We start from the raw sequence: 57,671 nt of genomic DNA, 5'->3' as shown, positions 1-57,671 counted from the left end.
CTACCCATACCGCAATACAGGTAACTTATGTGCTTCCATACGAGATCCAACTTTTAATAATTATGCTCTAATTATCCAACTTAATTATCTAGATTAGCAAGTAAAATGGTAGGCTAGGGAAGATTTGAACTTCCGACCCCACGCTTATCAAGCGTGTGCTCTAACCAACTGAGCTACTAGCCCAGATAAAGTAATAAAAACTTAATGCTGCTACGCACTAAGTTGCAATGGGTGGAGGCGGACGGAATTGAACCGACGACCTACGGCCTGCAAAGCCGCCGCTCTCCCAACTGAGCTACGCCCCCCCTTTTTTTTAATTTATTGGGTGCGTCAAAACATTTATAGGACAACGCTCAAAAATACGTGCAACAAAGTTTTTTTAGTTTAAGTCGACCCCAATGAAAGAGATGCGCTGGCGGCGGCTATTAAATTTAGCCAGTTTTTTTTAGAAAGGAGGTGATCCAGCCGCAGGTTCCCCTACGGCTACCTTGTTACGACTTCACCCCAGTCGCTGACCTTACCGTGATCGGCTGCCTCCTTACGGTTAGCTCACCGTTTTCGGGTAAAACCAACTCCCATGGTGTGACGGGCGGTGTGTACAAGGCCCGGGAACGTATTCACCGTGGCATTCTGATCCACGATTACTAGCGATTCCACCTTCATGCACTCGAGTTGCAGAGTGCAATCCGAACTGAGACGGCTTTTGGGGATTAGCTCTAGGTCACCCTTTTGCTGCCCATTGTCACCGCCATTGTAGGACGTGTGTAGCCCAGCTCATAAGGGCCATGAGGACTTGACGTCATCCCCACCTTCCTCCTGCTTTTCACAGGCAGTTCCGCCAGAGTGCCCGGCCTAACCGCTGGCAACTGGCAGTAAGGGTTGCGCTCGTTGCGGGACTTAACCCAACATCTCACGACACGAGCTGACGACAGCCATGCAGCACCTGTGTGAAGGCCAGCCGAACTGAAGGTTACTGTCTCCAATAACCACACCCTCCATGTCAAGAGCTGGTAAGGTTCTGCGCGTTGCTTCGAATTAAACCACATGCTCCACCGCTTGTGCGGGCCCCCGTCAATTCCTTTGAGTTTTAACCTTGCGGCCGTACTCCCCAGGCGGAGTGCTTAATGCGTTAGCGACGACACTGAAGGACGAAGCCTCCAACGTCTAGCACTCATCGTTTACAGCGTGGACTACCAGGGTATCTAATCCTGTTTGCTCCCCACGCTTTCGCGCCTTAGCGTCAGATATACGGGCCAGGTAGCCGCCTTCGCCACTGGCGTTCTTTCCAATATCTACGAATTTCACCTCTACACTGGAAATTCCACTACCCTCTCCCGCTCTCGAGCTATGCAGTATCGAAAGCAGTTCCTAGGTTGAGCCCAGGGATTTCACTTCCAACTTACATAACCGCCTACGCGCCCTTTACGCCCAGTAATTCCGAACAACGCTTGCCCCCTCCGTATTACCGCGACTGCTGGCACGGAGTTAGCCGGGACTTCTTATCCGACTACCGTCATCATCGTCATCGGCGAAAGTGCTTTACAACCCTAAGGCCTTCATCACACACGCGGCATTGCTGGATCAGGCTTTCGCCCATTGTCCAATATTCCTCACTGCTGCTTCCCGTAGGAATCTGGGCCGTGTCTCAGTCCCAGTGTGGCTGATCATCCTCTCAGACCAGCTACCGATCAAAGCCTTGGTGAGCCATTACCTCACCAACAAGCTAATCAGACGCGGGCCCCTCTTAAGGCGATAAATCTTTCCCCCTTAGGGATTATATGGTATTAGCGGCCGTTTCCAGCCGTTATTCCATACCTTAAGGCAGGTTCCCACGCGTTACTCACCCGTGCGCCACTACTCTATAAAGAGCCGTTCGACTTGCATGTGTTAGGCATGCCGCCAGCGTTCGTTCTGAGCCAGGATCAAACTCTCAGGTTGATTGCTTACTTTATTAGGTATCAAACTAATAAAGATAAACTTCAACAAGAGCCATCCATAACATTCAAAAATTAACATACCAATACTGTCTATAAATTTAAAACGAGCATAGGAAGGATGCTATGGAAGGCATAAATTTTTTGGCGATTTTTACAACTAAACAAAAGCCAAAAGGAAAACAATCAAGCTAGCAATTCGTCGCTTAATTTGATTGTAATCTGGTAAAACCAAACAAACCGCCGCCCACGCATCCCTTTCATCTTCACAAACAATGTCAAAAAGCAATTTAAAAATCATTAACTCACAAGTAACAATAAAGCTATATAAGCGATACTGCAGAATATTCAAACTATCTGTTGCTCATTCACTAAAAATGCTGCGTTAGCAGAAGAAGGATCGATATAGCTATACCATCTTCAGAAAACAAGTATTTTACGTAAAAAAAAGCTAGGTGATGCAATTATTTTAACTCACCAACAATTTATTGTACATTTCTCGTAAGGATCTTTGTTCAAGGTATTAACGTTACTTTGGGATATATGCAGAGCCATTTTGGAAAGTATAAAATATTGAAGAACTTATTGTGGAAGGGAAGTTTAAACAAACTTTTGCACAAAAAAAAAATTAATTCATTCTGTCATTTAACAATATATAACAAAATTACAAAAAAAATTTAAAACTATTTACAGTTTGCTACTGTTGCCGAATTAAGATTTAAATATCTCCAAAGACTAGATTATAGATATAACATTGAGAATAATTTTTATTACTTAATCAACCAATTTTAAATTAATTTTATAAGCTTAATATTAATGAATACGATTTTTGACCGTATTCATTAATAGATATATCTATATCTATATTAATAGATTAAATTTGATTACTACATTAATATTTTTTAATGTTAAAAATTTTAACATTAAAAAAATTATAGATAAATTTACTCAATATAACCAAAAAAAGTACAAGCTGTAACTTAATCAGAACTAAAATACAAAAAACATCTGTCACGCTTTATATTCTCATTCTGCACACATAACTGGCAAATAATCACATATTGTAAACTTGCCTTACTTAAAAGTAATCCTCTAAGAAATAAGTTTAATCAAACCAAATAATTCCTCTTCAGTTAATACTGTGATACCCATTCCCCTGGCCTGCATTGCCTTATAGCCTGGATCTACTCCAACTACAATATAATCTATTTTTTTTGACACAGATGTAACAACCTTAGCACCAAGCGATTCTACTAATGATTTAGCTTCATCGCGCCGAAAACTCTGCAGGGTACCTGTAAAAACCATGGTTTTGCCAGCAATGTAATTATCAGATACTTGAGGTGCCTTAAGTTCTTTAATTGTAATTTCTTTGATTAATTCATCAATCAATTTTCTGTTGTAAAAATTAGCGAAAAAATCAATTAATTCATTGACTAATGCATCTCCAACATGATTGATATTGATCAACTCAAGATAAGCATTACTTGTCATTTTAACTGCTTGCATTAGTGCACAGCGCATGGTATCTATAGCACCGTAATGATTAGCTAGTACCCCAGCCATACTTTTTCCTACTTGGCGAATTCCCAGGGAATAAATAAAACGCTCTAAGCTTATCACTCGTCTTCTCTCAATGGCTGTTAACAATTTATCAGTAGATAGTATCTTACTTTCTTTATCACCAATAAGCTTATTACGATGTTCCCTAAGTCGGAAAATGCTAGCTGGAGTATCAATTATTCCCCAATCATAATATTGTGATATCTGTTTTGCACCAAAGCCGTTAATGTCGAAAGCCTCACGACTAACAAAATGTTTTAATCGCGCAATCGCCTGAGCAGAGCAGTTTATGCTGTTGCTGCAGCGGCGCGTCGATTGATCATCTAGCCGGACTGTTTTAGAGCCGCAGCTTGGGCAATAATTGGGGAATATGTATTGCTGTGAATTATTTGGTCGTTTATCATTAATCACTCCAATCACTTGAGGAATTACATCACCTGCGCGATGAATCATTACAGTATCACCCACCCGGATGTCATTGCGGTAGATTTCATCCTCGTTATGCAAACTTGCGTTAGTAACAGTCACACCACCAACTTTTATCGGTTTCAATCGAGCGACTGGAGTTAAGCTACCAGTACGGCCGACCTGAATAACAATTTCGCGCAAAACAGTGCTGGCTTGCTCAGTTTTAAACTTGTGAGCAATAGCCCAACGCGGTGAGCGACTAATCACGCCAAGCCGATTTTGCCAATCAATTCTGTTAATCTTGTAAACCACTCCGTCAATTTCATAAGGTAAGTTGCAACGCTTTGCAGCAATCTTTGAGTAAACTTTAAGCACATCCTCCACATTGTCATGCAGTTCAGATAGTGGATTAATAGTAAAATTCCATTGTCGTAAATCCTTAAGACATTCTTCTTGGGTATCAGCGTAAAAATTACTAACCCCCCCCCAAGAATATGCAAAAAATCGCAAAGGTCTGGTTCGAGTAATTTGAGGATCTAGCTGCCGGAGAGAGCCAGCAGCAGCATTACGTGGGTTAGCGAAAAGCTTAGCACCAGCATTCGCTTGGCGTTTGTTTAAAGCAAGAAAATCATCCTTGTTAATATAAATTTCGCCGCGCACCTCGAGAACTTTTGGTACATTTTTTGGCAAAATTTTAGGAATTTCTTTAATACTTTCAAGATTACGCGTAACATTTTCACCTTCCATGCCATCGCCACGAGTTGCTCCTTGAACTAGTTTGCTATTTTCATAGCGCAAAGAAATTGATAAACCGTCAATTTTGGGCTCAACCATCATAGCAATAGGGGTGTCATTGGGAACCTTAAGGAGACGACGTACACGACATGTAAACTCTTTAACATCTTCATCGTCGAAAGCATTAGTTAACGACAACATTGGATGAGCGTGGCGAACTTTGGTAAAGCCTTTCGCTGGTCCAGGTGCTACGATCTCGCTTGGGCTATCATATCTTTTCGACTCTGGAAATCGTTGCTCAATTGCCTTGTTACGCAAGCGTAATTGATCATATTCCCAGTCATTCATACTAGGCGTATTTTTCTGATAATAAAGTACATCTGCTTTAGCGATGAGTTTAGCTAGGCGAGCTAGCTCTTCTTTCGCTTCCGATTCACTCAATTCTTCAATTGCTTTATATTTAATATAATCCATGAGAATGATTTACTTTAATAGTAGATATCTTACGTTTTAGCAAAGTCGCAAATTGTTTTGCCTCCCTTTATTATCTTCTAGAAATTCTCTTAATGTAGAGATAAAAATTATCAGCAAATTTAATATCTTTAAAAGATTTTAAAGCACAAAACTTTTTTGATTAGCTGAACGTTAAGCTCCTATTTATTCATTGAAATATTTAATAAGCATAATAACTGGCAATATATAGTTATTCATTTGAAGCTGCAGGTTGCTATGATAACCTTGAGAGGCTTTATTTAACACAACAATAAAATTTTAATTAAAATCACTTTGTTAAAAAAATAAAAAAATTAGAGCTTAAAATTCATTTATAACTTTATATTATCCTTTAAGGAAGGAGTATATTAGTTAATATTATTCAACTTCCTTTCCGGTAATCAATTAATCAAACTGTTAAATGCAATAATTAGCTTTTGTATAGATTAAGTTAGGCAACTTACATAAAGCACTACCAGTGTAAATCGTTAATTTTGCTTGTCCACTGAAAATTTTGATTTAAAATATCAATTTACTAAATTGAGCTGCTATGTTATCAAGTTTGATGCTAGCTGAAGCAACTAAGAAATCTTTATTGTAATCTATTAACGTGCAATCCTGCACTTAGTTTTACAGGACTTATCGTCTAGGTCTGCCGAAAGATAGAAATCCTTTTTTTAAGTTTAGTCCTGACAGAACTCATATTTCATTTATCAAGTAAAATAAAAAATACGCAAGTTATTTGTTAAAGGTTATTTAACTGTTAAGCAAATCTACTTAAGTTATTAGATTAGAAGCGAGCTATGATTGCAACAGAATTGCTATCACCGTCTAAAATTAGACCGTCTAGTCTAATGTAAAAAACATTATAAACATTTAATTTACTTCATCAATCAAAGGATTGCATGGCAAATAACTAAATCTAATTTAAACAAACAAAGCATAAATGCCTTGATACACTGTTTGAATTAGATTTACCCAAAACTCGACAAAAGTGTCATAGATTAATCAGTGATGTCATTATCAAAAAGTTTCTTTCTCTTTAGTTAAATCATTGCCTGTTGAACAACAGCGTACAATAAATAGTTAATTTACAATGCATTAAACGAATCGCGACATTGACTAGTATTTTACAATGGTCATTTTTGCTAATTGAAATATGCTGTATCGATTCTATCGATACTTTGATCGTGCTTAATCATTATTCAGCAATGAATAAGCATGTTCGTACCATTTCGATCCAAGATCATTATACCCAAGCACTGAAATAGTACGCTTAGCTTCCTCAACCAAACCTAGAGTCATGTAGCACTCTGCCATGCGCATCAACGCTTCAGGCAACTGTTCAGTGGTATCAAATTCTGTAATAACATGCTGAAAGCGATTAATAGCAGAAAGATATTGTCCTTGACGCATATACCAACGTCCAATATTCATTTCTTGACCAGCTAAATGATTAAGAGCTAAGTCAATCTTGAAATTAGCATCACGAGCATATTTTGAATTGGGAAAGCGTTTAACCAACTCTTCAAAGGAAGAAAGGGCCTCGCTAGTTAATTTCTGATCGCGTTCCACATCAACAATTTGTTCATAGTAACATAAACCTTTGAGATAAAGTGCGTAATCAACATTGTGATTACCTGGATTAAGCTGAATAAAACGATCCAGTGCTGCCAGCGCGTCATCATATTTGTTTGACTGATAAAGCGCATATGCAGACATTATCTGCGCCTGATTTGCCCAAACAGAATACGGATGCTGTCGTTCAACCTCATCGAATAAAGAAGCTGCTTTTTTAAAATTGCCCAAAAGTGCTGCATTATAAGCATTATTATACAATTCATCGACAGTTTGTTCAACATACTTTGGAGTATGTTTTGTGCTGCACGCCGACAAAATACTACCTAAAACAACAAAAAAAAATCTTAATGTAATAGCTGTTAATGATGCAATATTCGCTATACGTTCGACTAATAGCATTGTTGCGTACACATTCTTATTAACCCAGAAGCCAAGTAAATTAATAATTCAATCAAAGCAATTAAAAAACTCGCATATTCAAGTACAAAGATCAATTAATTATGTCTATTCAAACTACAAAATAGCAGTGCTTGCCATATGGCAAGCACTGCCAATGCGGAAGTATCAGCGCACAGTAAACGCTTTCCTAAACTAACATGTTTGGCAAAGGGTAGTTTGCTTAATAGTTCAAGTTCTAATTTAGCAAATCCACCTTCTGGCCCAATCAAAAATCCTACTTTTTTCATAGAAAAATCTACGTCCATAGATATCATTTCAGCAATTGGTGTGCCACCAGTTTCGTTAGCTACAATCATAGCACGATCAATTGGCCAAGAATCAATCAAGTTATTAAAATTATCTAATTCACAAACTTTTGGGATAGTAAGTCGATTACTCTGCTCTGATGCTTCAATAACGTTAGAACGCATGCGCTTAATATTAATTCGGTTAACTATGGTACGATGCGTTATCACCGGCCAGAGTAGCATAACGCCAAGCTCCGTTGCTTTTTGAACTGTAAAATTAATACGATTACGCTTGATTGGAGCGAAAGCGAGCCAAACATCTGGCTCATCGCTCTGCTCACGTGTTTGTTCTACGATACAAAGATCAGCTGACTGCCTAGCAACTTTGATAATCTTTGCTCTCCATTCACCATCATAACCGTTAAACAGTGCTACTTCATCGCCAAGGCCAAGTCTTAAAACGTTTTTTAAATAATGAACTTGCTTCTGTTTAAGAGAGAATATCTCAACTCCATTTAGTGAGGAGTTAACATACAAGCGTGTTTCAATTCCATTTTTCATTAAGCGCTATATAGCCAACCTTTATTGTAGTATTAGGTAAATATACTAGCTGTAAACCAGCTCTATTAAACGAAAGATGTAATTATATTTAAGTCATAAATTTTATTATTTGTAATTAATTTTTTTTCAAAAAAAAGAATTTTCATTCTTTATGCGACTACTGGAAATTTAGCTACAAAAAATTATTGATTAGAATTAATTTTCTATATTGCTATCATTTTAGATACTAAAATTAAAATTTAATCTAAACGATTGGTTTGTTTTTCCAAAAACTAACAATATTGCCAATAATTCTTTCAATTCATATTTACAACAAATGCATAAAGCTACAGCTTTTTATTAAAATTATTTATAGCATAATTTTTTACAATTTAAACATTAAGAAAAAAATAATTTACTTGTTGAATAATTACATCTTATTTTATAAGATCTATAATTTAAATCATTCTTTAGATAATATACTATTTTAGTGGTTTGGATTTAAAAAATCTTCTTTAAGAAAAACAAATAAGATTAGATAAAATGTTTTATAATTGATAAAACTACAATAGTACTTATAGTAAATGTAAAATTTATAATAATCCAAACATAGTAAAATATTTAATACATTAACTATTTTACTATGTTTGTCTAGTGGGCCGTGGAATAGCTACAGAATGAAAACCACCATCTACATGAACTACCTCACCAGTCACACCCGAAGACAAGTGTGATAATAAATACAATCCAGTCCGACCAACTTCTTCTAAAGCTGCATTACGCCCCAGCGGTGCTACGTTTTTAGAAAAACGGAAAGTATAACGCGCATCAGCGATAGCAGAACCTGCTAGAGTACGCATTGGACCAGCCGACAATGCATTCACGCGGATACCATTTGGGCCTAGATCAACGGCAAGATATCTCACACTCGCTTCAAGCGCTGCCTTAGCTACACCCATAACGTTATAGTTTGGTGTGCTACGCTCAGCTCCAAGGTATGATAATGTTAACAAACTGCCTCCATCTGTCATCAAAGGTGATAAACGTTGTGCTAAAGCTGTAAACGAAAAACACGATACATCCATAGTATTAATAAAATTTGATCGAGATGTTTCGTAATACTTTCCCTTAAGTTCTGCCTTGTCTGAATAAGCTACAGCGTGCAAAGAAAAGTCAATTTTACCCCACCTATCCTTAATCTGACTAACTACAGAATCAAGCGAATTATAATCAGTGACGTCGCATTGCAATACAATATCAGCGTGCACAGAATCAGCTAACGGTTTTACTCTCCGCTCAATGCTCTCGTTCTGATAGGTAAATGCAAGCTCCGCACCTTGCTCTGCTAGTACAGCAGCAATCCCCCAAGCGATCGATCTGTCATTAGCAACTCCGACAATAAGCCCGCGCTTACCGGCCATAATCGGCTGGGGAGAGGGCGAATTCGACATAGATCTCCTGTTTTTTCAATGTCTCGACAGTGCGACAGGTTCATTGAAATTTCTTGGTCTATTAAGCAAAAAACGTGCAAACCAGCTTCTCAGACGTCTCCTCGTCGAAAGGCAAGAACTGCATTTGTGCCACCAAACCCAAAACTATTTGATAACGCTATATTAACGTGTTGACCTAATATAGGCTCACGTACAATTGGCATAGCCTCCGCTTCTGGTTCGATTGCTTCAATATTAATCGAAGGAGCGATAAAATTACCGTTCATCATCAGTAATGTGTAAATCGCTTCATGCACTCCGGCTGCACCTTGACTATGCCCAGTCATTGATTTAGTAGAGCTAATTAATGGAATTTTATTTTGATTACGAAATGCCTCGGAGATTGAAATCAGCTCAACCATATCACCTACTGGTGTGGAAGTTCCATGAGTATTGATGTAGTCTACTGGATCGTGGACATTAGCCAGTGCTAATTGCATTGCACGTAACCCACCCTCGCCAGAAGGAGCTACCATATCAGATCCGTCTGAGGTAGCACCATAACCAATAACTTCACCGTAAATATTTGCTCCTCTGGCTTTAGCATGTGTAAATTCCTCAAGCACCACTACGCCACCCCCACCCGCAATCACAAATCCATCACGATTTGTATCATACGGTCGTGAAGCCTTCTCTGGTGAATGATTATATTTAGAAGACAACGCACCCATAGCATCAAACAAAACTGACAAGGTCCAATGTAACTCTTCGCCACCACCAGCTAAAATTATATCTTGTTTGCCATATTGGATTAGCTCTACACCATTACCAATACAATGAGAGCTTGTCGAACAAGCTGAGCTTATCGAATAACTTAGGCCATTTATTTTATAAATTGTTGATAAATTAGCAGAATTAGTCGAAGACATCACCCTTGGTACCATGTATGGCCCGATTCGTTTTGGAGTTTTTTCTCGCGCAGTGTCAAAAGCTTTCATCATATTACGAGTTGATGGACCTCCAGAGCCCATTACCAATCCCGTGCGTGGATTAGATATGTCGGCATTTTCTAATCCACTATCCGCGATAGCTTCTTCCATAGCAAGATAATTGTAACCAACGCCGTCTCCCATAAATCTTAAAAGTTTTCGATCAATTCGTTCATCAAGATTAAGTTTTAACGAACCATGTACATGGCTACGAAAACCTATCTCTTTATACTCGGGAGCAAAAGTGATTCCTGATCGACCTGTTTTTAGAGATTTAGTCACTTCTAACTTATCATTGCCAATAGGGGAAATGACACCGATACCGGTAACGACGACGCGTCGCATTTTGTTCTCCGTCAAGCTACGGCGGCCGCTATGTTAGCAAATAGACCAACGCGAATATCTTTAGCCTCAAAAACCCTAACATCATCACAGTTAACCCATCCATCGGCTATACCAAGAAATAGTTTACGGCTAATAATTCGTTTTAAGTCAAGATGATATCGCACTTTTTTTGCTGTAGGCACAATCTGACCACTAAATTTAACGTCACATGCTGAAATCGCTCGGCCAGCACCATGCCCACCAAGCCAACCAAGCATAAAGCCAAGCAATTGCCATAGAGCATCCATGCCTAGGCATCCTGGCATTACCGGATCATTCTCGAAATGGCATGGAAAAAACCAAAGGTCAGGCTTTATATCGAGCTCAGCCTCAACTTCACCCTTGTCGTTAGCACCGCCAACTTCAGCGATATGAGTAATGCGATCAAACATAAGCATAGGCGGTAGTGGAAGTCGAGCGTTACCAGGGCCAAATAAGCGTCCATGGGCGCATTCGAGAAGATCATTGTAGGAAAAGCTACTCCGCTTCTTTAGTTCCAAAGCCTGCCTCGCCGTTCGTGGGTCCGTCACTCTTATCGTAAACAAGGCATACATACTTGCAGTGCAATCAAAATGAGTCTCACTCTATATTCAATTAATCCCGAACAAACTACATTGAAACTTAATATCTATGAAGAATAAGCATTAGTAATTTGCAAAATTTCATAATAATGCTTTTATTTCAAAGAAAACTCTTTATAGATTGGGTTTTAAAAGTAAAATTACACAGCACAACAAAATACAATTTTTTAATTGTATTCATTAGAAACAAACAAAATATTGCAAACTGCATTAGCGCGAATAACTTTTTACCTTTATTTTATTACCTCAATTCTGCTTAACAGCATTATGTTAAATATGATGCTGATTAGCACAATCATCGCAGATTATAACAATAAAGATAGTCTCAGCGAGAGACCAGATACTTTTGCATAATTTGCAAACATTATAATATTTTACACAATCATGTGATAAAGTAATTTTTTTAACTTATTTTTAACACAATATCGATAACTGACTAGCATAAATTAGTTAAGCCTTGTCAATCTTAAAAGACTCTTTTGTATAAAGATAACGCAAAAACATTATAATATTTATAATCCATTAATTGATCAAAATATTGTTATTATTTTAGGTGATATCTTCCCAAGCTTTACGTTATACATTGCTTACCTAAAGCACAAAGCCAGAATGCATTACTTCTTCTCAATAATTGTTATTATCAATTATGACCCATAGTAAGATACCTTAAAAAGATTTTTCATAATCTTGCGAAATTTGCGCCTTACTTTTTTTGTTTTCATTTAATAATAGCCAATATTCAGATGCTATTCTAGAGTATGTTAATATATAATAAAGCAGTTATTTTTAATCTAAAATTACTAACAACTGTTAAATAAATTATACTAATTGGCAAACTAGTTAGAACAATCTTTGGCTGTTGTTATTCAATATCAATCTATAATAAAACAGTTTTTTGTATCATTTTAAATCCTACAAAATAACAAACACTGTCTTTTGTTTAAAGTCAATAAAAAATTATTTTGCATATTTTATTAGTGATAACACAAGCAAATATTTCTCCTGAGTTATTTTTAAATCAAGAGTAACATTTTAATTTTTATTAAAAAATAAAATCATGGATTTAAAGCAAATGTAGTATAAATAGCTGAAATACTGCTAAGTCTAAATTATTAAACTCTTGTTAGAAGAGAGACGCGTTAGTTCATTGGAGACTGATAAAACAACCTTTTCTAGTTAAACTATACCAAATTAATACAGAAAACATTAAGTAACTTAACGCCTAATTTTAAACAATAACAATACGGAATGTTCTAAAGATTATCAAGAGCAACATCAACGTAAATGTAGATTCATCTAACGATAAACTGTTACATAATATAAAAAATTAATCAATTGTCAATACAAAATATAAAAAAATTAGTTAAAATATAAACCACCTATATTTAGCATAGTTAATAAAAAAAATTAAATTTTAATCTAGTTGAAATAATGGCAGTAAAATTAATAATAACACATTTATTTAAAAAAAAGTATGTGAATTTTATGCATATCTGATATTATTTTAATATTAATTAAAAAATAATGAGAATATTTTCATTAATTAATATTAAAATTTTTTGCTATAAAAAATTTTTTCTACAGAATTCTTCTAGCCCATCCTAGTAGGGACAAATAATAGTCGGTTTTTTAGATAAATTTCACTTTTTTTTAAAGAGGAAATTCATTAACTTAATTTTTAAGTATTCATTGTTCGAATTTAATAAGCATTGCTTTATCTTAAATAAGATTAGCATAGCAACATAAATACTAATCTTCTGTGTAGTTTACAAATGATTTTAATAAAACATCGTTTACAGATTTAAACAAATTAAATTCATAGTAGCAAATTTAATAACTATGTAATTGCTCTTAAATTACAGAAGATACAAAAATTTTGTATGCTTTCTTGAAAAGAATTTTTCATTTTAGCGCACAAATTAACTAAGCTAACACAAGGAAACATGACTGAAAATATCTTCATAAATACTAATCAGTAAAAATCTACTTAAAGATAGACAGCTTATCTTTTGATTTGAATAATATTTTTTTTAAGCTTAATTATACATCGTTCATAAATTTAATATTTATTACTTAATAACAACAAAAATAGTAAGTTTAATCTTTATTAGCTGCAATCGGTATATTGCCCAGATCGCAATTTACTCAATGGTAAATTAATTAATCTTTATTTTACATAAAAGGAGCTTGTTAACAAATAAAACGTTGATTGAATTACTAGGACAAAATAAAAAAAACTACCGCCATAATTTAAAGGTCTTTATTCATTATAAAATATGCATTCATAATAATAAGGGATAAGTTAATCTAAACAATACTTAAGTAGTTTTGTTGTATAATCTTTTTTGTACAAAAAAGATTATATTTAAAATGTAATAGATATACCTAGTATCCTTAACTTACTATCTTGACGCAAATAGCCTCTTGATATCGTTAGAATTAAACACCATAAGCGTATTGATATATCTGCAAGAATGATGAATATATCAATACGACAAAGATCAGCGTTGATCTCCTTAAATATTCAATCTCTGAAGAGAACAAAGCGAGCTATAGATGTTATTTTATTACAAATATCAGCTAAGATGATCGTGCAAGGATAGTGGATAATGAGTATCCATAATGTCTTACACTAGGTTATGCAACAAACCAAAGATTATCTTGGAATTCAAAAAAAATAAGATTTACCTCACTTAATAATCACAGTTCCATTTACTGTTTTAGAAACAATACACTTACTGTATACATAGACCTGTAGCTATCTTCAGGTAAAGAATCATATCTTGCTCGATTGGTTTCATTTTTACTTTCCGATTTTTCTCAAAATCCAATTTTTCTAATTAACTGAAGCAAAGTATGCCTTTTCCATTTAGATTTTTCCAACAAGCTAAACTTGAGCTAACTCGCAAAAGATATACCGTGAGTTATTAATTGATTATGTAAAAATTCGATCTGAAATTTTTAAGATAGCAATTAAATGATCAACACCCACTTTTGTTTTATGATCGTTTTTTGAGGCGGAAAGCTTTTAAAGTATAATCTCCTAATATCACTAATCAAAATACAATTAGTCTGTTTTTAGGTTGCTTTAAAACATCAGCAAGCAAATTAAGTATCAATCTACCATCGCTAAATCATAATTCATTTTTAACTAGATAAACCTTTACATCCTAATTATCATTGAACTAGTATAAGAAAAATCGTCATTTAGATAAAAAACCTTAAGGTATAAAATCTATATAGCTATTGTATAGCAAAACAGGGACATCATTATCGCGCACAGACAACCACTAGAAATAAAACTATTTTGGCTAGATCTTTTACGTAAAGTAAAACAAGTTCACATTTTCAGTAAGAAGATAATTACATTCTTAGTATCGCATGATTAATTCTTTATCATTAAAAGCATAACTAATAATAGCAACTTAGTAAGGATTTATACAAATAATAATAACTTGATATAGAATTTTAGCCTGCTAATGGAAACAAATGGCCACTAACAATGTGTTGAATAGACGGCCACTAATTGCTGAATAATATCTATATTGATATGCTGATTATTGCGTGACGATTTCAAGACTTTAATCTAACTAGATTAGCAAAAATTAAGTTACTTAGCTATATCTTGTAACTTTTTTCAGTTCCATTAGCTTCAATTGCATAAAAATTGACCGCTATTTACCTCAATTTTTCAAAATCTCATCGTTATTAATTCTGGCTTAAGTAATTGACAATTGACTTACAAATCCGATCTATGAAATTTTTCCCCGCAAAAGTTCAAATTTATAAATATTAGCAATTACGATTTTAAGGAGCCTTAGAGATAAAGAAGCTTTCTAGCGAAATTGACAACAAACCAAACATCAGTGCAACTAGCGATCATCTAATTGTTAAGATTAAGGTAGGCCAGCATCTCGCAACACGAGCTGATTCGAATTGCATCAGAATTAGTCTCGTTATCAACTAATTTATTCAAGGTGGTAGCAATATGATAAAATAATTTTCCAGCAAAAATCTATTAACTATAGTGTCAGGCATACGTTCTTAAAGACAATATTGTATAAGAGATAACATACATCGCCCATTATATCCAAAATTAATTTTCCTCCTGTAAAAACTGACGGATCAATAACTTAGTTTCCTCGACCACAGGTTGATCAAAAGCGTTGATACGCATCATCTGAGCAGCAGCGATAGTCTCCAAAATAAACTGCATAATTAACCCACCCATGACTTCCTCATTTAAATTGCTAAAACGAATAAGACGAGTTGGGCAGCAGTTACTAATTAAACTGTCAATAGTTGCTTGCTGCTCTGCTGCCATTAAATCGCCCATAGTATGGCCGAGCAAATAATTAAGAGATTCAGCAGCACTACCAGCAAGTTCACCACGTATACGTCCACCTAAACCACGTGGATCACTGCATATCACGGTAAAAAATTTATCCCTTGGACCAGCAAGATAAAGCTGCATCTGACTATGTTGGTCAACTACGCCCATTGCATTAATTGGAGTAGTGCCATACCCTTCTTTTCCCAAGCTCTCGGCCCAAAGTTGGCGAAACCAGATAGACAATCGTTCAAGTCTTTCTACATAAGGCAAAAAAACGGTTTGATTAATTCCATGATCCCTGGCTAGTGCCACGTTAATTGCAGCTCCAGCTATAGCAGGATTGTCTAGCGGATTTTTAGCAAAAATAGTTGCATCCAACACAGCAGCCGCTCCGCGACGCACTCCTTCAACATTAATGCCAGCAATGGCAGCAGGAAGTAATCCGGCCGTCGATAAAGCAGAAAATCGGCCTATGACCTTAGGGTCATAGTCTAGACAAAGAAGACCATGTGTGGCAGCAATGCGACGCATTGGGTTATCAGTCGGTTCTGTAAGGCAAATTATTTGAGTGCTAAAATTTTTATTACCCAATCTATCAATTACGATTAAAAGTTTTGTTAAAGTCTCAGTCGTACTACCCGATTTAGATATAGCTAGAAAGCCTGTTTTTTCCTTATCAAAACTAGATAAGCGTGAATCAAAACTAATAGGGTCAATATTATCAAGAAAGTGTATTCGCGGGGCAGTAATAACACAGCCATCTACCAAAGCGCAAATAGTAGCACTGCCCAAAGTAGAACCACCAATGCCAAGAATTACTACATCGTCATAGAGTGACTGATATCGATCGACTATAGGTTTCCAAGAAACAATATCATCACGATGGTAAGGCAAGTTTAATATAGGAAGAGTACCGTCATTACAACGTGCTCGAATAAACTCTAAAGCGATACTCCCTAATTCTGCCATCTCCTTAAATTTTTTCAGCGAAAATCCACCATCAACTTTATGCATAAAACAAGCGTCAATATCGTTGGCGATGGGTAGTTTGTGAAACATTCAACTTATCCCAATATCATCAAAAAAGTACGCTTATCCCTTTAGCAAAGTTAGATCTTATAAAAACTATTTAGTAGATATTAAATTATTAAAAATATTAAAGGATATTAAATCTTCTCAAGAGAAAAAGCAACAGATACTATACAAGGTCTTTAAAGATGACTCAAGCATGACGCAACTCGAGCAAATTCGACACGAATGATATAAATTTTCTTCAACTATTTTGACTGCTTACCGTCATTTTAACTGATAGTACAAAATAAATAATGATAAACTTTATTGATTACAGTATAAAAAAACAATTATAATATATCAATTTGGCTGTTTTTATATATTTGCTATATATTAATAGCAAATATATCGTTTGTATTACCTCGGATAGTACAAATATCGTTTATTTTCTTATTAACTTATCTAGTAATTATTTTATCTATAATCTCGTTAATCATTGGCATCTAAAATCTATTGTAGTAATCATCTATCTTAATATTGCTTAATGATATATAATTTAATCGTTAATAAAAAGTGCTAATACTCATTGAGTAAAATTTTTATCTTAAAAAGAGAATATTTTTATGAAGGTTGAACATTTTATCATATTCTTATTTAGAAGAATTCTGATCATTATTCAATTGGGCTAATCTAATTTTCAACACTAGCGTTTTATCTGATATAAATACTGTTCTACCAAACAAGCTGTATTCTCCATAAGAGAAATACGTAAAAAATATAAAACTAAATATTCTAAATAAAGCACGGGTAAATTAGTATTTTTTCTAATAAGTCATTGCCTATAAATAATTAGCAATATAGTTTGATCATTTTAACTAATTCATCAAGGCTGAAATTGGCAGTATACAGTGAGAAAATCACATAATGAAACAGCTTAAGATTATAGAGTAAGTTAAAATATATTTGCTATTTATTATAATAAACAAAAGCCATATCATAAAACAAACTAAGCAATTTTGCATAATTGCTTTACGCTTTAAAAACGAAAAATTGCTTCTAGCAAGAAGCAAAATCACTGAAAATAAATATCTCTTAGTACATTTTATTGCTTGCACTATAATATCTTATAGTTAGAGTTTCTGACTATAAGATATTATAGTTGTAATAAATTCTTCTTTTTTTTAGAATTTAATTGCTTGATTGTTTATTAAGATTGAATATGAAATGGAAAACCTAATAATAGCGATATTTGACTCTACAATAGCACTAACATAAAAGCCTAAAACAAGATCTCGGAATGCATCTACCGTAGAAGATTAATGTTGCAGAGATAACCATCTGATTGACAACTCCTTTTAAAAAAAAATTAATTTTACTAGCATATAGGTTTAAACTATAAAAGCTAGAAAGCGCAGTACCTATTGTAAAAATAGTAGTACAATAACAATATTTAATTATTTGGAGCTAAATATAACTACAAAAACAAGCTAACCCTAATAGGATAATATTCTATGCTAGAATTTATTCTTATGTAATTAATGCCAAAGAAACCCAAAGATAGTCAATTATCTGCTAATAAGTACCGTTATTGATAGAATTAATAGAGTATCTGAAAAAAATAAATAAATCACAATAAAAGTAAATCGCTCTAAGCAATTTCTCATTAAATGCATGAAGAGTAAATATTTTTATACATTGTTAGCACTACAAAGTAATCTTAATTTAAAAATTAATGATCTTCAAAGAGATCTTACTATTTTAGCAAAGAGCATTAATCTTTATCAAAACGATCTAGTATATAAGTACTTTATTTATGATTATTTTTATAGGTTAATAATAATGGTTATAAAGTAATATACAGCTTAAGTAGATTTTTGCCTGGAAACAAAAGTATCGACGACTTTTTTATTTCCTTCACAGTCAAACAATACCTCAAGCTTACCTCTTTTATAAACTTTGATTACAGTTCCCATACCAAATTTTTTATGAAAAACCCTTTCTTCTACAGAAAATTTATCAGATCTAAAACTGTTATTCGTAGATAAATCACCCTTAATTTTTGGATTTTCTGTATGAATATTATCATACTTTTGGTAAATGTAGTCTGTATTGCGAATTATAGAATTATTTGCAGTCTTGCGACTGTCCAGAGCAGATACTCTGAATTTATTCTTTTGAATATACCTAACGTCATCAAAGTAGCAGTGACTGATATTAGTATTATAAGAGCTAAAATTTCCAATCATTGCTAAATGCTCTACTGGCATTTCAGAAATAAATCGTGAAGGAATTGCATTTTGCCAAAATCCCTGCAGATAGCGATTAGCAGCAAAAACTATTTCTACATGTTTTCGCGCTCTAGTTAAACCGACATAAGCAAGTCTTCGCTCCTCCTCCAAAGCATCAACACCTTTGTTATCAATAGCGTGCTGATTAGGGAAAATTCCCTCCTCCCAGCCAGGAAGAAAGACAACTTCAAACTCTAATCCCTTAGCAGCATGCAATGTCATTAGACTAACTTGCTCAAATTCTATAGCATCAACTCCTTCCATAACTAAGGAGATATGTTCTAAAAAATTATCAAGGCTACTAAACTTTTCTAAAGTAGTTAGTAACTCGCTTATATTATCCAAGCGATTCAGTGCTTCTTGCGAAGAATCCTTCTGCAAAAAAGCAATATAACCGCTTTCGTTTATCACCTTGGTAGTAAGTTTCGATAAGGAATCATTTTCTGATGCCTTGCGCCAGCGTGCAAAATTTTTCATTAGCAAGCTAATTGTTTGTCTTGCAGCAGGTTTTAATACATTATCCTGCACAATATGCTCCGCGGCTATTGTTAGAGGAATGTTGTTTATTCGAGCATAGTGGAATAAAATGCGTTCTGTCGACTTGCCAATACGGCGAGCGGGAACGTTAATTATTCTCTCAAAGGCTAAATCATTTTGTGGCTGGGATATTACTTGTAAATAGGAGATAACATCGCGTATCTCCTTACTGTCATAAAATCGTACAGCCGGAGTAGTCTTATAAGGCACACCAAGAGTAACTAGCTGCTCTTCGAAAGCACGAATCTGAAAACCATTGCGTACAAGCACAGCTATTTCGCGTAAAGGCACATTAGTCTTATGATAATGTTTAATTCGTTCGCAAATAACTCTTGTTTCCTCATAACCATCACGTACACAGCGCACAATGACTTGCTCGCCGTCATCTCCTCTCGTCCACAAAATCTTACCCAAACGACCTTTGTTATACGCAATCAAACTAGAAGCGACAGCTAGGATGCGAGAAGTAGAGCGATAATTTTGTTCTAACCTAACAACTTTAGCTCCAGGAAAGTCATTCTCAAAGTTAATAATATTAGCAATTTCCGCTCCACGCCAAGCGTAAATCGACTGATCATCATCACCTACACAACAAATGTTTTTATAATTTTGAGCCAGCAAACGCAGCCACAAATATTGAACTAAATTAGTGTCTTGATATTCATCCACCATTATATATCGGAATTGATTTTGATACTGCTGTAGTACATACATATTATTTTGGAATAAAGTAAGACAATGTAGAATAAGGTCACCAAAATCAACGGCATTCATGTTTATCAACCTATCTTGATAACGCTGATAGATTTGTTTTGGATTACTTACGAATATATTACCAAATTTAGTAGAATAAAGCTTATCTGGAGTCAAGCCACGATCTTTCCAACGCTGGAAAATACCTACTAATGCTCGAGCGGGACAATGCTTCTCTTCAATATTTTCATCTCGTAAAACTTGCTTTATTAAGCTGATTTGCTGATCAGTATCCAATATAGAAAAATTTGATTTAAGCCCTATAAGATCAGCATGCTGTCGTAAAATCTTAGAGCACAGCGCATGAAAGGTACCTAAACAGATTTGTTTTGTCGCAGAGCCAACAATTTTGCTGACTCGTTCTTTCATTTCATAGGCTGCTTTGTTTGTGAATGTAACAGCTAGAACATTCCTTGGATCAACTTTCTCCACAGTCAAGATGCGAGTAAGACGACTTGCCAACACCCGAGTTTTACCAGTACCAGCACCAGCTAATACCAATACAGGACCATCTAGTGCCTCTACTGCAACCAGTTGATCATCATTTAAACCAGCTAGATAATTATATTGTGGACACATCCCGACACAGAACAGGTACGTTTGCACAAAACTAGATCTAAATAAAGGCTTATACAATCAGTCAAATAAATTTATAATTGCCCCATACCCACACCACTCTTAAAAATTTTAAGATAAATTTATTATACAAAACCCCTCAATATATCTAAAAAATATACTAATTTTTGTATTCAAATATCTTATTTTGTAATGATAATAAAATTATATCGCTTTGATTTATTAGAACAATTTTCGCTAATTTGTTCTAGTCATTTGGATATCATTAATCAAGTAACTAAGCTATTGCACTTTATTATAGATATAGAATTTTAACTAATTCTACTCATTATTAAGACCATTTCTTGACATGTATAATCAGTTTAAGCATTTTTCTAGTTTTCATTATTGAAATAATAAATATGTTCAAGTATATGGGATTAATTTGTTAAATTAACTTCATATAAAAATTATTTTAATAATTTTTGCTCTATACTAAGCAATATTAAGTAAATTTATAAAAAAACTATCGTATTTTAAATCATCTAAAATTGTTAACTAAACAAATAAAATCATTAATTTACTTACAGTATAATTTAATTTATTCAACAATAAAAATTAACACTCGTAATAAAAAATTATCTAAAAAATGAATAAGCATTCGGTATATGAATAACAATTTGATTAAATAAAAACTTATTTGATCAACATTAGTAAACAGGTTTGATTATAAATCATTGTATCAAAAATCTATATAAACTTAAGATAGGTAATTTGACTTGCAAGTAAAATAAATAGACTGCAAAGTAACAAATACTGCAAGATTGATGCTAAAAAACAATAATATACAGTGCGTTATAACAACAACTTTACTAAGTACCTAAATTCTACCTTAGCAAGCTTAATAACAACCTATCTAACGCCCATCTTAACGTAGAGATACATAGGCTTACTTCGATTGCAAGATAATAAAAATATTTTATATCAAAGCAATAATTAATAAATTCAAACAATTATTTTATCAAAAATAAACATATTAATTTTAATAGCAAATTATTTATATTCGATAATTAAGATGAAAAAAAGTGCATATAAATATTGTATTATACAATAATAAAATTAATCTGTAATATTTCAATGCTATAAACACTAACAAATTTGTTATGAAAAAAAAATTTCTAATTACCTTAGCACAACTTAACCCTTGCGTCGGTAATATCGATGCGAATTTAAATAAATTACGCACAGTACGTGCCCAAGTTGCTAACGAAAACGCTGATTTAATCCTAACACCAGAACTTTACGCTTGTGGATATCCACCAGAGGATCTAGTGCTTAATCCGATGTTTATCGGTGAAATTCGTAACGCGGTGGAAAAATTGCTTATTGAAACTGCAGATGGGGGCCCGGCTATACTGCTGGGTGCGCCGTGGATAGAAGAAAACAAGCTGTACAATGCCATGTTGTTACTGGATAAAGGTAAATTACAGGCAGTCCGATATAAAGTAAACCTACCAAATTACGGTGTGTTTGACGAAAAAAGACTATTTAATAGTGGTCCCTTGCCTAAGCCGATAGAAGTACGCGGTTTGCGTCTTGGTGTTCCAATTTGTGAAGATATCTGGACCTCTGACGTAGTAGAAAACATTAAAGCTGGTGGTGGGGAGCTTTTATTAGTCCCTAACGGTTCTCCATTCGATAGTCAAAAAATGGAAAATCGTTTGCAAAATGCCATATCACGTGTAATTGAAAGCAGATTGCCAATGGTCTATTTAAACCAAGTTGGCGGCCAAGACGAAATGGTATTTGACGGTGCATCATTTGTCCTAAATGCTAACCAAACGTTGTCAACTTATCTTCCTGCTTGGGAAGAATCGGTAGTTACTACAACCTGGACGCGTGGATTAGAAGGTTGGTGTTGCGCGCAGACTAATACAATAGAACCAAAATACGGTCTGGTAGCGATATATCGTGCTATGGTAGTAGGATTGCGCGACTACGTAAACAAAAATAGTTTTTCTGGCATCATCTTAGGAATGTCTGGCGGTATTGACAGCGCACTGTCGGCGACATTAGCGGTTGATGCTTTAGGCGCAAAGAAAGTACGTTGTGTGATTATGCCATCTCCGTATACCAGCAATCATAGCGTAGAAGATGCGTTAGAAGTTGCTAAACGACTTGGAGTTAAGCACAGCAATATTAATATTGGCTCAGCTATGCTAACTTTCGAGAACATATTAACCAAGCATGTGGGCGTTATATCGCAGAATCGCATTGAAGAAAATCTCCAAGCACGTTTACGAGGTATCCTCTTAATGGCTCTGTCTAATAAGTTTGGGTACATGGTGCTATCTACCAGTAATAAATCAGAAATCTCTATTGGATACACGACTCTATACGGCGATATGTGCGGTGGTTATTCGGTATTAAAAGATGTATACAAGAGTACAATATTTAAGCTTTGTAGCTGGCGTAATTCTAATAAGCCACCAGATTGTTATGGACCAGATGATGAATGTATACCCCCACGCATTATTAGTAAGCCACCATCTGCTGAATTAAAGCCAGGACAAAAGGATATAGATACATTACCTGTATATTCAGTGCTGGATAAAATATTAATTCATTTAGTCGAAAAAGAAACACCGTTAACTGAGATCATAGCTAACGGGTATGATAAAGACACTGTGCTACAAGTCTGGCACATGTTTAATCGAGCAGAATATAAGCGTCGCCAAGCCCCTCCTGGAATTAAACTAACTTGTCGATCTTTCGGGAAAGAACGGCGATACCCAATCACTAATGCATTTGCTCATACGTATAAGTTGAAAGATATCTGACGAGCAAATACAAAGAAATTTACACTGTGAGACAATTAGGGGTTTTATGGCAGTATTTGTCCGTTTTGCGCCAAGCCCAACTGGGCTTCTACATGTTGGAAATACCCGTCAAGCGTTAATCAATTGGCTATTTGCTCGCGCCCATGGCGGTGATTTTATGCTACGTTCTGATGATACTGATGCTAAACGTAGTACAATTGAATTTGCAGAAAAGATAAAACGCGACCTAAATTGGCTTGGCCTTACTTGGGATGTATTTTCTCGACAATCTGACCGTTTAAACCGCTATGCTGCTGAAGCTGAAAGACTAAAACAAATGGGATGGCTTTACCCTTGCTATGAAAGTGCCGAAGAGCTAATACTAAAACGTAGAAAGCAACTATCTGCAGGCAAACCACCAATATATGATCGATCTGCACTTTCCTTAAGTTATGATGAAAAAGCAGCAAAAAAAGCCAAAGGCATATTACCGTACTGGCGCTTTAAGCTAAATCATGAAACAGTCACTTGGAATGATATAATTCTCGGTAGAAGTGAGCGAGACATGGCTTTGCAATCTGATCCAATCATGATACGTGCCGATGGCAGCCCAGCCTATTTTATGGCCTCAGTAGTCGATGATATTGACTTTTCTATTCTTTACATCATTCGTGGTGAGGACCATGTAACCAATTCCGCTACCCAGATACAAATTTTTCGCGCATTAGGAGCACAACCTCCAATGCTAGGACACACTTCGTTAATTGTAGCCGCTGATGGCTCTAGCTTATCCAAGCGCCTTGGAAGTATTAGCTTAGAGGAATTGAGAGAAACGCATAAGTTAGAAGCAATGGCGATTAATTCTCTTTTGTCTGGACTAGGTACCAACAAAATTGTACCTGCAACAGCAATGCAACAAATTGTCGAAAACTTCGATATAACCCGCTATAGTCGCGCAAATCCACATTTTCTTTTGGATAATCTAATACAAATTAATGCAAAAATCTTGCAAGAAACATCTTACATTGACGTTGCCGATCGTCTTTTAAATCTAGAAGTGAGTGGTGGAGAAAAATTCTGGAAAGCTGTACGTGGTAATATAACTAGACTATACGAAGTCAAAGAGTGGTGGATTGTGCTTAACACTCCAATCACACCTATGATTGCCGAAGAAGATACTGAATTCTGTACTACAGCTGCTGATTTGTTACCATTCGAAGAGCTTAACAAAAACACTTGGGATATGTGGATTACTGCGATAAAATTAAAAACTGCTCGAAATGGTAAATCATTATTTATGACTTTGCGCAAAGCTTTAACAGCAAAAGATTCTGGGCCACAACTTAAGGATATTTTGCCTATGATGAGTCGTCAAAAAATAATTGCTCGATTGCGCGGAGAAATTGCTTAACTAAAAGATTAAATTTTTCTTCTTTGCCCGCTTCTCTATTGTCATTCTATTTTTTTTTGGAATACAAAAATCTATCATTAATGATTGAGGGCGCCAACATATCCACCCGGAATCCAAGACATGAAGCTCAAGATTACCAATACGCTCATGCGCAAAAAGCAAGTATTTCACACAATAGATCCATTGAATGTGCGTGTATATGTCTGCGGACCGACAGTATATGATTATGCTCACGTAGGCAATGCGCGGCCTGCTGTAGTTTTTGACGTTTTAGTCCGTTTGTTGCGACATATTTATGGTGAAGCACATGTTACTTACGTTACTAACATAACCGATGTTGACGATAAAATTATTAATCGCTCTAAGGAGCTAGGAATAACAATGGAGGTACTAACTAGAGAAATAACAAATATATATAAAGCAGATATGGATGCGATTGGCGTTAACAAACCTAACGTACAACCACGTGCTACTGAGCATATAGGAGCGATGATCGCCCTTACACAACGATTAATTAACCTTAGACATGCTTATATTACTAATAATCATGTGTTATTCAATGTTCATTCTGCGGCTAATTACGGTCAACTTTCACGCCGTTACGAACAAGAGTTTATTGCTGAATCGCGAATTGATCTAGTCTCTTTTAAACGCAACCCATCTGATTTCGTCCTGTGGAAACCCACTGCAAATGACCAACAAGGATGGGATAGTCCATGGGGTCATGGGCGGCCAGGTTGGCACATAGAATGCTCAGCTATGGCTGCAAATAATTTAGGTGAAATATTTGATATACACGGTGGTGGAATTGATCTGATATTTCCACATCACGAAAACGAGATCGCCCAGAGTAGCTGTGCTTTTGGCCATGGAACTATGGCAAATTACTGGATGCATAACGGTTTCGTAACGGTAGAAGGTGAAGTAATGTCGAAATCGCTTCGTAACTTTTACACTGTCCACGATTTACTCTCTAGATGGCCTGGTGAAGCAATCCGTTTGTTGCTTCTTTCCGCTCACTATCGCCAACCACTAAATTTTTCTAAGTTTGGTCTGTATAAAGCTAAAATCCAGCTCGACAAGCTGTACGGTGCAATAAATCGAGCACAAGAATCTGGTTACACTCCTCAGTCTAGTCTAGTTCAAGATAATAATCTAGTCTTTTCTGCTTTGTGTGATGACCTAAATACGCCGTTAGCATTAACTGCCCTGCATCAAATCGCTCGAAAATTAAATATCGCGCTTACCAATAAATTTTGTACTTGGGAAATATCTAATCTGATGTATAAGTTGCTAAACTGGGGCAAATTATTAGGTTTGCTTCAAAGCGATGTTAAAGTTTGGTTCAAGGGAGAATATGGCAAAGAAGACACAGAAATCGAAGCATTAATTGCTGCACGCGGTGCTGCTCGCAAAGCGCATAACTTTAAAGAAGCTGATAAAATTAGAGATAAATTTAAAGCCCGAGGAATCAAACTAGAAGACGGAATTGGTAACACTACTTGGAAGAAAATGAAATAGGATAAATCTTCTGCGTTATTTTATCACAGTTTGGAAATTATCCTATCCTAATATTTATATTGTTTGATTATTAAAATACGTTTAACCGACAGTAGAATACAATTACTAAATAATAATCGTTAATTACATTATACATAATTCTATTACTCTACTATAAAAAACAAGTGATAGAAAACAAGTGATAGATATATCATGTTAGCTAGTATTTAATTACTAAACTAGATAATTTATATTGTCTCAATTAAAAAGTACAAATATCCTAATCTAACTTTACAGCAGTCAATTAATTAATTTTATTTAATGAATAACACAAAAAAATAATTGGCCTTTCTCAAAAAACAGCTTAAGTATTCTATTTTTTTCGATTAAATTGCAAGAATGTCATGCCTTTATAATTAGATAAGGTACCAATATAGGCAAATCTTTATATGCTATTCGTGCATAATATTTAACATTTTAATCAATTAAATCAGTTTAGCCGATTTAATTTTAGCTTTGTTATTAATTTACTTGACATAATAAGTAAACTTTTACAGTGTAAAATACAGCTAATAAAGAAAACTAGCGCTTTGGTTAATTTCTCACTATAAACATACAATAATTTCTTTCCCATCACTCTTACCCTAACATACAAACGTTACATACTTTATTAAAAAAACACTAATTAAGATTAGCCATAGCTATAAATCTATTAATTTTATTATAACTCTGTTAGTCTCAAATTCAATTTGAGATTGTATATCCCCATAATTGAACCAAAAAGCATATTACGAGTTAACTCAACCAGTCATTGCTTTATTAATCACAATTTTTTTACAAAAATTCTTACTATAGCAAAATTAGTTACATTATCGAATAAGCTTGCTGCAGTTGACAAATAAAAATATCGAAATGATAATAGACTTTAATACGTCATATTTTTACAAGATAACCAAGCTATTGACTCAGATAAAAAACAATGGTACATTAAAAACTTATGTAATAATTAATTAAATGTTTTGTAAAATTTTATTGAGGATAGATGTTTATAATGCTAAGAATGATTAGCCATGAGTAATTTTTTTAAACATATAATCTTGCTCTCTAGCTAAAATCAATTAAACATTAAAAACTGTTGTATACTGATGCCCATTCAGTTAAAAACTGGTTTAGTAAAATTATCATTCTATTTATTCAATAGTTCAAATAAAGCCAAATTAATTAAAAATAACGATCATATAAAACAAGGCTCAAATTTAACAATACAGCATAATGGTCAAAACTAAACTGATTAGAAAATTTTAATCTATACTAGCAATAAAAAGCAATAAATTTCTTTAATGCGCAATTAATCCCCAACAGAAATGTCTATCTTTATAACAAAAGTTAATTTTATGTAATAATTAAATTAGCTTTATCAGAGCCAAATAACGCCTAAAGATACAAACAAAAAAAATGATTCATTTCCACAAAAACAACAATGTAAAGTTAAATAACCATTGTTATAGAATATTAAAACAATTCTATAATTAATCTTTGGTACAGAAAGGAATCAGCAAATTATAGCCAATTCCTTTCTGCGCACAAAATTACTCACGATTACCAAAGAGTTGTAGTAAAAACAAAAATAGATTGATAAAATCGAGATACAAGGTTAACGCACCAATCATTGTCTTTTTACCAACAACACCAAAGCCATCTATTTCGCTATACATATCCTTTATGCGCTGAGTGTCGTAAGCAGTTAGGATTGAAAATACCAGTACACCAGCAACCGATATTGCAAATTGAAGAGCAGAAGATGTTAAGAATATATTCACAATGCTAGCCAGCATAACTCCAAACAACCCCATTACTGCAAAAGTACCAAGTCCTGAAAGAATTTTCCTTGTTGTGTATCCATATAGATTCAAACCTGCAAAAGCTGCCGAGGTGATAAAAAACACCCGAGCAATGCTTTCACCAGCGTAGACAAGGAATATCGAGGAAATAGACAATCCCATCAAAGAAGCAAAAATATAGAACAAGATCCGTGCAGATGAGAGCGACATGCTTGCAACTCGTGCGGAGATCAGGAGCACCATACCAATCGGTGCCAACATAACTACCCAGCGCAGTTCTGACATATAGACCGCTTCACCAAAAGAGGTCAAAGATCCGTCCTGGACTAACAACATAGCAGTGCTAGATGCAACAACGCCAGTTAAAATCAGGGCCGTAACCATGTGATTATAAACGCCGAGCATGTACTGGCGCAGACCAACATCGTATCGAGCGACATCAGCTTGTGACCGAGACATTGTTTGACGATCGTAATTCATATAATAACCTCATTAAATCTGCCCCGGCTCATGCCGGGTAACTCTAGCTTAAAATAAGATCAGCAAGCACTTGCTTCAACTATTTTTTTTGATCCCAAAGTTTACCAACAAAATTCCGCAAAAATTGATAGTTTTATGTTACTAAATGTTTGTTAATGTTTAATTAGATTGCTTTCTTTGCTTAAACTAAGAAAAACGAAGTATGTTATTTTAATAAAAGAACAATATAAAAAATAATCTATCCTAGCGTGTTTTTTTTTTGATTTCGAACTAATTTTCATCTATCATGCAGGTCATAGATTCGGTTATTAAACTAACAGATCCTACTATTCGTTATGTTTAAGAAAATGATTAATTACGCCAACGCGGCTAGTCTATAAAAATCCTAAAGTAAAACGTGTAATATTAATAAGGTATTTTATTTAGGCGTATTTTTAGATTATTAGAAACGCAAAACTATAAACAGTCTGATTTATTTCACCGCATTACTAGTATTAATAGCAAAGTTATTGTGTAATTATTTTTTTTCAAAATTATTCCTTAGCTTTACTTCATTAATGCATTATGAATTATCTGTCGCAATTACGACAATTTTATTTGGTGTTTACAAGAATAACATACAGAAAAAATAGCGAGTAAGCGAGCAAATGTATTTTAATGAATATCAAGATCAAGATGCTCTTGGACTAGCAAGGCTAATTCGTAAAGGTGAAGTTTCGGCCAGTGAAGTAGTCCTTGCTGCTCTAACACGGGCTGACGCTATCAATCCAAAAATTAACGCTATAGTTTCCCGGCGTGATGATGTCGCTCTTGCTCAAACATACGCTCCATTAATCAAGCAACCGTTTGGTGGTGTGCCTTTTGTGTTTAAGGATCTAGATTGTTGGCAAGAAGGATGGTTAGCAGAATCAGGCTCTAAGCTTTGGGAGGGATTTGTCGCTCCGATTGACTTTACGTACACTAAGCGGGTAAAAAAAGCTGGGTTTATTCCTATCGCTCGTACCGCGACATCAGAATTTGGACTTAGTATTTCTACCGATACTACACTTTGCGGCCTTACTCGCAACCCTTGGGGGCTGGAACACTCAGCAGGAGGGTCATCAGGAGGAACTGCAGCAGCAGTAGCTGCTGGTATTGTACCTATGGGACATGGCAGTGATGCTGGTGGTTCAATTCGTATTCCAGCCGCTACATGCGGACTCTTTGGATTAAAGCCAACGCGAGGACGTAACCCACTAGGACCATTATTAAGCGAGGGCTGGGCTGGACTGGCTACCCAGCACGTAATATCACGCACTGTACGCGATAGCGCTGCCATGTTAGATGCCACTCATGGTTTTGAATTAGGTGACCCATATTGCTGTCCCTCACCCACACGGCCTTTTCTTGCAGAAGTTACAGCTAAGCCAGATAAATTGCGTGTTGCCTATCACATGATAGGTCTTGGCGAACAGCAACTAGATCCAGTAAATAAAGCAGCTATACATGACGCTGTCAGTTTGTTGGAAGATATGGGACACACAGTAGAAGAAGCATTTCCAATGGTAAATACAGAGATATTAAGTAAAGCCATGCTCGCTATAGTCTCGACTAATCAAAAACAAATGCTTGATAATCGATATTTTCAGCTAGGGCGCGAAGCTGAGTATGGAGATGTAGAACCAATGACTATAGCTTTTGCCGAATACGCTGCAAAATTCTCAGCAATTGACTATGCAAACGCTATCTTTGCTTTTCATCAACTTGGTCGTCAATTTGGAGAATTCTTTGAGCGTTACGACATACTGGTATCTACCGTTCTCTCAGACCCTTTAATAGAAATCAAGACTACTCATACAGAATATGCTACAGCAAAAAGCGTTCTTGAAGAAAGCTGGCAAGCTATGCCAGTTACTCAATTTTTTAACATGACAGGTTGTCCTGCCATGTCAGTTCCGCTTTTCTGGCCCGCTCAAAACTTACCTATTGGTATACATATAGGTGCTGGTTTTGGTCGTGAAGATATGTTATTGCGTCTTGCATCTCAGCTTGAAAAGGCACGTCCGTGGTTTTTCAGGCGGCCAAGACTATTATGAAAAAAAACTTTTTTTTTAAATTAATGCCATAAAACTAATATTATTACTCTATGATGTTTATCGACATAATACCAGAAAGACTTTTAATGGTATCAGTGAGTAGGCAATTTTCTAAAGCAGAAATAAAGCTGGAATAAGTAATGCTGCTAGTCTCTGGATATTAGAAACACTAAAATAAATAAATTAGTTATACAATTCTTGGTAAGGTATCAGTAATAATATTATTCGTATATTAACTCTATAATACCCTTTATTTTCCCATTTTACATAACTTAGATTAATTTTTAAATCTTACTGTTGTGTATGACAACAAATGTCCCAATTTGGATTATTTTAGTATTGAATACGCTTAAATTATTAAGTCGATAACTGTTTCCTAAACACTCAAGTAAATGCCATAAATATTAACTTTCACATTAAAATAGGCATATAAAAATATGCTGATTAAAAAATTTTTCAAGAACAAACATGATGCCTTTAACTATTAAGTCTAAGTTAAATTGTATTTTAAAATGAAACTGATTTTTTCTAAATATATATACTAGCATAATAAATATTTTCTTACTGTAACAGTGTACAATATTATAAATCAGATACAAAGAAATAAATCGAATCAACAAGATCGACTAAGTTTTAACAAATGGCGTGCCCAGCAGGACTCGAACCTGCAACCTTTCGCTTAGAAGGCGGATGCTCTATCCAGTTGAGCTATGGGCACCCTTAAGCGTAGCTTAGAGCTATTAATGCTATTGAGCAGATTAATTCAGTGAGTCCATTGGCTACGTCGATTAAAGGCAAAATTATGTGCGTAAGACTTTGGGTTTAATCTGCGCTCACGCGAATCTTGCAAAGTGAAATCTAACCTATTCCTATTTGCAAATGCAATAGCTTCTTCTTTGCTGTCAAAAGTAATACAAATTTGACCGTTAGTATCTTTAGCAGATACCCATCCCATGAGCGGCTCAGGAATGCGACGAGATTCAGAACAGCATTCCAATATCCAAGATTTATTCTTGCTCCAAGAAAAGTTTAGTGTATTTTTATCATGTTTATAAATCCGAAAGATCATCAAAACTACCTCTTAACATCTTATGGATGCTAGACAAAATCAAATCTTCACAGCCATTGCTTTGATCGGGGTGGACGGATTCGAACCGCCGACTTCCTGCTCCCAAAGCAGATGCGCTACCAGACTGCGCTACACCCCGCAAAGAAACCACGCTAGCGCACAAGATTTAGTATCTACAGACTAGCACCGCTACAAGCGTAGACTACACACGATTAAGTATAAAATTTTAGTCTGCTTGTGTTTTTTTTGCCATTAATACAATACCCAGAATTATTACTCTAACGTGCGCAACAGAGCATTTATAATTTGCTGGAAATAAGCAATTTAATACTTAAAGAAAACACGAAGCTGTAATAATCAGCTATATCTACTTCAAAACTCATCTTCAGCGATCAATTCAAGATCATATGTTTGTATATGTCATTACGTAAAACTTTATCAAGCTCGTTGTTGAGTGAAACAGTACTAGTTGAAAATGACCAATTAATCTCTTGACGAAAACTTCGATTAACAACCTATTTATTAGAATACACGCGCATTAACTCCACAACTTTTAAATATTTTAAGTAAATTAATCTTATAACAATGCTACCTAACAAACATATTTTTTTATCTAGAAAAATTTTAGACACATCTAGCAAAACTAATTCATAATAAAATTCGCTGCAAATCAAACTTGATATATCGGAATAAAATATTAGTTTGAGCAATACCAGCTTTAATCAAAGCACTTTAATTTATTTAAACTGTTCGATTTAACAAACTTGCAGCATATTGCTAAACCGTATTCTTTTATTCAGTCATCTTTAACCATTCATCAGCATTAATTCTCAATTAAGAGAATATATTACTTATTATTATGCTATAATAATAAGTAATATAAAATTTATTCTTGGTTACTATAAAACTTCCAATATTTTACTAATTATCATATCTTAAAAAACTAAAAATGCAAATGATAGACTTCCTAATCCTAATGTTATAAAAGGAATATCTTTAGTATATTCGAATATATTTGAAATCATGCTGATTATTAATATTTTAAGTAAATTCAAGGGTATCTAACAGCTAATTCATCATTAGAACGACAGGCGAAAAATAGTTACTTTCTGACTGCTCATAATATAAGCGCTTTATTTGCTGAATTGACTTGTTATCCATCAAGAGCTGGCATGTGTTATCAACAGTACACACTTTATTCGCCTTAGCTATACCTTACGTAAGAAGGCTTATATAGGCGGCTGTAAGGAAAGAAGTATGCATCCACGTTAAAGTCAAAAAAACCATGAATGGCATCTAACATGTCAGCACTATCACGTACGATGCGTGATATTACATGCTGGGTCTGGGAGAGGTAGGCAGTCCAGCTCAGTCCTCGCTTAATAATGTCCTAGTTCATTGCTTTCTTACGTTGCCTGTAATCCGAAATAGTACGCAACTAAAATCATATCTCGATATTAAATTGTACTTATAGTAATATTAAGTTAAATATAATATAAAATCGTGCAAACGGATTAAGTGAACAGTGCTCAATAAGCGTATAAATCAACTTAAATACAAAATAGCTAGCACTTCATTAAATTCTCCGATGACAATAGCTCTTAATCTTGCCCAAATTGCGGCTGAATCCGGTGAAGTGCCAGTTGGTGCAGTAATAATTAACAAATCTGGCCAACTAATTGCTCGAGCACATAATCAGGTAGAAAGCCCTCCTGATCCCGTAGGTCATGCTGAGATTTTGGCATTAAGAGCAGCTGCTAAAATAATTGGCTCGCCTCGATTAATGCAATGCGATCTAATTGTTACATTAGAACCTTGTGCAATGTGCGCACAAGCAATCGCCCATGCGCGCATACGTCGACTAATTTTTGGAGCTTATAATCAAAATAATGGTGGTGTAGAACATGGAGCACGTATCTTTAACCAACTTTCCTGCCATCACCAACCAGAAGTTATTGGTGGCGTTGAAGAAACTGCTGCATCTTGTTTGCTTAAAGCATTTTTTATTACTAGAAGACAAAACAATAATTGATCGATTGTAAATAGCCGCCATGTATAATTAAGCAATAATCAATGAACAAGTTAATTAGTATTTAAGTTGTGGTTAATTAATAAACTAAGTTTAAATCTCTTAACTAAATATACTAAATACTAATAATAATTCATTTGTATTATTATTAAGGATATTTTTTTCTTCGAAATGACTATAAACTATAATAAGTAAAAATTATGATTAATAATTAAATTTTTCGCGCATAACAACAAAAACTAACTAATACGAATGTTTGCAATTTTGCTTTTTCCGATGAACTTTAATTATGTTGCACCAAATCGGACTATTGAAATCCAATCTGGTGATTGGTATGGTGGCTTATATTTTGTTTATATTTGATACGATTACAATGAATCAGAGTCATAGCATAATTATATGCTATGAGTTTTAATTGATTCAGCGGCTTGTTTTTTTGAATTGCTTTACCTATTAAAGCATTGTCTATTCATTAATATAAAGTGTCTTTTTAACTACAGCGGAGTCAACCCTTGGCGAAGCCTGAATGGGGAATCAAGCGAATATGTCAGTCCTGCGGGGTAAGGTATTACGACCTTAATCATTTACCCATTACCTGCCCTACATGCAATACTTCATATGACCCAGAAGCAATTTTGAAAAGTCGTCGCAGCAGAAGAATTATCGCAAGCGAGAAAACACAAAGCTTCTCGCTTCATGAAGCCAGCGATCTTGAAATTGAAAACGACAATGATCTTAATGAAGAGGGCAATGCTGATCTTCTTGATGATAATGTTCTCATACATACAGAAGATAACAATGATAGTAACAATAAGGAAGATCAAATCAATTCGATAACTGAAGACAATGTGTCACCAGATGAAGAAGAAGCAAGATAACTTTTTATATTATTAATTTATTGATTTATCGAAATTCGTAAAATAGATGCAAAATTTCTGCGTTTATTTGGTATCTAGCAGTCGGCAGTAGGGGCCATAGCTCAGATGGGAGAGCGCTACAATGGCATTGTAGAGGTCAGGAGTTCGAGGCTCCTTGGCTCCACCAAGATAATATCTTTTATCTATTAATCATCTTTAATTAAAGAGCTTTACAGTTTTAAAATTTTATTAAGCAATACTTAACTTAAAGTGCTTTTAATGGCGTAATATATTTCATCAATAAAATGGAGTAAAGTTTTAGCTCAATACGACTTAAATATAGGAAAGATCTTAGTCATTTTATAATAAAAATTACAATAGCTACTATTATCGTCTTTTGTATTAAGAATAACTAACCGATTTAAATTCTTAAAGATTATTTCTATTCTGCAAAACTAGATAATATTACTAGATAATATTTATCTAATCCTGGTGCTATCCGATTGAAGCAGAGTGGATTGACTAAGTAAAAATTGAAATTCTATTTTATCAATGTTAAAAGTTACAATAAATTACTATGGATTTAGCCTAATTTATTTTGACTCTCACTTATAAAAGTATGATCGGTCATTCTTGCATTAAAGCTATAGTTGAAGCAAGGAATGATTTTAAAAAAAATATTACCTTACTAGTTCCTAATATACAGGTAGCGAAAATTTTTTTCGTTTATCTAAACAATTTTTATAATCATAAATACCTCTAAGCTTTAATATTATCCAATTAACTTTACGTAATATAAACGTTTAATGTATTGGCGTGTAGCCTAAGCAAACTAATAATTAATTAGTAAATTAATTTCTCTTCATAATAAAAACAGCACTTAATGTGTTTACTATAAGGAAAATTGAAATTCTAATCAGAGAAATTGCTTTTTTGCGGCAAATTAAGAATACCCAGATTTAACTAAATTAATTATCGATATATCCTTCCGCTATTGATTATCTATTACAATAATAAACTACTACGTGATCTTAACTCAAATGTATATTTTAAATCGCAAGTGAAAAAAAATCATCGCAAAGTCGAAATGCTTTTTTTAGAACTACTATGGTCTGGTGGTGTAATGATACCTCCTGATACTACCATCTTTATCCCCTCTTCTACTGTCATGGAAAGTACATAGCAATCCCTGCGCGGCACAAATAGCAGAAAACCTGAAGTTGGATTAGGGGTAGTTGGTAAAAACACATTCACGACATCCGCTGTTGTTATATTCTGTACCTCGCCTACAGTATCACTAGTCAAAAATCCTATTGCCCAAATACCTCGGCGTGGATATTCAATCATTACAACCTGGCGAAAAGCCTTAGACTGTTGCGCAAGAACAGTTTCCAAAATCTGCTTTAAAGCACTATGAATATTGCGAATTAAAGGCATACGAGCCATTAATCGCTCAGAAAGGCTAACCAGCCAACGACCAACTAATCCTGCTGTAAAAGCACCGATAATTGTCAGTACAGCAACAGCAACTATAACTCCAAAACCAGGAATATCAAAAGGTAAATAAGTTTCTGGATTGTAACGAACAGGTATCAAAGGAGTTACCCGATCATCGATAATATTAATGATCAACCAGGCAATGTATAATGTAATGCCAATCGGTGCTGTAACAACCACTCCAGCCAAGAAATAAGTCCGCAGTCGTAAAAACATTACAGCCTTAAAACTAGACTTCATGTGATATTATATCCTTTGAGATAAGGAGGCAAATCAATAACTACTATCTAGACAGCAAGGTAAATTTCAACCTGCTGGGAAAATAAATAATCCGGTCATTGCGTACAATATTATTAATTAGCATTTTCGTAAATGTCAGCATAAAGCAGTGATGCTTTCAATTCATGCACAAAAAATCAATACATAAGCATAAGTCGATTCGTATTGGTTATTTAACAAAGAGTAATATTGCTTATTGTAAAACAATACATTTTAAAAAAAAGATTTAATCTAAACTATTCATCAAGATAGCGATTCTTGATATGTGATAAGAATGGTACAGTACTCAGATTTGCTCCTGTAGCCATATTAATGATTTCTTCTGTACTCTTAAAACTGGCTAAATCATGAATATTTCTGGCTAACCATTCTACTAAAGGTTTAAAATCTCCTCGCCCAATCGCTTCAGGAATACATCGCTCATCCCGAACTGCCGCTTGAAAAATTTGAGCTGCTGTTATCGCGCCCAAAGTATACATTGGAAAATACCCAAAAGCTCCGTCATACCAATGAATATCTTGCAAGCAACCCATAGCATCATTTGGGGGCGTTACACCGATTAACTCATTCATTTCCGCATTCCAAGTTGACGGTAAATAAGCAACTTGCAGATCACCTGATAGCATGGCCCGCTCAAGGCGAGTACGCACAATCACGTGTAACGGATAAGTTATTTCGTCCGCTTCCACGCGAATACAACCGCGTTTTACCTTAGTACATATCCGAAATAAATTTTTTGGCTCTAAACTTATACTAAATGCTGAGCACGCCCAATCTGACAATAAATCAAGAAAAGCTTCTGAGCGACAAGCTTGCATCTCCATAAGCAATGATTGACTTTCATGCATTATCATACCACGAGCAGATCCTACTGGTTGGGTACGCCAAGCAAGAGGTAAACCGCGTTCATATAATGCATGGCCAGTTTCATGGATAATACCCATAATAGCACTAATAAAACTGCTATCTTCGTAGCGAGTAGTAATGCGTACATCGTCTGGTACGCCACCGCAAAACGGGTGCAGAGCTTCGTCTAATCGGCCGTAATTAAAATTAAATCCAATTGCCTGCATTACCATTCGAGACAACGCACGTTGGATAGCGATGGGAAATGGTCCTTGCGGCTGCACTGGATCACTTCGAGTAGCTTGGTACTCTAGTACAGAATTAAGCAACGATGGCAACTGGTCTTCTAATTCGCCAAACAATTTTTCGATACTGTTGATCGAACATGCAGGCTCGTATCTTCTAAGCAAAGCTTCATAAGGACTAATTTTCATTATTTCAGCTTTAGCTGTAGCTTCCTCCTGAATCAAAGCAATTAGCTCAGCTAATGCTTTTAGTACAATAGAAAAATTAGCTTCAGCGCGAGCTTCACGCCACAGAATTTCACAACGCAAACTTGCACGAGACAAAGCATCAACTAGTTTTGAAGACAAAGCAATTTCATGAAAATATAAGCGACGCATTTCTAATAAATTAGCGGCTCGCCAACCTTCTAGCATTTCTTCCTCGGCGGTAGCGAGTTGTTCAGCAACATCTGGTGCAGTCAAAAGTTCGTGCCGCAAAACTGAGAGATTCGCAAGTTGTTCTGCTCTTGCTTCACATCCACCAGACGGCATTAATACAGATTGGTCCCAAATTAGTACGCTAGCAATTCCTGAAAGGGCAGATATACGGCGAAATCGAGCCTCCAAAGCCTCCGTAGCAGGAGTAGCTGTCATTTCTAAGCTCCCTTGATAATCAAATAGAAGGCTAGTTATCCTTTACTTCATTGTATAACTTTGCTATACAAAAACCAAAATTAAGTTATTTTTTCTAAAAAAGCATAGTTTTTGCGCTAGCTCTAGCTATAGAAAATAATGCACAGGACTAATTTTTGAAAAACTACAATAGTTAAATCGACTTTTCATTGTTTGTAAATGCACAAATTTATTATTGAAATTTTACAATTACTAGTCAATAAACATTGCACTTTAAAAGATATTTAAGTTGATTTAACATTTTAAGAATTCTTTTTAGGATTCAATATTTACTTGATGTATAAGATTAATCCTTAAAAATAATGTATAAGATCAATCCTTAAAAATAGTTAAATTGCAAATAATCTTTGATTTTTAACAAATACTGCTAATTATAGCATTTTAATGCTTAACTCACATTAAAAGAAGATATAGTGATACTATGAATGTACTACCTTATGAAAGAAAACAATTGACCGATTGAATAGCATAAAAATTTCAAAATAAAAACTTTTCACCAAAAGCCATACTATGAGGAATTCAAATAATCTAGGGTAAATTTCCCTTGTTGAGCACTAACTGGTGATACTCTTACTACAAAAATACTTGATCATCAAGATCTTTTTAAAAGAGCAATACATTTTAGTAAGCTAAATGCTTTAACAAGCATGTTTGTAATTGCACGAAAAAGTATTTTTTTGTTGATTCTTATCGTAATATTAAGATGGAAAGTTCTCCTGCTAATCATTAAAAGTGCATGAACTAAAAACTGAGTATATTACTCTTAGGGTTTTAAGCTACTTAACAAAGATTACCAAACATACTAACCCGTCTTTAATGTATATCATTTTTACTGAAATGCACTCAAATAACAATCAGCAATGTACTTGACGTTTGATCTAAAGAATTATCAGTATGTCAGTTTGTTCCATTGAATCAGCTACGCTAAATATCTACCTTAAAAATAATAATAAATCCTGTTTATCACGAGCAATAAACAGTAGAGCATTTAATTCTTACAAATACTGCTTATTCTTAATAAGTTAAATGAACAACTAAATACAGTTTAGTATACGTGCTTTCCTTATACTTAATAATCTGTACGCTTAAAATAAGCTATATCGATATAAAACTAACTTGAGATAAATATTTTATTTATTGTTAATAAACAGAGTGAGTACAATATTATTTAAGTTATTGATTTTGAGGATAAGTAAAGTATTAATTTTGAGCATTAGGTTAACCTTTAACTAGTACAGAGTAGTTAGAATTTCAGCGTTTGAAATCGGTAATAAGTTTTTTTGCACGAATACAATGTCTACTATTAAGTGGATATTTTACCTAAGCAGTAGATAAAATATTATGAATAAAAAAAATTATCCTACAAAGGATGACAATTTTACTCGATCAAATATCTATTTGTCAGGAATGAGTTCTAATATTACAGTTCACATATCGATTGCATCTCCAGAATGGAATGTTGCTATCCCTAATGTATCTAAAATTGCAAAACAAGCTGTTTCCATGACTCTTATTGATGCTCAGAATAAAGAAGATTTAGAAATTTCACTATTGCTAACTAGTGATAAAGAACAGCGTATACTTAACCGCAAGTATCGCGGTCACAATAATACAACCAACGTTTTATCCTTTCCAACTACTTTTTTTCCAAGCATAAGACCAAAGCCCATTGGGGATATCTCTTTAGCATTTGAGAGAACAATCCAAGAAGCAAGAGAACAAAATAAGGCATTTATTCACCATACCAGCCATTTACTAGTTCACGGCACTCTCCACTTACTCGGTTATGATCACCAAGACAAGACCGCAGCTAAGCAAATGGAATTTCGAGAAAAAAAGATCTTAAATGAGCTCGGAATAGCCAATCCCTATGTCTGTGATGAACACGATATAGTTCCATGAGTGAAAACACCGTATGCGACAATAACAGCAACTCATATCGCGGCCTACTTGCAGAAGTATGGTTTACTCTTATGCGCTCAATTGGCCTTGGACATAATGAAATCTCGGCCGTTAGCTCCTCGTCGGAGGAGCTAATCTCATTAATTAGCGAAAGCGCATCAGGACTCAACTCGAACGAAGTAAACATTATCCGCAATCTGATCAACATGCGCGACATTACTGCTCAAGATCTTATGATACCGCGTGCTGATATTTTAGCTGTTAGTCAAAACACTAATTTATCAGTTATGCTACAGCAAATGATTGATAGTGATCATAGTAGCATTCCAGTTTATCGAGATTCTCTAGATGATGTCATAGGTATGGCACATATAAAAGACGTACTGGCCAATATAAACAAAGGGTGTGATGTATCTGTAGGAGCATTAGTTCGTGATATTATGATTGTAGCTCCTTCTTCACGTGCACTAGAGTTGTTACAAGAAATGCGCATAACCCAAAGATACATGGCTCTAGTAGTTGACGAGTATGGTGGTATTGATGGACTAATTGCAGTCGAAGATCTGATAAGAAAACTTCTTGACGATAAAAACAGCACAACTCAAAAACAAGGCTCACTAGAACAATCTAAATAACATATATTGCCTAAAGACCTTAGAAGAAATCAACTTTGCTAATTCCAACATAATATCAGCCAAAATCCCTCATTACAGTAAATCGATTCGTTTGATTTTTAGTTATAAATCTAGTAAAGGTAGGAATCGCAGCAATTGAATTGATTTGACAAGTTATCGTGATAGGAAGTAATAACACGTTTTACTAATCTTTTTATAGACCTCCTTTTTAAGATATTTTAAATAGGATTTAAGATGCTTAAAGTTAAAATAGGAAGTTAGACAATTAGTGTGTATGTGGTTTATTTTTAACGGAAAAATAGTTTTGAGTATATCATAGAAAGCAGGCTAAGGCAATAAAATTTTATTGCCGGTGAGCATTTTTTGTAAAATTCTGCTATTACGATTTCTGGACAAAATAAGAATTTTGTCTTGACATGTAGAGAATATAGTTTACTAGAGATTCTGTATTGAAATTACTATCTTTTGGTATAGTGCTACGCTAAGTTATTGTACAACATTATTCGAAAGAATTATAGATTATTAGCTGGAGGGTGTATTGACTAAGGATAGATATCTATTCACAAGCGAGTCTGTCTCAGATGGGCACCCTGATAAGGTATGTGATCGGATATCCGACACAGTGGTTGATCTTTATCTAAAAGCTGACCCATGCAGTCGAGTTGCTTGCGAAACTATGGCGACTACAAACAGGATTGTACTAGCTGGTGAAGTGCGTGGACCAACAAGCGTCACTCATAAAGTGATTGAAGATGCTGTACGCGCTGCGGTAAAAGATATAGGTTATGAGCAGGACGGTTTTCATTGGAAAACCGCTAGATTAGATAATATATTGCACGAGCAATCTATCGACATCGCTTTAGGGGTCGATGGAGACAATAATAAAAATGAAGGTGCTGGCGACCAGGGTATTATGTTTGGTTATGCTTGTACTGAAACCGAAGTATTGATGCCTGCCCCGATCCATTTTAGTCACGAAATATTACACAAAATGGCTATCGCTCGAAAAAACGGCTTCATAAACGGCCTTGGCCCAGATAGTAAAAGCCAAGTCACACTACAATACGAAAATGGTAAACCTGTGCATTGCACCTCAATCGTTGTTTCGACTCAACACGATCCTGACCTTTCCCAAGATGATGTGAGCAATTTGGTTTTACCTTTTGTGAAAGAAGTTATGCCAGATAAATGGATTGATGACAAAACATCATACTATATAAATCCAACTGGACGTTTTGTTATTGGTGGGCCGGATGGCGATTGTGGTATTACTGGGCGGAAGATTATAGTTGACACATACGGCGGTGCGGCACCGCATGGTGGTGGTGCCTTCTCCGGTAAAGATCCCACTAAGGTAGATCGTTCAGCTGCTTATGCAGCGCGTTGGGTAGCGAAAAATGTTGTTGCTGCTGGACTAGCAGAGAGATGCGTCCTACAAGCATCTTATGCAATCGGAGTATCGCATCCGCTATCACTTTTCATCGATACATACGGTACTAATAATGTCGATGAAAATAAGTTAGCTAAAGTTATCAGCGAAATAGTCGATTTATCTCCACGAGGAATCAGAGAACGATTGGCTTTGAATAATCCTATTTACGCACCAAGTGCTGCATATGGACATTTTGGTCGTAATCCTGATGATGATGGTCACTTTACCTGGGAAAGACTTGATTTGGTTGACGAACTCAAAAGAGCTTTCTAAAAAGAAGGAAATTTTTGTACTGTTAGTTAGAGTTAGGCTATTTGTTATACTGCAAGCCTAACAGTATGCGAGTTGAGTTTTGTGTATAAAAGAAGGCATCAGTTATTTGGCAGACGTAAAGGTCGTAGTTTGAGCGCAAATATGAAGCGTTTAATTGATGAAGAATTGCCGTGTCGCTTGATTCCAATTTTTACATCAGCCATTTCCGTGACTGACCCCAGTATATGGTTTCCCAAAAAACCTAACGCGGTCTGGTTAGAGATTGGTTTTGGAGGCGGTGAACACCTGGCTTGGCAAGTACAGAATAATCCTTCTGTAGCTTTGATTGGCTGTGAACCTTTTATGAACGGAGTTGCTTCCTTGCTCCGCTATCTTAGCAAGATGGAAGGTGATAGAGTGCGTATCTATCCTGATGATGCCCGTAATATTCTTGACTTACTACCAAATCAATGCTTGGAGCGTATTTTTATTCTCCACTCAGATCCATGGCCAAAGCGGCGTCATCACTATCGTCGTATCATACAACATAAAACTATTAATCAATTATACGATGTGCTAAAACCTGGTGGTATTTTGCGCATGTCTACCGATGAACCAGAGTATGCTATTTGGATTTTAGCTCGTATAACTGCTCATATAAATTTTCGTTGGACTGGAAATTCTATAGCTGATTTTATTAAAACCAGAAAAGACTGGCCGGAAACTCGCTACGAAGCAAAAGGCCGTAAAGAAGAGCGTGTTCCTACTTATATCGAATTTTGTAAACCAGTTGAAGCAAATTAAATAAATCACTAGCTTGTATGTGCAATTTCACGCGAATCTTGTAACTTAGCTAAATTGGGTATACATTAAGCACTGTAGTAATCTATATGATTGAGTCTATTCAGGTGAAACTAAATATTCAGCGCATAGAAGAGATTATAACGCCTTGTATCAATACCATGGGCTTTGATGTCATACAGGTAGCTATTATCGGCGGTAACTTACCGACTTTACAAATTATGGTAGATCATAACGACGGTAGAGCAATTTCAGTCGATGACTGTACTAGAATTATTCGCACATTGTCTCTTGTTCTTGATGTGGAAGATCCACTTACCGAAAAGTATCGGTTAGAAGTTTCTTCACCCGGTATTGATCGACCGCTGATTAAGCTCAAAGATTTTCGAGACTGGATTGGGTTTGATGCTTGTATTGATTTGGCTATGGCGATCGAAGGACGTAGACAATTTAACGGCCGTATAAAGAGTGTAAATGAGTATAATCAGGTACAAGTTGAATTGAAAGATAATGCTCGCATGGTAGATTTACCGTTCGAAGAAATTTTACAAGCTAAGCTTGTTTTGACGGATGAGCTCATAGAATCACGCTGCCCATCTAAGCAAAACTAAAGTTTTATCGTATGAGATTATAGTGTGTATATTGAGTTAATCTAAATATACTAATTATCTCATAGGTTGGCAAAGGATTGACAAGCTGATGGATATCGCTACGACACCAAAGCTGGAGCTAATTCAGGTCGCCGATGTAGTTGCCAGAGATAAGGGAATTGATCGTGAAGAAGTGCTAATCGCCATGGAGCAAGCAACCCAAAAAGCTGGTAGATCGAAATATGGACCTGATCACGATATTCGTGCAACTATAGACCGACGTACTGGAGATATCAGCTTGAAGCGCTGTACTACTGTCGTAGACGGGGTTGAAGATGAATCAGCTGAGATCACACTAGATCAAGCTAAAAAGATTGATCCTGAATTAAAAATTGGCTCAGTGATTGAAGAACCGCTACCACCAATTGATTTTGGTCGTATAGCAGCTCAAACTGCTAAACAAGTTATTGTCCAGAAGGTTCGTGAGTTTGAGCGTAAGCGCCAATTTGAGGAGTATAATAGTCGAGCTGGTGAAATTATAAACGGAGTTGTTAAACGTGTAGAATACGGCAACGTCACAGTTGAAATACCACGTGCTGAAGCTGTGGTTCGCCGTGATAGGCTATTACCGAGGGAAACCTTTCGTCAAGGTGATCGGATACGTGCTTATATTGAAAATGTAAGAGAAGAGCAAAGAGGCCCACAGATATTCTTGTCTCGTACCCATCCGGAGTTTATGCGTAAGCTATTTCGTCAAGAAGTGCCAGAAGTTTACGATGGTATTATTGAAATCAAGGCGGTAGCACGAGATCCTGGTTCTCGTGCTAAGATTGCAGTGCAATCTTATGATGCTTCAATTGATCCAGTTGGCGCTTGTGTAGGGATGCGTGGTTCCCGCGTTCAAGCAGTGGTAGGGGAGCTACATGGTGAAAAAATTGATATTATTCCATTTTCTGAAGATCCCGCAACATTTGTAGTAAATGCTTTAGCGCCAGCGGAAGTATCTAAAGTTGTCCTTGATGAAGATCAAGGCCGTATCGAGGTTGTAGTACCAAATGAACAACTCTCTTTAGCCATTGGTCGTCGAGGCCAAAACGTTCGTCTTGCATTTATGCTAACTGGCTGGGATATTGATATCCTCACTGACCAAGAAGAATCTGATCGGCGTCGCGAAGAATTTCGTCAACGCTCGGAGGCTTTCGTTAACGCTCTAGATGTTGATGAAGTTATTGCCAATTTGCTTGTTACTGAAGGGTTTAGTTCAGTAGAAGAAATTGCTTTTACTGAAGTAAAAAATCTTACAGAAATAGAAGGATTTGAAGCAGATATTGCTAAAGAACTGCATAATCGTGCATTTAATTTTGTCGAGGCTGAGCGTCGTCGCCATGACGAGCGTCGCCGTGAGTTGGGTGTAACTGATCAACTTGTAGAATTGAATGCCTTTACCCCGACTATGTTAGTAGTTTTAGGTGAAAATGGGATAAAAACACTGGATGATGTTGGTGATTTAGCGAGTGACGAATTACGTGAAATTCTACCAAATGCAGGATTTGATGAAAAAGCAGCTAATCAAATTATAATGGCCGCTCGGGCTCATTGGTTTTATGAAGACAATGACATTGATACGCCTGCATAAATATGTTGCAGTTATAGCCGAGGATAATAACTCTGATTCAAGAACTTAAATCCAAAAGACAGAAAAATGACAATAAGCGTCTTTGTTTTGTTAGCCGTAAATGTCAAGCGCGCAATGCAATGGTTCGCTTTGTCGTGGGAAACGATAACTTTATATTACCGGACATTGAAGAAAGGCTGCCGGGCCGAGGTCTATGGATTTTTGCTGATCGTGAGACGATTAGTTGTGCTGTAGAAAAAAGGCTTTTTACTTGGGCTGCTAAACAACCAGTTAAAGTAGATAGCAAACTAATAGATATAGTTGAATCTTTGCTTAAACGGCGTTGCTTAGATACTTTATCACTTGCTAGGCGGCTTAGCCTAACTATCACTGATAACATTAAAGTGCGCCATATTATGGAAACTGGAGCGCCGGGTTTGTTGTTAGAAGCAGTGGAGAGTACAGAATGTGCTAAAGCACATCTAAGATCTATAGTTGGTTCACGTTCGGTAATTTCTTGCTTAACGAAAGCAGATTTTATTAAAATATTTGGAAGACAGGATGTGCTATATACTTTCGTGAAATCAACTTCACCAATAAATTGTTTAGCAAATAAATTACTCCGAGATGCTACAAGACTTAACGGTGTTTGTTTAAAAAAAGTTTAAGTAATATTTTAACTTTGTCTAAGAAAAAATTATTACAAGACTTTTATTCAGGTCTCTTAGATAATGATAGACTACTCGTTCATGGATGGATAATGTGCGAAAAGACAATATGTCAAGCACCAACGAACAAGATCGCAAGAAGCTTAGTCTTGGTTCTAACAAGGATACGCTATCTCTTGGCAAGTCGGTGGAAACTGCTCAGGTTAAGCAGAGCTTCTCTCATGGCCGTTCTAAGACTGTACAAGTTGAGGTACGTCGGCGCCGAATGTTTAATACACCTTCTGGATCAACTAATAAGACTAAATCTAGAGGGAGTAAACAGAGCGGGCGTGAATTAACCGCCGAAGAGCGAGAGGTTAGATCTCGTGTCCTTGAACAAGCTGTAACAAAACGTCCAAAAAATCAACTAGATGTAGTTAATAGAGTCACATTATTGACAGACTCAAACGTAAATGTCCTAACTGATCCATTGAAAATTGGAACACCACAGTCAGGTCTTGCCCCGGTAAATCGCCGTCAGGCTGAAATGGATGAATTACGTAAGATTGAAGACGCTGAAGCTGAAATAAAAGCCATCGAAGCTGCTCGTATTGCAGAAGGTGAAGCTAATCGCCAAGCTAAGGCAGCAGCTGAACGCGCAACTGCCCGTCTAGACCGAGAAAATACAGCAGGGATCGATATAAATGATGAGGGAAGGCGTAAACGTGGCGGTAGTACTAAAGAGTCATCTCTCAAGCGTCCTTCACCTCGAACACGTAGCAGTAGTGGCGAACAATCGCGAAGACGCCAAGGCAAGCTTACTATAAGTGACGCATTAAGCGATGATAGTTGGCGTATGCGCTCGCTTGCTTCAGTACGCCGTGCTCGTGAACGTGAGCGTCAACGTGGACGTGGTAATCAAGGAGAAACGATAAGACAGTCACGTGATGTAATCGTGCCAGAAACAATCACAGTACAGGAACTGGCTAACCGTATGGCTGAGCGCGGAGGTGAAGTAATCAAAACGCTTATGAAAATGGGCTTTTTAGCAACTATTAACCAGATGATTGATGCCGATACTGCGGAACTAGTAGCTCAGGCATTGGGACATAAGGTACGCCGAGTGGCAGAATCTGACGTAGAGCTTGGCATGACTGGTGAAGAAGATAGTTACGCAGATCTGCAACCGCGCCCACCAGTAGTAACTGTTATGGGTCATGTTGATCACGGCAAAACTTCTTTGTTGGATGCTATTCGTCAAGCAGATGTAGCCTCTAGCGAGGCTGGAGGCATCACTCAGCATATTGGCGCTCATCAAATTGAACTGCCCTCCAGAGATAAAATTACCCTCATAGATACGCCAGGACATGAATCTTTTACTGAAATGCGAGCCCGTGGTGCTAATGTAACTGACATTGTTTTGCTCGTAGTAGCAGCTGATGACGGCATTATGGCTCAAACAATCGAGGCGATACATCATGCTAAAGCTGCTAATGTTCCCATTATCGTTGCAGTTAATAAAATTGATAAACCAGAAGCTAACCCACAACGTGTACGTACTGATCTGTTACAACACGCAATTGTGGTTGAGGATATGGGAGGTGAGGTTCAAGCGATTGATGTTTCAGCACAGACAAAGCATGGACTAAGCCTATTATTAGAAGCTATAGTTGTTCAAGCAGAAATACTCGAACTAAAAGCTAATCCAAATCGAGCTGCGGCTGGTATAGTAATTGAAGCTAAAGTAGAACGCGGCCGCGGTTCCGTCGCTACTGTACTAGTTCAACGCGGTACATTACGCACTGGGAATGTTTTTGTAGCAGGTGCAGAATGGGGTCGTGTTCGTGCCTTAGTGAACGATCGTGGTAAAAGTGCAGAGATTGCCAGTCCGAGCGATCCTATTGAAGTTTTAGGACTACAAGGGACACCAATAGCTGGTGATGATTTTGTTGTGGTCGAGAACGAAAATCGCGCTCGCGAGATTGCTGATTATCGTCAACGCCGACTACGTGAGAAAAGTGCTACAATTGGTAATCGTAGTACAGTAGAGCAAATGTTATCAGCAATTAAATCAAGTGAAGCTGCGGAATTGCCGCTGGTGATTAAAACTGATGTACACGGTTCACTAGAAGCCATCCGGGCAAGTATAGAAAAACTGGAAAACCGTTTGGTCAAGCCAAGAATTCTGCATGCTGCTGTTGGGGGTATTAGCGAGTCTGACGTATCTTTAGCTAGTGCTTCAGGGGGAATTGTAGTAGGCTTTAACGTCCGCGCTAATCCTCAAGCACGAGAGATGGCACGTCGTGATGGGATGGAGCTACGCTACTACTCTATTATTTATGATTTGATTGACGATATGAAAACCCTATTAACTGGCATGTTGGCACCAGAATTAAATGAAGAGTTTTTAGGGTATGCTGAGATTCGCCAAATCTTTAATATTAGCAAAGTCGGCAAGGTGGCAGGCTGTATGGTTATGGAAGGTATAGTGAAACGAAGCTGCAAAGTAGTTCGTCTGCTACGTGATAACGTCGTGATTCACGAGGGATCTATGAAAACGCTGAAGCGGTTTAAGGAAGAAGTTCGTGAGGTTCGTGAAGGCTATGAGTGTGGGATAGCTTTTGAAAATTACGATGATATTCGCGAGGGTGATCAGATCGAATGTCTTAATCTGAAAGAGGTTGCCCGAACACTTGAGCAGGTTCAACAGCAAGCATCTGCTTGATCATGCTTTGGCTTAGAATATATACCGGAGAGTAGTGTGCTCAATAATTATAATGGCCAGAGCTACCGACAATTGCGTGTTGGTGAGCGTATTCGTAGAATTCTTTCAGGTATTTTAAGAAACAATAAATTATATGATCCAATTTTGTTCAACTTGCCCCCTATCACACTTTCTGAAGTGTGTGTTTCATCTGATATGCGCAATGCGACGGTTTGGGTGATACCATCAGTCAATGAACATATGGAAGAAATTTTATCTGTACTTAAGAGAGCATCTGGACGACTTTCTAGTCAAGTAGCTCGTGAAGTACACATGAAATTCACTCCAAGTTTAACCTTTAAACGCGATACGGCATTTGACTCATTTCAGCGTATGACAGAGATCCTACAAGATCCACTAATTCAACAAGATATAAAGAATGGTACTAAATGAAATAACGGGTAAAAAACTATGGCATGTAAGAAACGGGATGGAACAGTTCATGGTTGGTTAGTGCTTGATAAACCTATGCACATCACTTCTGCTAAGGCAGTATTTGCAGTGCGTGAAATATTCAATGCGACTAAAGCAGGCCATGCTGGAACTCTTGATCCTCTAGCAACGGGTGTTTTGCCAATAGCTTTAGGGGAAGCAACCAAAACTGTGCCCTACGCAATGAATAGTACCAAAGATTACAACTTAACCGTTCGCTGGGGTGAAGCAACCACCACGGATGATGCTGATGGCGAAGTTATAGAAACTAGCGAATTACGACCAAATATTCCAGATATATTGGAAATTATAGACCGTTTTATTGGTATCATAGAGCAAGTGCCGCCAAACTTTTCTGCTATCAGAATAAATGGCGAACGTGCATATAAACTCGCTCGTTCCGGCAAAAAGGTTAATCTAAAACGCCGATTAATCAATATTATCAACCTAATTTTAGTAAACGTACCTAATCGTGACGAGGCTAATTTTCAAGTCACTTCAGGCAGTGGCGCTTATATGCGTTCGCTTGCTCGTAATTTAGCTCAATCTCTTGGAACAGTTGGACATGTGCGCAATCTGCGTAGACTACGCGTAGGGCCGTTTTGCATAAATAATGCGATTACTCTGAATAAAATAGACAATCCAATGAAAAACATTCAACCTTCCAATTATTTATTACCAATTGAAACTGCCTTAAAAAATATGCCGTCAATTGCCTTACAAAAATCTCAAGCTGCAATATTACGCAATGGCCAAGCTATTCCGATTCATACTTTGATGGATAATTTAAGATTATATAATTTACATGAAAACGATCTAATTTACGTTACCAATAACAGAATACCGGTAGCCATAACAAGAATTAAAAACGGAGATATTCATCCATTGAAAGTACTAAATTTTAGCGATACATTAAAAACAATAAAGCAGTAGTGTAATTTTCTGCATACAACTTTAAAGCAAAATTAACTCTAATAACTCAGCAATAATTGTCATTGAAATTCACTAAAAAGCACAACTAGGATTTCGTATTGTTACATTTTTAATATTGAAAACGGACGGTTGCATCAAGATAGCTGTATAATTAAAATCCAATTTTGTTTAATAAACTACTTGGTAAATAGCTACAAATATCTATATCACAAAACATGTTTAAGATATAATTGACTAAACATTGCACTATAAATATAGCTTAGTAGTAAAAATACAAGTTTTCTCGGAAAATCTTTAAACGAAATTTGAAGTATTTATCATATAGAAGAGGATGCGATTTATATTGCTAAGCATTGATTAAAATCGTATTCTTAGTAATACTTATACAATGTAGGATGAATTTATTGTTAAAGCTTAACCATACACATAATAGATTAACTATTGCTTTAGACGTATTGATTTTAAATTTTTATTCGAAATAACATAAATTACATTTAGTTAATTTTATTATTACTTTAGGACTTAGTGTATTAAGATATATCACTTGTTACTTTGCTATTTATAGTCAGTATTAATGTTTTCATAAAATGAGTTTTTCTATATCAATAACCATTCCATAAATTAAGTTGGCAGTTAATGAATAAATTAAAATTTAATTAGCTAATTAAATACTAAAGTTATAGTTAACTACCGATAAATATAACATATTTCATCTCGATCTAGATAAGAAATTTATAAAACCCACTAGATAGTCAGGAGCGAGAATGTCAATTACTGCTGAGCGTAAGGCTGAATTGATCAAACAATATGCACAAAAGGAAGGTGATAGTGGATCACCGGAAGTACAAGTGGCTATTCTAAGTGAGCGCATTCCTAATCTTACTGAACATATAAAAATACACAAACACGATTTTCACTCACGTCGTGGGTTGATGATGATGGTAGGTAAGCGCCGCCGACTGCTGAATTATCTAAAAGAGAAATCTAATAATCGTTACTTAACATTAATCAATGCCTTAGGATTAAGACGCTAATAGAATATAAGGATATGTCAAGATGGTAAATTGTCAGAAGCACAGTAAAAGTAATATTTAGGTTAACATAAATAATTATAGAAAATTTATGTTTGGCTGTCTAGCATCTATTGACTAAATTGACATCCTTTTCAAAAGTACGCATGCAGAAACTAAAAAATATAATATCTTACAAGCTGCAATTTCTACATTATGGCGTAAGAGGATTCTATCTTTTTTTGCTTTATCGCAAATTTATTCTCAAATCTCCTTTAGCTATGTTATGCGTAGCATGGAGTTGAGTTTTCTTGGCTACTTTGCTTACTAGCATTCATCCGACACGGTTTTTTCTAGCAAGAAACGCGAAGAGCGGTAAAATGTTGTATATGCAGATTTGAAACTAAAGGATGACAAGTATGTTTGAAGTATATCGTAAGGAAATCGAATGGGGCGGTCGAACGTTTTCCTTTGAGACAGGCAAAATTGCACGCCAAGCCGATGGTGCAGTCATTGCTCGCTATGGAGATACTGCAGTTCTATGTACTGTGGTCATAAATAAAACCCAACGCTCTGATGTAGATTTTTTCCCGTTATCAGTGCATTATCAAGAAAAGACTTATGCTGCTGGTAAAATTCCCGGGGGCTTCTTCAAGCGAGAATCACGCCCAAACGAGAAAGAAATACTCACATCACGCCTAATTGACCGACCAATACGTCCATTATTTGTTAATGGATTCAAGAATGAAGTGCAAGTTATCTGTACAGTTCTTGCTCATGATCTAGAAAATGATCCAGATATTGTTGCAATAATCGGCACCTCTGCCGCTTTGTGTCTATCAGGTGCGCCTTTTTTAGGTCCAATTGGGGCAGCTCGTGTCGGATACAATGATGGTCAATATATTTTAAACCCAACGATAAATACCGCTAAGGAAAGTGAACTTGATTTAGTGGTTGCCGGCACTCAAGAAGGGGTGCTCATGGTAGAATCTATGGCATATGAATTGTCTGAGGAAGTAATGCTTAATGCTGTCAATTTTGGCCATAAAAGTTTTCAGCCAGTGATCAGCGCAATAATAGAACTTGCGGAAGCCTGTGCAAAAGATCCTATGGATATACCGGAAATCACGCTAGACATCAAAGCAATACGGAGAAAACTGGAAGCTTCCGGCAAGACCGTAATGGAAACTGCCTACGAAGAACCTAACAAGATTAAACGACAAAATAAAATTGCAGCCGCTAAGAAAAAAGCCATTGAATCAATTGATGATTTGCTAGAACAGGAAATAGCAAATAGTTTATTGAAAGATCTAGAAGCTGATATCGTACGCAGTCGCATATTAAATACCGGCAAGCGTATCGATGAGCGTAATACAACCACTGTACGCCCAATAGCAGCTGAAATTGGATTGTTTCCACCACTTCACGGATCCGCTCTGTTCACTCGTGGCGAAACGCAAGCTATGGTAGTTACCACCTTGGGTACTGGTCAAGATGAACAGATAGTCGACTCCTTAGAAGGAGAATATCGAGAGCACTTTTTACTTCATTATAATTTCTCACCGTTTTCAGTCAACGAAGCAGGACGCATTGGTGCTCCTGGGCGTCGTGAAATTGGTCACGGTAAATTAGCTTGGCGCTCTCTAAAACCTTTACTGCCTAACAAAGAACGTTTTCCATATACCTTGCGAGTTGTATCTGAAATTACTGAAGCAAATGGCTCATCTTCTATGGCAACTGTTTGCGGTACATCGTTATCTCTCATGGATGCTGGTGTGCCCTTAGAACGTCCTGTAGCTGGGATAGCCATGGGTCTAATAAAAGAGGGTAACGAATTTGCTGTTTTATCTGACATATTAGGCGACGAAGATCAATTGGGTGATATGGATTTTAAAGTTGCCGGTACTGACCAAGGCATAACTGCCCTACAAATGGACATCAAAATTACCTCAATAACAATAGAGATAATCAAGATTGCACTAGAGCAGGCAAAAAAAGGTAGGTTATACATTCTCAACGAGATGAATAAGGTGCTATCGGTTGCTCGTGAGCATATAGCTCAAACTGCACCAAAAATGATATCAATTAAAATTCCAGTAAATAAAATACGCGACGTCATTGGTTCACGCGGCAAAGTGATACGCGAAATTTGCGATACTACCGGTGCTAAAATCGATGTTGAAGACGATGGTAGTGTTAAAATTGTTGCTGTAGATAAGGAGGCACTTGAGTCTGCGCATAACTGGATCTATTCACTTATCTCTGAGCCAGAGATAGGTAAAATCTATGATGGTAAAGTAGTTAAAACACTTGATTTTGGTGCTTTTGTAAACTTTTTTGGTTCAAAGGATGGTCTTGTTCATATCAGCCAGCTAACGCGAGGAAAACGTCCTGAAACTGTTTCCGAAGTAGTTAAAGAAGGTGACAAAGTTAAGGTTAAGGTTATTGGCTTTGACGATCGCGGCAAAGTTAAACTATCAATGAAAGTTATAGACCAGGATACTGGTAATGATTTAGGGGCTATTATTAAATAATCATTTATAATCTAAGCAGGAAATAAACGCGCAGCACTGAAATAATATATAATGCTGCGCCATGGCGGCATATTTATCTGTACAAAAAACTATTATAGTTTATAATCATAATTTTATTTTGCAGTTTATAGTTTGATTCATTGGTAAATGCGCTACAAGAAGAAAGTACTCAAAGAGTAAATTTTATCCAATTTCTATCTATATAGAAAATATACACATGTTATTAATCTATGTTTTTAGTTGAACCCTAAGGTCTATCTTCTATTATCTTAGGTATTGTGCTGGCCTACAATCATAAAGTAACGTATTTTTATGTTTTTCTATAAAATAACATTAGAAATTGATATTTTTATTTAGTGGATTTTTTAACAAAAATACTGTTCTTTGATTAAAGTATAAGAATCAACACAGTTGATTAACTATTTGTACTGATATTATAAATCAATGATTTGTTGACTTACACTATGCTGAATAATAGTTCGAAATTAATTTTAAACATTATTATACTTATTTAATACAAAATAAAAAATTAATGTACGAAATATTGTGAACTATAGCTATTAATACTATTCTTAGACTATTATGAGTAACTTTGACTAGTTAAATCTTGATTTATTTTGGAGAATGAACTATGGATATATCGCAGATTCCTATTGGTACAAACCCACCTCACGATATAAACGTATTAATTGAGATCTCTCTTGGCTCCTACCCTGTAAAATATGAGTTTAATAAAGAAAGCGGCGCTTTATTCGTTGATCGCTTCCTACATACAGCAATGAACTATCCATGTAATTATGGTTTTGTACCACATACTTTATCTAATGATAAAGATCCTATAGATGTAATGGTAGTAACTAATAGCCCAATTATACCAAAAGCAATAATCAATGTTCGTCCGATTGGTCTATTAATCATGGAAGATCAAGAAGGTATGGATGAAAAAATCCTAGCTGTACCGACGGATAAATTATATCCATATTACAAAGATGTAACCTCATGGACAGACTTGCCAATGATTTTAACGGGCCAAATCAAGCATTTTTTTACCCACTACAAAGACCTTGAGCCTGGCAAGTGGGTAAGGATGGATCGCTGGGAAGGAGTGGAAGAAGCTTTTACATTGATAATGGATGGGATTAAATTAGCTAGCCGTAAAAATTATTCATAGATAGTGAGATTATTTTAGGAAAATCGATGTAATAATACGTAAAATTATATCTATTAGTAGTATCAAATACTCTTGAATAATACAAGTTATAGTGTTGCTAATATAATTAATAGCAATAATAAAATTAGTTTATATGAAACATGTAAATTGCTAATTTACTAATATTCTTCGTTAGACAAAAGTCTACATTTTGTTTAACTATCTGTTATTGAATAAAGAAATCAATAATTTTTAAATTATTATAACTTCTATAAAACAATCTTAATTCAAAATTCCATCATAAAATCACTTATCCAGTGATATATTGTTGTATTCTTTGTTGTATCAAACTATTAACTAATTAAATATCAGTTGCTTTGATATTTAATTAGTTAATAAAACACAATTTATCAATTAAGTATAATTAACAATTCTAAATTAAAGCTATAACAGTTATTTAATTAATTGAATAATAATCAATCTTAAAATAGTAAATTATATTCTATTATATTAATAACATAGATATATAGCAAACTTGCTAAGTATGCAAAAAAAAATAATTTTTATTGTTAAAATGCATTAAAATAGCGTTAACAAAGTTAATTTATTTAAGATATATCAATTAAGCTATATAATTAAATCAAGTAGATGATAAAATCAATTGTTATTATTAGTTAATGTATTTAACATTATACTAGTAACTTCTTTTTAAAATTTAATACAGGCTTTATTAAGCAATAAAAGCTGTATAACTTATTTATAAATAATTAAAATTATTTATAAAACAATTGTATTGATAATACATAACAAGTTGAATAATTTTCAACAACTTATTAAGGAGATAATGTATAAAAATATGCTATATATAGCTATTACTAATACTTTTTAAGTAAAGGGGCCAATAATTTCTTAAAAAAATTAATTAATATTAATCGCAACATAAAATTTATTTTGCTTAAAATATTTATTTTACTAACAAACGCTAAATATTACATAAATAAGTAACATTTTCTATATTTAATGTAGATAATACTAAATTATCTTTTAGTCACAATGGCTATATTCTCTAACGTCAAATTTGTACCTATTCAATAATTTTAAAAATACTTTTTATTATCACTTCTGATCAATTAGCAGAAGTAATTGATTTAATTAAAACTTTTAGTGGATTTTAATTGGACATTATCTTAATTTTGCATTTCAAAGTAAGTTGCTTGTAGGTTGTAAAGTATTAATTAATATAACGGTAAACTTTCTCCTGATCGACATAGGCTATTATACTATCCACATCGCATAGACCAATCAATGAGTTAATTAAACATCGCTATTATTTTATCACAACACTTATAAATTAAAAAAAACTGCGACAATAAATCTTTTTGGCTCAATAATTTAATTTTATTAATCAGACTATACATAAAATATAGTTAATTATTAGTATTTATAAAAAGTTGATTATATGTTTATAGTTAATATAAAAATTATTATTAATTAATATTAATGCTAATATTTTTTTAATAAAAAACCAGTATAACGATGTTTTTATATGTAATTAATTTTTTTTAATTTAATTTGTTTAGGATTTTAACGTATACAACCTATATGTAGGTATACTAATTAACTAAAATCAAAAATTTGACTACTAATTTTTTACAAGCGAAGAATTGAAATAATGTATTATGTATTTATTGCAAAAATCTTTTAAAGTAACATAACATTTTTTAGATTTTCATTAATTTAACAAAATAATTCTTGTGCTGTATTATTTGCTTTAATAAACAATATTTTTACGTTTACAATTCTAAAACGCATATAATAATAAAATTATTTTCCCTTCGTTCCGGCATCAGGATGCAAAAAAAATATAATCAAAAAATTAATACTCCTTGCGCAAGGCTGCTCGTGGATATAATAAAGGAAACAAAATGAGTTATAGAATTGCTGTTGTAGGTGCTACGGGCGCTGTGGGTCGTGAAATGCTAAGCACACTAGCTAGACGCAATTTTCCTACCCAAGAAGTTATCGCCCTTGCTTCAGACTATTCTGCTGGAAATCTAGTATCTTATGGAGATAATAAAACTTTAGTTGTAAAAAAATTGGCAAAATTTGACTTTTCTAAAATAGATATTGCGTTATTCTCTACAGGCAAGCAAATTGCACTTGAATATGTACCAAAGGCTAGTCGATCTGGTTGTGTTGTAATTGACAACAGCTCTGCATTTCGAATGGACCCAGAAGTACCATTGATAGTACCAGAAGTAAATCTTGCTGCAATGACTGCTTACGAAAAGAAGAACATAATAGCTAATCCGAATTGCTCTACAGCTCAAATGGTCGTAGCATTAAAACCACTACACGACTCTTTTTGTATAAAAAGGGTAACTGTTGCTACTTACCAATCAGTATCAGGTGCTGGTAATGATGGAATAGATGAATTATTTAAACAATCTCACTCAATTTATGTAGATAAGCCAATTAAGTGTAAAACTTTCACCAAAAAAATTGCTTTTAATGTCATTCCTCACATCGATAATTTTATGGATAACGGATTCAC

Annotated in this window: 32 protein-coding genes, 5 tRNA genes and 1 rRNA gene (1 of these 38 only partly in view); 21 read left to right on the top strand and 17 right to left on the bottom strand. The window is 35.3% G+C overall.

The window, feature by feature from the left end:
* Nucleotides 1-106: 106 nt before the first annotated feature.
* The 11 genes from A1OE_RS00390 to A1OE_RS00335 all read right to left on the bottom strand — a co-directional run bounded on the left by A1OE_RS00390 (nucleotide 107) and on the right by A1OE_RS00335 (nucleotide 20,824).
* Nucleotides 107-183 (bottom strand) — tRNA-Ile (locus tag A1OE_RS00390).
* 49 nt (nucleotides 184-232) lie between these two features.
* A tRNA-Ala gene (locus A1OE_RS00385) sits at nucleotides 233-305 on the bottom strand.
* A gap of 144 nt (nucleotides 306-449) precedes the next feature.
* Nucleotides 450-1,938 (bottom strand): 16S ribosomal RNA (locus A1OE_RS00380).
* A gap of 1,088 nt (nucleotides 1,939-3,026) precedes the next feature.
* Nucleotides 3,027-5,114, bottom strand: coding sequence for an NAD-dependent DNA ligase LigA (gene ligA / locus A1OE_RS00375; protein WP_015087828.1), 2,088 nt, complete (start codon nucleotides 5,112-5,114; stop codon nucleotides 3,027-3,029).
* Between the two features lie 1,212 nt (nucleotides 5,115-6,326).
* Nucleotides 6,327-7,112 carry an outer membrane protein assembly factor BamD gene (locus A1OE_RS00370; RefSeq protein ID WP_015087827.1) on the bottom strand — a complete coding sequence of 262 codons (786 nt, stop codon included), beginning with the start codon at nucleotides 7,110-7,112 and terminating at the stop codon, nucleotides 6,327-6,329.
* A 95-nt stretch (nucleotides 7,113-7,207) separates the two neighbouring features.
* The gene (locus A1OE_RS00365; RefSeq protein WP_015087826.1) at nucleotides 7,208-7,960 is read right to left on the bottom strand and encodes a 16S rRNA (uracil(1498)-N(3))-methyltransferase; all 753 of its coding nucleotides are present in this window, start codon (nucleotides 7,958-7,960) and stop codon (nucleotides 7,208-7,210) included.
* Nucleotides 7,961-8,580: 620 nt separating this feature from the next.
* The gene (locus A1OE_RS00360; protein ID WP_044283174.1) at nucleotides 8,581-9,390 is read right to left on the bottom strand and encodes an enoyl-ACP reductase FabI; all 810 of its coding nucleotides are present in this window, start codon (nucleotides 9,388-9,390) and stop codon (nucleotides 8,581-8,583) included.
* An 89-nt stretch (nucleotides 9,391-9,479) separates the two neighbouring features.
* Nucleotides 9,480-10,703 carry a beta-ketoacyl-ACP synthase I gene (fabB, locus tag A1OE_RS00355; protein WP_015087822.1) on the bottom strand — a complete coding sequence of 408 codons (1,224 nt, stop codon included), beginning with the start codon at nucleotides 10,701-10,703 and terminating at the stop codon, nucleotides 9,480-9,482.
* 11 nt (nucleotides 10,704-10,714) lie between these two features.
* Nucleotides 10,715-11,296, bottom strand: coding sequence for a bifunctional 3-hydroxydecanoyl-ACP dehydratase/trans-2-decenoyl-ACP isomerase (gene fabA, locus A1OE_RS00350; protein WP_015087821.1), 582 nt, complete (start codon nucleotides 11,294-11,296; stop codon nucleotides 10,715-10,717).
* Nucleotides 11,297-15,419: 4,123 nt separating this feature from the next.
* Nucleotides 15,420-16,715 carry a hypothetical protein gene (locus A1OE_RS00345; RefSeq protein WP_015087816.1) on the bottom strand — a complete coding sequence of 432 codons (1,296 nt, stop codon included), beginning with the start codon at nucleotides 16,713-16,715 and terminating at the stop codon, nucleotides 15,420-15,422.
* Nucleotides 16,716-18,529: 1,814 nt separating this feature from the next.
* A complete protein-coding gene (locus A1OE_RS00335; protein ID WP_044283173.1) occupies nucleotides 18,530-20,824 on the bottom strand; it encodes an ATP-dependent helicase in 2,295 nt (764 codons plus the stop codon).
* Nucleotides 20,825-21,963: 1,139 nt separating this feature from the next.
* Between A1OE_RS00335 and A1OE_RS00330 the strand changes: the two genes are divergently transcribed.
* The 3 genes from A1OE_RS00330 to cysS all read left to right on the top strand — a co-directional run bounded on the left by A1OE_RS00330 (nucleotide 21,964) and on the right by cysS (nucleotide 26,551).
* Entirely contained in the window at nucleotides 21,964-23,640 is a 1,677-nt protein-coding gene (locus A1OE_RS00330) for an NAD+ synthase (protein WP_044283172.1), read from the top strand.
* A gap of 46 nt (nucleotides 23,641-23,686) precedes the next feature.
* Nucleotides 23,687-25,030, top strand: a complete 1,344-nt coding sequence (gltX, locus tag A1OE_RS00325) for a glutamate--tRNA ligase (RefSeq protein WP_015087807.1) — start codon at nucleotides 23,687-23,689, stop codon at nucleotides 25,028-25,030.
* A gap of 120 nt (nucleotides 25,031-25,150) precedes the next feature.
* A complete protein-coding gene (gene cysS, locus A1OE_RS00320) occupies nucleotides 25,151-26,551 on the top strand; it encodes a cysteine--tRNA ligase (protein WP_044283170.1) in 1,401 nt (466 codons plus the stop codon).
* A 1,568-nt stretch (nucleotides 26,552-28,119) separates the two neighbouring features.
* Here cysS and A1OE_RS00315 read toward each other — a convergent pair.
* A complete protein-coding gene (locus tag A1OE_RS00315) occupies nucleotides 28,120-28,851 on the bottom strand; it encodes a Bax inhibitor-1/YccA family protein (protein WP_015087800.1) in 732 nt (243 codons plus the stop codon).
* Nucleotides 28,852-29,498: 647 nt separating this feature from the next.
* On the opposite strand from A1OE_RS00315, the gene A1OE_RS00310 reads away from it, so the two are divergent.
* A complete protein-coding gene (locus A1OE_RS00310; protein WP_015087797.1) occupies nucleotides 29,499-30,926 on the top strand; it encodes an amidase in 1,428 nt (475 codons plus the stop codon).
* 641 nt (nucleotides 30,927-31,567) lie between these two features.
* On the opposite strand, the gene A1OE_RS00305 is transcribed toward A1OE_RS00310, so the two are convergent.
* From A1OE_RS00305 to A1OE_RS00295, 3 genes are all read right to left on the bottom strand, one after another.
* Nucleotides 31,568-31,644: transfer RNA gene (locus tag A1OE_RS00305), tRNA-Arg, on the bottom strand.
* Between the two features lie 45 nt (nucleotides 31,645-31,689).
* Nucleotides 31,690-31,995 (bottom strand): NADH dehydrogenase ubiquinone Fe-S protein 4, encoded by a 306-nt coding sequence (locus tag A1OE_RS00300; protein WP_044283169.1) that lies wholly within the window; start codon nucleotides 31,993-31,995, stop codon nucleotides 31,690-31,692.
* 65 nt (nucleotides 31,996-32,060) lie between these two features.
* Nucleotides 32,061-32,134: transfer RNA gene (locus A1OE_RS00295), tRNA-Pro, on the bottom strand.
* A gap of 1,449 nt (nucleotides 32,135-33,583) precedes the next feature.
* Here A1OE_RS00295 and A1OE_RS00290 point away from each other — a divergent pair.
* The 3 genes from A1OE_RS00290 to A1OE_RS00280 all read left to right on the top strand — a co-directional run bounded on the left by A1OE_RS00290 (nucleotide 33,584) and on the right by A1OE_RS00280 (nucleotide 35,068).
* Nucleotides 33,584-34,027 carry a nucleoside deaminase gene (locus A1OE_RS00290; protein ID WP_015087791.1) on the top strand — a complete coding sequence of 148 codons (444 nt, stop codon included), beginning with the start codon at nucleotides 33,584-33,586 and terminating at the stop codon, nucleotides 34,025-34,027.
* A gap of 509 nt (nucleotides 34,028-34,536) precedes the next feature.
* A complete protein-coding gene (locus A1OE_RS00285) occupies nucleotides 34,537-34,902 on the top strand; it encodes a TIGR02300 family protein (RefSeq protein ID WP_044283168.1) in 366 nt (121 codons plus the stop codon).
* A 90-nt stretch (nucleotides 34,903-34,992) separates the two neighbouring features.
* A tRNA-Ala gene (locus tag A1OE_RS00280) sits at nucleotides 34,993-35,068 on the top strand.
* Nucleotides 35,069-35,952: 884 nt separating this feature from the next.
* Here the strand turns inward: A1OE_RS00280 and A1OE_RS00275 are convergent.
* Both A1OE_RS00275 and A1OE_RS00270 read right to left on the bottom strand, forming a co-directional pair.
* On the bottom strand, nucleotides 35,953-36,618 hold the full coding sequence (locus A1OE_RS00275) for a DUF502 domain-containing protein (RefSeq protein WP_015087789.1): 666 nt from the start codon (nucleotides 36,616-36,618) through the stop codon (nucleotides 35,953-35,955).
* A 275-nt stretch (nucleotides 36,619-36,893) separates the two neighbouring features.
* Nucleotides 36,894-38,381: a carboxypeptidase M32 gene (locus tag A1OE_RS00270; protein WP_015087788.1), complete on the bottom strand. Its 1,488-nt coding sequence runs from the start codon at nucleotides 38,379-38,381 to the stop codon at nucleotides 36,894-36,896.
* A 1,446-nt stretch (nucleotides 38,382-39,827) separates the two neighbouring features.
* Here A1OE_RS00270 and ybeY point away from each other — a divergent pair.
* From ybeY to A1OE_RS00200, 14 genes are all read left to right on the top strand, one after another.
* Entirely contained in the window at nucleotides 39,828-40,322 is a 495-nt protein-coding gene (gene ybeY, locus A1OE_RS00265; RefSeq protein ID WP_044283318.1) for an rRNA maturation RNase YbeY, read from the top strand.
* Nucleotides 40,319-40,957: a CBS domain-containing protein gene (locus A1OE_RS00260; RefSeq protein ID WP_015087784.1), complete on the top strand. Its 639-nt coding sequence runs from the start codon at nucleotides 40,319-40,321 to the stop codon at nucleotides 40,955-40,957. The genes ybeY and A1OE_RS00260 overlap by 4 nt, the downstream gene beginning before the upstream one ends.
* A 538-nt stretch (nucleotides 40,958-41,495) precedes the next feature.
* Complete coding sequence (gene metK / locus A1OE_RS00255) at nucleotides 41,496-42,662, top strand: methionine adenosyltransferase (protein WP_015087783.1); 1,167 nt, start codon at nucleotides 41,496-41,498, stop codon at nucleotides 42,660-42,662.
* A gap of 81 nt (nucleotides 42,663-42,743) precedes the next feature.
* Nucleotides 42,744-43,445 carry a tRNA (guanine(46)-N(7))-methyltransferase TrmB gene (trmB, locus tag A1OE_RS00250; protein ID WP_237737655.1) on the top strand — a complete coding sequence of 234 codons (702 nt, stop codon included), beginning with the start codon at nucleotides 42,744-42,746 and terminating at the stop codon, nucleotides 43,443-43,445.
* An 86-nt stretch (nucleotides 43,446-43,531) separates the two neighbouring features.
* A complete protein-coding gene (gene rimP / locus A1OE_RS00245) occupies nucleotides 43,532-44,053 on the top strand; it encodes a ribosome maturation factor RimP (RefSeq protein ID WP_015087781.1) in 522 nt (173 codons plus the stop codon).
* A gap of 88 nt (nucleotides 44,054-44,141) precedes the next feature.
* On the top strand, nucleotides 44,142-45,668 hold the full coding sequence (gene nusA / locus A1OE_RS00240; RefSeq protein ID WP_015087780.1) for a transcription termination factor NusA: 1,527 nt from the start codon (nucleotides 44,142-44,144) through the stop codon (nucleotides 45,666-45,668).
* 23 nt (nucleotides 45,669-45,691) lie between these two features.
* A complete protein-coding gene (locus tag A1OE_RS04120; RefSeq protein WP_320408562.1) occupies nucleotides 45,692-46,315 on the top strand; it encodes a DUF448 domain-containing protein in 624 nt (207 codons plus the stop codon).
* 109 nt (nucleotides 46,316-46,424) lie between these two features.
* Nucleotides 46,425-49,019, top strand: a complete 2,595-nt coding sequence (gene infB / locus A1OE_RS00230; RefSeq protein ID WP_015087778.1) for a translation initiation factor IF-2 — start codon at nucleotides 46,425-46,427, stop codon at nucleotides 49,017-49,019.
* A 36-nt stretch (nucleotides 49,020-49,055) separates the two neighbouring features.
* The gene (gene rbfA / locus A1OE_RS00225) at nucleotides 49,056-49,451 is read left to right on the top strand and encodes a 30S ribosome-binding factor RbfA (protein WP_015087777.1); all 396 of its coding nucleotides are present in this window, start codon (nucleotides 49,056-49,058) and stop codon (nucleotides 49,449-49,451) included.
* Nucleotides 49,452-49,469: 18 nt separating this feature from the next.
* Nucleotides 49,470-50,423, top strand: a complete 954-nt coding sequence (truB, locus tag A1OE_RS00220; protein WP_015087776.1) for a tRNA pseudouridine(55) synthase TruB — start codon at nucleotides 49,470-49,472, stop codon at nucleotides 50,421-50,423.
* A gap of 764 nt (nucleotides 50,424-51,187) precedes the next feature.
* Nucleotides 51,188-51,457, top strand: a complete 270-nt coding sequence (rpsO, locus tag A1OE_RS00215; protein WP_015087774.1) for a 30S ribosomal protein S15 — start codon at nucleotides 51,188-51,190, stop codon at nucleotides 51,455-51,457.
* Nucleotides 51,458-51,843: 386 nt separating this feature from the next.
* A complete protein-coding gene (gene pnp, locus A1OE_RS00210) occupies nucleotides 51,844-53,967 on the top strand; it encodes a polyribonucleotide nucleotidyltransferase (RefSeq protein ID WP_237737654.1) in 2,124 nt (707 codons plus the stop codon).
* Between the two features lie 631 nt (nucleotides 53,968-54,598).
* Entirely contained in the window at nucleotides 54,599-55,138 is a 540-nt protein-coding gene (gene ppa, locus A1OE_RS00205; RefSeq protein ID WP_015087771.1) for an inorganic diphosphatase, read from the top strand.
* A gap of 1,904 nt (nucleotides 55,139-57,042) precedes the next feature.
* Nucleotides 57,043-57,671, top strand: the 5' portion of a protein-coding gene (locus tag A1OE_RS00200) for an aspartate-semialdehyde dehydrogenase (RefSeq protein ID WP_015087769.1). It continues 397 nt past the right edge of the window; only the first 629 of its 1,026 coding nucleotides appear in the window; it begins with the start codon at nucleotides 57,043-57,045; its stop codon lies off the right edge, out of view.

Source organism: Candidatus Endolissoclinum faulkneri L2, assembly GCF_000319385.1.
GTDB lineage: Bacteria > Pseudomonadota > Alphaproteobacteria > Thalassobaculales > Thalassobaculaceae > Thalassobaculum > Thalassobaculum faulkneri.
Note: the sequence above shows the minus strand (reverse complement) of the source record. Positions and strands in the feature narration are given on the sequence as shown.

Excerpts from the sequence above, each read along its gene's own strand:
- rimP (WP_015087781.1), top strand. The coding sequence starts at position 43,532 with ATGATTGAGTCTATTCAGGTGAAACTAAATATTCAGCGCATAGAAGAG.
- A1OE_RS00365 (WP_015087826.1), bottom strand. The coding sequence starts at position 7,960 with ATGAAAAATGGAATTGAAACACGCTTGTATGTTAACTCCTCACTAAAT.
- nusA (WP_015087780.1), top strand. The coding sequence starts at position 44,142 with ATGGATATCGCTACGACACCAAAGCTGGAGCTAATTCAGGTCGCCGAT.
- A1OE_RS00360 (WP_044283174.1), bottom strand. The coding sequence starts at position 9,390 with ATGTCGAATTCGCCCTCTCCCCAGCCGATTATGGCCGGTAAGCGCGGG.
- cysS (WP_044283170.1), top strand. The coding sequence starts at position 25,151 with ATGAAGCTCAAGATTACCAATACGCTCATGCGCAAAAAGCAAGTATTT.
- A1OE_RS00275 (WP_015087789.1), bottom strand. The coding sequence starts at position 36,618 with ATGAAGTCTAGTTTTAAGGCTGTAATGTTTTTACGACTGCGGACTTAT.
- fabB (WP_015087822.1), bottom strand. The coding sequence starts at position 10,703 with ATGCGACGCGTCGTCGTTACCGGTATCGGTGTCATTTCCCCTATTGGC.
- ppa (WP_015087771.1), top strand. The coding sequence starts at position 54,599 with ATGGATATATCGCAGATTCCTATTGGTACAAACCCACCTCACGATATA.
- infB (WP_015087778.1), top strand. The coding sequence starts at position 46,425 with ATGTCAAGCACCAACGAACAAGATCGCAAGAAGCTTAGTCTTGGTTCT.
- ligA (WP_015087828.1), bottom strand. The coding sequence starts at position 5,114 with ATGGATTATATTAAATATAAAGCAATTGAAGAATTGAGTGAATCGGAA.
- A1OE_RS00315 (WP_015087800.1), bottom strand. The coding sequence starts at position 28,851 with ATGAATTACGATCGTCAAACAATGTCTCGGTCACAAGCTGATGTCGCT.
- A1OE_RS00370 (WP_015087827.1), bottom strand. The coding sequence starts at position 7,112 with ATGCTATTAGTCGAACGTATAGCGAATATTGCATCATTAACAGCTATT.
- gltX (WP_015087807.1), top strand. The coding sequence starts at position 23,687 with ATGGCAGTATTTGTCCGTTTTGCGCCAAGCCCAACTGGGCTTCTACAT.
- A1OE_RS00330 (WP_044283172.1), top strand. The coding sequence starts at position 21,964 with ATGAAAAAAAAATTTCTAATTACCTTAGCACAACTTAACCCTTGCGTC.
- A1OE_RS00345 (WP_015087816.1), bottom strand. The coding sequence starts at position 16,715 with ATGTTTCACAAACTACCCATCGCCAACGATATTGACGCTTGTTTTATG.
- pnp (WP_237737654.1), top strand. The coding sequence starts at position 51,844 with ATGACAAGTATGTTTGAAGTATATCGTAAGGAAATCGAATGGGGCGGT.
- fabA (WP_015087821.1), bottom strand. The coding sequence starts at position 11,296 with ATGTATGCCTTGTTTACGATAAGAGTGACGGACCCACGAACGGCGAGG.
- A1OE_RS00290 (WP_015087791.1), top strand. The coding sequence starts at position 33,584 with ATGACAATAGCTCTTAATCTTGCCCAAATTGCGGCTGAATCCGGTGAA.
- A1OE_RS00300 (WP_044283169.1), bottom strand. The coding sequence starts at position 31,995 with ATGATCTTTCGGATTTATAAACATGATAAAAATACACTAAACTTTTCT.
- ybeY (WP_044283318.1), top strand. The coding sequence starts at position 39,828 with ATGAGTTCTAATATTACAGTTCACATATCGATTGCATCTCCAGAATGG.
- A1OE_RS00310 (WP_015087797.1), top strand. The coding sequence starts at position 29,499 with ATGTATTTTAATGAATATCAAGATCAAGATGCTCTTGGACTAGCAAGG.
- A1OE_RS00270 (WP_015087788.1), bottom strand. The coding sequence starts at position 38,381 with ATGACAGCTACTCCTGCTACGGAGGCTTTGGAGGCTCGATTTCGCCGT.
- A1OE_RS00335 (WP_044283173.1), bottom strand. The coding sequence starts at position 20,824 with ATGTGTCCACAATATAATTATCTAGCTGGTTTAAATGATGATCAACTG.
- truB (WP_015087776.1), top strand. The coding sequence starts at position 49,470 with ATGGCATGTAAGAAACGGGATGGAACAGTTCATGGTTGGTTAGTGCTT.
- A1OE_RS00260 (WP_015087784.1), top strand. The coding sequence starts at position 40,319 with ATGAGTGAAAACACCGTATGCGACAATAACAGCAACTCATATCGCGGC.
- rpsO (WP_015087774.1), top strand. The coding sequence starts at position 51,188 with ATGTCAATTACTGCTGAGCGTAAGGCTGAATTGATCAAACAATATGCA.